Genomic DNA, 57671 nt, shown 5'->3' with positions numbered 1-57671 from the left:
AACCGGTTGCCCAACATAAGCACCATCATTTTCTCCTTGGTTAATGACCACTTGCTGGCGATAAACATCTGTTTCTGCAGTTAAGACCTCAGCAATTTTTTTGTATTCGTCTGTGCGTAATGGGGAATTTAGCAATAAACGTAAGCGTTGATTTTCTACTTTGAGTTGATCCAAGAGTAATAAATCGGCATTTTTTTCGCGAAGTTGTTCTCTTAGCACTTTATTTTCGATTTGTAATTTATTGGTATCAACAAGATTGTAAGACACGCCGTCTAGCACCGTTCTTGGTGTGTTGGCAAGATAATAAACGCTACCAATCGCCGTTTCCATTATGCTACGTGCCTTTATCATCGTATTGGTTTGTCCATCAAATAAAATAAGCACGATAGAAGCTATCACGGCAAAAATTAAACGGATGCCAAGATAGGGGGCTTTTCCAAAGATCGGTTTCATTAATATCACTCAGAAAGAAGTGCGGTCAAATTTTTGGCATTTTTTGACCGCACTTTTATAAACATTTATAACATTGGAAATTAAATGTCGTCACTGAAAATATCAGCACCGTGCATATCTAATGCTTCACCACCACCGCGTGCGACACAGGTAAGTGGATCGTCTGCCACAATAACTGGTACACCCGTTTCTTTTGATAATAACACATCAATATTACGTAATAACGCACCACCACCAGTTAGCACAATGCCACGTTCAAAGATATCAGCTGCGTGTTCTGGTTGGCATTCTTCAAGTGCAGTCCGCACTGCGGCAACAATACCATTTAATGGCTGTTGAATTGCCTCTAAGACATCACGCGAGTTTAAGGTAAAGGTTCTTGGCGCACCTTCTGAAAGGTTATGACCGTGAACTTCTAGCTCTTTAATTTCATCGTCTTCTTGAATATAAGCAGTACCTATTTCTTCTTTGATACGCTCTGCTGTCGGCTCACCAATAATAGATCCAAAGGTACGGCGCACATAAGCAATAATGGCTTCATCAAAACGGTCGCCACCAATACGCACAGAAGAAGAATACACAATACCGTTTAAAGAAATCACCGCAACTTCTGTGGTACCACCACCAATATCGATAACCATTGAACCCGTTGCCGTAGAAACGGGCAATTTCGCGCCGATTGCAGCAGCCATAGGCTCTTCAATTAAATACACTTCGCGTGCGCCCGCACCTAAGGCAGATTCCTTAATCGCTCGGCGTTCAACTTGGGTTGCACCAGCAGGCACGCAGACTAACACCCGTGGACTTGGGCGCATAAAATTTCCGCTATGTACTTGCTTAATAAAATACTGCAACATTTTTTCGGTTACCGAGAAATCCGCGATAACCCCATCTTTCATCGGACGAATGGCTAAAATACTTTTCGGTGTGCGCCCAAGCATTAATTTTGCTTCTTTTCCTACCGCTGCAATACTTTTCATTGAACCTGCACGCCCTTGACGAATTGCGACCACAGAAGGTTCGTTTAGCACAATGCCCTGCCCTTTCACATAAATCAACGTGTTGGCTGTACCTAAATCAATAGAAAGATCATTGGAGAATAAACCACGAATTTTTTTAAATAGCATAAGAATTCCGTTAAAATCACTGTATAAAAAACACTCACATTTAAGTGTGAGAAAAATTGTGCTAAATGTATCAAAAAATCAACATTGATGATAGAAGTTTTTATACAATTCTGCCTAAAAAATTACCGCACTTTGATTTCAGCCCGTTTATTTTTCAAGGATTTGTTTCAAGAACCGCGCAGTATGAGAACCTTTCACTTTTGCGACTTGCTCTGGCGTGCCAGTGGCAATGATTTCACCGCCGCCACTTCCCCCTTCAGGCCCAAGATCAACAATCCAATCTGCGGTTTTAATCACATCTAAATTATGCTCAATCACCACAATGGTATTACCCTGATCACGCAAGCGATGTAGCACCTCGAGGAGCTGTTTAATATCAGCAAAATGTAAGCCTGTTGTCGGTTCATCAAGAATATATAAGGTTTTTCCCGTATCTCGTTTTGACAACTCCGTGGCGAGTTTCACTCGTTGCGCCTCCCCACCTGACAATGTTGTGGAAGATTGCCCAAGGCGAATATAAGAAAGCCCAACATCCATTAATGTTTGTAATTTGCGTGCAATTTGTGGAATCGCATCAAAAAACTCTCGCGCTTCTTCAACAGTCATATCAAGCACTTGATTAATCGTTTTTCCTTTATAACGAATTTCTAATGTTTCACGATTATAACGTTTTCCTTTACATTGATCGCAAGGCACATAAACATCAGGCAAGAAGTGCATTTCTACTTTGATTACCCCGTCCCCTTGGCACGCCTCGCAACGTCCACCACGCACATTGAAACTAAAGCGCCCCGGATTATAACCACGTGCGCGTGATTCTGGCACGCCCGCAAATAATTCACGAATTGGCGTGAATAATCCGGTGTAAGTTGCAGGATTGGAACGTGGCGTGCGTCCAATCGGGCTTTGATCAATATCAATGACTTTATCAAAGAATTCTAACCCTTGAATAGATTTGTAAGGGGCGGCTTGTGCGTTTTCTGCACGGTTTAACGCACTCTGCGCAAGTGGGAACAAGGTGTCATTAATCAGAGTAGATTTACCTGAACCTGATACCCCTGTGATACAAGTAAATAATCCGACAGGTATATCTAAATTGACGTTTTTCAGATTATTGCCTGATGCCCCTTTGAGTTTTAATATTTTCGCTTTATCAAGTGCGGTGCGTTTTTTAGGAATTTCTATTTTTTCTTTTCCCGACAAGAATTTTCCAGTTAAAGAATGTGGGTTTTGCATAATTTCTTTTGCTGTGCCTTGTGCAACCACATTACCGCCATGCACACCCGCTCCTGGCCCAATATCAATGATATGATCCGCCGCTAAAATTGCATCTTCATCGTGTTCAACCACAATGACAGTATTGCCTAGATTTCTTAGATGAATCAACGTGTTAAGCAAGCGTTCATTATCACGTTGATGTAACCCAATAGAGGGTTCATCAAGCACATACATCACCCCCACCAAGCCTGCGCCAATTTGACTAGCAAGACGAATACGCTGTGCTTCACCGCCAGAAAGGGTTTCTGCCGAGCGGGAAAGAGAAAGATAATTTAACCCCACATTCACCAAAAATTGTAACCGCTCTTTAATTTCTTTTAGGATTTTGTCAGCAATTTGCGCACGCTGTCCGCTTAGGGTTAGGCTATCCACAAAATTAAACGCTTCGCCGATGCTTTTTTCTGAAACTTCAGGCAAATTCGTTTCACCGATAAACACATTGCGAGCTTCAGGACGTAAACGCGAGCCACCGCAATCCTTACAAGGGCGGGTGCTGATATTTTTCGCTAATTCTTCACGTACAGACATTGATTCGGTTTCCTTGTAACGGCGTGCCATATTATTGAGAATGCCTTCAAAACTATGACGGCGTAATACCACATCGCCACGGTCATTCATATATTGGAATTCAATTTCTTCTTTACCTGAACCGTGCAAAATAATGTGCTGAATTTTTTTCGGTAAATCTTCAAAAGGGCTTTCTACATCAAAGCCATAATGTTTGGCGAGCGAAGTGAGCATTTGGTAATAATAGAAATTACGGCGATCCCAGCCTTTAATCGCCCCCCCTGCTAAGGAAATAGTTGGATTTTGTACCACGCGTTTTTCATCAAAATATTGTTGAACACCTAAACCGTCGCAAGTAGGACAAGCCCCCGCTGGGTTATTGAAAGAGAATAAACGAGGTTCTAATTCTGGCACAGAATAACCACAATGCGGGCAAGCAAAATTGGCTGAAAAAAGCAATTCTTCCCCTTGCGGTTCATCCATATTTGCCACCACTGCCGTGCCACCAGAAAGCTCTAATGCTGTCTCAAAGGATTCAGCTAAACGCGTTGCCAAATCTGGACGAACTTTAAAACGATCCACCACCACTTCAATAGTATGTTTTTTCTGCAATTCTAATTTGGGTGGATCGGATAAATCACAAATTTCACCATCAATTCTGGCGCGAATATAGCCTTGCGCAGCAATATGCTCCAAAATTTTAATATGCTCCCCTTTGCGATCTTTTACCACTGGGGCAAGTAACATCATTCGGCTTTCTTCGGGCAAAGCCAACACTTTATCCACCATTTGGCTAATAGTTTGTGCCGCCAAAGGAATATGATGATTTGGACAGCGCGGTTCCCCAACGCGGGCAAATAATAAACGCAAATAATCGTGAATTTCCGTGATTGTTCCCACCGTAGAACGTGGGTTATGCGACGTGGATTTCTGTTCAATGGAAATGGCTGGAGATAGCCCTTCAATATGATCCACATCTGGCTTTTCCATTAGCGATAAAAACTGGCGCGCATAAGCAGAAAGGGATTCCACATAACGGCGCTGCCCCTCAGCATAAAGGGTATCAAATGCGAGGGAAGATTTTCCCGAACCAGAAAGCCCTGTAATCACAATCAATTTATCACGCGGAATAGTCAAATTAATATTTTTTAAATTATGGGTTCTCGCCCCACGCACATCTATTTTTTCCATAATCTTTTGGTCTGTTCAAACAATTTAAGGTGATTTTGCGATCATTATCGCATAATCTGAAATAACTGTGCAAATATCCAGTTAATTTGCATTGAATTAATAGCTTTTTATTTTTTTTTAAGGCAAAATAGCAAAAATTTTTACCGCACTTAATAATCAGACAGAGGAATTTATGGCTGGAGTAAACAAAGTTATTATCGTAGGAAACCTTGGAAATGATCCTGAAGTTCGCACAATGCCAAATGGTGAAGCTGTTGCAAACATTAGCGTAGCCACCAGTGAGAGCTGGATGGACAAGAATACTGGTGAACGTCGTGAAATCACTGAATGGCATCGCATTGTCTTTTATCGTCGTCAAGCTGAGATCGCAGGAGAATATTTACGAAAAGGGTCAAAAGTGTATGTGGAAGGACGCTTAAGAACCCGTAAATGGCAAGATCAAAATGGGCAAGATCGTTACACCACAGAGATTCAAGGTGATGTGCTACAAATGTTAGACAGCCGCGCAGAACGTGGACAAGGTAGCTATGCGCCACAAGGCGGGGGTTACCAACAACAAAGTGGCAACCAATACGCCCCTCAAGGAACACAACCAACATATCCATCATCAAAACCAGCGCAGCAACCAACGCCAGCGCCTCAGCCAGCGATTGATGATATGCAATTAGATGATGATATTCCATTCTAACCCTTTCCAAACTGCTTGGTCATTGCCAAGCAGTTTTTGTATTGCTTTCTAAAATCTCAACATCACATTTTTACTGTTTTATCTTTCCTGCTCACACTGATGGAAGTCGCGCCTTTCTATACATTTTTTATCTTATTTATGTGATATAGATCACATAAAATTTCATTCAAATAAAATTATGTGATCTACATCACATTTTGATTTTATATACCTAAAAATATCTTGTGATCTACTTCACATTTTTAAACTTAAAAATTTGGGCTTTAATTTTCGCTTTGCTATGCTTTCGTTCATTAAATGGACACAACTTAGCTCAATACTAATGAGGTTAATATGTTATCAGCAAATGCAAAACTTAAAGTCCAAAGCTTTGGACGCTTTTTATCAAATATGGTAATGCCGAATATTGGGGCATTTATCGCTTGGGGATTTATCACCGCCCTTTTTATTCCAACAGGTTGGTTTCCAAATGAAACGCTCGGCAAACTTGTTGGGCCGATGATTACCTATTTATTACCCTTATTAATTGGTTATACTGGGGGGAAATTAGTCGGTGGCGATCGCGGTGCCGTTGTGGGCGCAATTACCACTGCTGGGGTCATCATTGGTACAGATATTCCAATGTTCCTTGGTGCAATGATCGCCGGGCCAACAGGCGGTTGGGCAATTAAGCATTTTGACCGTTGGGCTGATGGTAAAATTAAAAGTGGTTTTGAAATGTTAGTGAATAATTTTTCATCTGGCATTATCGGTATGCTACTTGCCATTTTGTTCTTCTTGGTTGTAGGCCCAGCAGTAAAAATACTTTCTACTACCCTAGCGGCTGGCGTTGATGTGCTTGTTCAAGCCCATTTATTACCATTAACCTCTATTTTTGTTGAACCGGCGAAAATTCTTTTCTTAAATAATGCGATTAATCACGGTATTTTCTCACCACTGGGTATTCAACAATCACAAGAACTTGGACAATCTATTTTCTTCTTAATTGAAGCAAATCCGGGCCCGGGTTTAGGCGTATTATTAGCCTATATTCTGTTTGGTAAAGGTTCTGCAAAACAAACAGCAGGGGGCGCTGCGGTTATCCACTTCTTTGGTGGTATTCACGAAATTTATTTCCCTTATGTGTTAATGAATCCACGTTTATTAATTGCCGTTATCGCAGGGGGAATGACTGGGGTGTTCACGCTGGTGTTATTTCACGCAGGCCTTATCGCCCCTGCCTCACCGGGTTCAATCATTGCTGTATTGGCGATGACACCTTCACATTCTATCTTTGGCGTACTTTGTTCGGTGGCATTAGCGACTGTTGTGTCTTTCGTCATTGCTGCGTTCTTCCTAAAAATCCAAAAAGAAGATACTTCAGATAAATTAGCGGAAGCACAAGCGGCTTCAAAAGCAATGAAAGGTGGTGTAGCACAGCCAATCACTGATTATAAAGGCTTACAAAAAATCTTCGTTTCTTGCGATGCAGGTATGGGATCAAGCGCGATGGGTGCAAGTATGCTACGCAAAAAAGTAAACGATGCAGGCTTGCCAATTGAAGTGGCGAACTGTGCAATCAATGACTTGCCAGATAATGCAAGACTAGTCATTACGCACCAAGACTTAACGCTACGCGCACAAAAACAAGTACCAAATGCAATGCACTTGTCTCTTACCAATTTCTTAGATAATAAATTCTATGATAATTTGGTGAATGAATTAAAAGCGCATTTCGCTGAAGCGGCAGCAAAACCCACAGATAGTGTAGAAGTCGCAGAAATGAACGGGGCAACCTTCAACTTAAGTGCGGATCAAATTTTCTTAGGATTAAAAGCAGAAGATAAACAAGACGCCATTCGTTTTGCCGGTGAACAACTAGTAAAAGCAGGCTTTGTGTTACCAAGTTATGTCGATGCAATGTTTGAACGTGAAGAATTAGTTTCCACTTACTTAGGTGAGGGGCTAGCGGTTCCGCACGGCACGGTTGATGCAAAAGACGCCGTATTAAAAACGGGTATCGTGGTATGTCAATATCCTGAAGGGGTACGCTTCACGGAGGAAGAAGATGGCATCGCTAAATTAGTCATCGGTATTGCCGCTCGCAACAATGAACACATTCAAGTGCTGACGGCAATCACGAATGCATTAGATAGTGAAGAAGCGATTGCCACACTGACCTCTACAACAAATGTAGAAGATGTGTTAGCGTTACTCAAATCTTAAAGTGCGGTATAAAATGGCATCGTTTTCTACGATGTCATTTCTCATTATAAACGTTATTGGAGAAAAAAATGAAAGCATTACATTTTGGCGCAGGTAATATTGGACGAGGATTTATCGGCAAATTACTTGCTGATAGCGGTATTGAGGTGGTTTTTGCTGATGTAAATGACGACGTTATCCGTTTATTACAAACACAAAAAAGCTACAACGTTAAAGTGGTAGGCGAAAAGGTTAATCGTATTGAACAAGTGTCCAACGTAACCGGCGTTAATTCAAAAGATGAAAATGCTCTGATTGAACGCTTTAAGCAAGTGGATTTAGTTACCACAGCAGTTGGTCCAAATGTGCTAAAAATTATTGCCAGCACCCTTGCTAAAGGATTAATTGCTCGCCTTGAAGCAGGTAATACCCAACCACTAAATATTATTGCTTGTGAGAATATGGTGCGTGGCACAACCTTCTTAAAAGAACAGGTTTTTCAATATTTAGACGAAAATCAACAGCAACAGGTTGAGGCATTAGTCGGTTTTGTTGATAGCGCAGTGGATCGTATTGTACCGCCTGTGCAAGCTAACCCTGCCGATCCCCTTTTAGTCACAGTAGAAGAATTTAGTGAATGGATTGTGGATAAAACGCAATTTAAAGGCACAATCCCACAAATTGCTGGAATGGAACAAACCGATAATCTTATGGCGTTTGTAGAACGTAAATTATTCACGCTAAACACGGGACACGCCGTTACCGCCTATTACGGCAAGTTAAAAGGCTACCAATTTGTCAAAGAAAGCATTGAAGATCCGACGGTACGCGCTTTTGTTAAAGCCGTTATGGAAGAAAGTGGTGCCGTATTAATTAAACGCTATGATTTCGATCCGCAAGCTCACGCCGCTTATATCGAAAAAATCCTAGCTCGTTTCGCCAATCCTTATTTAGTGGACGATGTAGATCGCGTAGGACGTGAGCCATTACGAAAACTCAGTTATAATGATCGCCTAGTTAAACCATTGCGTGGCACATTAGAATACCAATTGCCACACCAATATTTGGTACAAGCCGTGGCTACCGCATTATGCTATCGCAATGACAATGATCCGCAAGCACAAACGTTAGCACAATCGTTAACACAAAATGGCGTGATCAATACCTTAAAACAATATACTGAATTACAAGATAATGCCGTGATTGAACAAATTGCACAAGCCTATCAAGCACTTGTGTAAGCGCTCTTCCCATTATCTGTATCAATCACATTAGGAAGGTATCATTGGACGATCCTATTTACGAAAAACTCACCGAAGCCACCTCTATTCGTGGCTTTATTACCGCCAGCGTTGCACTTTTTGATGAGGCGGTGGACAGCTTAATCAATCGTGTATTCCGCAAAACGGATTTTGCGGTCAAATCGGTGGTAGACTCCCTATTTATGACGTCAGGCCCCCTTTTTGATCTTTCAATTCGCTTAAAAGTGCTACTTGGGCTTGGCGTCATTGAGCATAAGATTTTTGAAGATATTAATGCCTTTATCAAATTTAAAGAAACATTGAACAACGATGAAAAAGAACATCGTTTTTTCGATCCACTGATTATCGAATTTGTACAACACTTACATTTACAGCAAGACAAAAACTTACTTAATTTTCCTGATGATAAAGAAGATCCAAATTCTCTCAGCTATCAAATCAAAACCCAACGTAAAGAAAAATTAGTACGCTCTTGCTTAATGCTCACCATTAATGCGATTTACGAGCATTTACAGGTGGAAAGCCCGTTGTAAAAATTGATAAAAATGCAAAAAACATCTCTATTTCCGCTATAATATCTCCCATTTTTCATCACAGTTATCGAGAATCTTATGGCTAAAATTGCAGAAAACCCACTTGTGTTAGTTGATGGGTCATCTTATTTATATCGTGCGTTTCACGCCTTTCCACCACTTACCAATTCCCTTGGCGAGCCAACGGGCGCGATGTATGGCGTGTTGAATATGCTGAAAAGTTTGATTGCACAGGTGCAGCCGAGCCATATTGCGGTGGTGTTTGATGCCAAAGGAAAAACTTTCCGTGATGAATTATTTGAGCAATATAAATCGCACCGTCCGCCAATGCCAGATGATTTGCGCAAACAAATTCAGCCATTGCACGCCATTATCAAAGCCCTTGGCATTCCGCTTTTGTCCATTGAGGGGGTGGAAGCAGATGATGTTATCGGCACACTGGCGGTGCAAGCCTCCCAAGCGGGCAAGAAAGTCCTCATTAGCACGGGAGATAAAGATATGGCACAGTTGGTGGACGATAATATTATGCTCATCAACACAATGAATAACAGCCTGCTTGACCGTGAGGGCGTGATTGAAAAATACGGTATTCCCCCTGAGTTAATCATTGATTATTTAGCCTTGATGGGCGATAGTGCAGATAATATCCCCGGTGTGGCTGGCGTAGGCGAAAAGACCGCGCTCGGCTTGTTGCAGGGCATTGGTAGTATGGCAGAAATTTATGCTAATTTGGAAAAAGTTGCTGAATTGCCCATTCGTGGCGCAAAAAAATTAGGTGAGAAACTGCTTGCCGCGAAAGCGGATGCTGATTTGTCCTATATTCTCGCGACAATCAAAACAGATGTGCCATTAGCCGTGAAGCCAGAGGCACTCACACTTGGGCAAAATCAGCGTGATGAATTAGTGGAATATTTCGCCCGCTATGAATTTAAGCGTTGGCTTAATGAAGTCATAGAGGGGGAAAGCGGTTTAACCAAAGGCGATTTGCAAAGCGCTAAATTTGCAACCCCTATAACACAAAATGAAAATAAGGTGGAAAGTGCGGTGCAAAATTCGGTAAAAATAGACCGCACTTTATATGACACGGTGGACAACCAAGCCAAGCTCGATGAATGGCTCAATAAAATACAGCGCGCCAACCTCATTGCAGTGGATACGGAAACGGATAATTTAGATGTGATGCAAGCGAACTTGGTGGGCATTTCTTTTGCCTTAGAAAGTGGCGAAGCGTGCTATATCCCTCTTGATCATTTGCACGAAGTGGCGTGCGAAAGCCAATCACAAGGGGATTTGTTTGACGAGTCGGCACAAGCTAGCGAAACCTATTTTGCGCGTGTACCGAACCAATTGGACAAACAACAATGTTTGCAAGCACTTAAACCGTTATTAGAAAATCCACAGATTGAAAAAGTGGGACAAAATATTAAATACGATCTTAGCGTATTCGCGAATCACGGCATTCACTTACAAGGCGTGCGTTTTGACACAATGTTGGAATCCTATGTGCTAAATAGCACAGGGCGGCACAATATGGATGAGCTTGCCAAACGCTATTTGGATCACCAAACCATTGAATTTGAAGCCATTGCAGGCAAGGGCAAAAAGCAGCTTACCTTTGATAAAATTGCTATTGCACAAGCCAGTGAATATGCGGCGGAAGATGCCGACATCACAATGAAATTGCATCAAACTTTATGGCCAGAATTGGCGAAAACGGAAAGTTTGGTGACGTTATTTGATGACATCGAAATGCCATTAGTGGGCGTGTTATCACGTATTGAACGTAATGGCGTCTTAGTGGATAGCCAAATCTTACTTGCCCAATCACAAGAAATTAGCGAAAAATTGACCGCACTTGAAAGCCAAGTGCATCAAGCAGCAGGGGAAACCTTCAACCTTGCTTCCACCAAACAATTGCAAGAAATCTTGTTTGAAAAATTGAATCTGCCAATTATCGCAAAAACGCCAAAAGGCGCGCCTTCCACCAATGAAGAAGTGTTAGAAGAGCTGGCTCAACAAGGGCATATTGTGCCGAAATTACTCATTGAACACCGTGGTTTAGCGAAGTTGAAATCCACTTATACGGATAAACTTCCGCAGATGATCAATCCTCGCACGGGGCGAATTCACACCTCCTATCATCAAGCCGTAACGGCAACGGGGCGATTGTCCTCCAGCGATCCAAACTTGCAGAATATCCCAATTCGTAATGAAGAAGGACGCCGTATTCGTCAAGCCTTTATTGCGCGTGAAGGGTATAAAATTATCGCCGCAGATTATTCCCAAATTGAACTGCGTATAATGGCACATTTATCCCAAGATCAAGGGTTGATCAGTGCATTCCAGCAAGGCAAGGATATTCACCGCTCCACTGCCGCAGAGATTTTTGGTGTGCCACTTGATGACGTAACGAGCGAACAACGTCGCAGCGCAAAAGCCATTAACTTTGGGCTAATTTATGGAATGAGTGCGTTTGGGCTTTCCCGTCAGCTTGGCATTGCGCGTGGCGATGCACAAAAATATATGGATTTGTATTTCCAACGCTATCCAGATGTGCAAACCTTTATGACTGATATTCGCGAAAAAGCCAAACAGCAAGGCTATGTAGAAACCTTGTTCGGACGCCGTTTATATCTGCCTGAAATTCAATCCAGCAACGCAATGCGCAGAAAAGGAGCGGAACGCGTGGCAATCAATGCCCCAATGCAAGGCACAGCCGCGGATATTATTAAACGCGCGATGATCGCCATTGACCACGCCATCAATCAAGATCCAAATATTGCGATGATTATGCAAGTTCACGATGAATTGGTGTTTGAAGTGAAAGAAGAACATATCGCACATTACAGCACGCTAATCCAATCTTTAATGGAAAACGCCGCTGATCTTGTTGTACCGTTAATTGTCGATGTCGGCGTGGGCGAAAACTGGGACGAAGCCCATTAATTCGCGTTAATGCGTATGCAGTTAGAAACAAAGTGCGGTGGAAAATATCCATTTTTTCCACCGCACTTATTTTTATGCGCTTTTATTGGCTTTTCGCCGTTTCGTCTTCTGCCACCAAGGCGACAATACGGCAGAGGGTTGGGATCGCTTGTTCATCATTGATAATCGAAATAAAGCCTTTATCATCAATGGTATATAACGGCACAAATTGTTTATTGGTGGTTTTGTAATCCTGATAGGTATAGCTATCAGTGAGATTGGTAACCTTAATCCGTGCATTTTTTGCTAACATACTCGCCAATTTGGCATAGGTAACATTTTTGCCAAAAAGCCAATTAGAGCGGTAGTTGTCTTGAATATCATAACGTTCCGTTGGGTTGTTATCATCACTGAAACGAATGCGGTAAATGTTTTCTTTATCAAATTCGTGGCGATAATGAATTTCCGACAAGGTGTTGAGTTCTTTGTCCGTACTAATGGCGAACATATTGCCCAGCCCGATAAGATCTAAATGCCCATCGGCGTGGGTGGAAATTGGGTTGCCGTAGTAAGTGCGCAGCCCCAACATTCTGGCTTTTGCTACTTCGTTATAATGGCGGCTTGCCACCAATACGTCCACATTTTGATCTTTTAAGGATTTCGCAATGGCTAACGCCACAGGGTTTGAACCAATAATCAACACGCCTTTGTACACCGATTCTTGCACATTCAACAATTTTGCAATGGTTTTTGCCCCTAAGCCTTGAATTAGCACCGTACCAATAATAATCGTGAACACTAACGGCACGAGCAATTCCACGCCTTGAATTTGGGTTTCTTGCAATTTAATCGCGAAGAGAGAAGAAATGGCTGCGGCAACAATCCCGCGAGGGCCAATCCAGCTAATCATCAACTTTTCGTTTAAGGTTAAACTTGAGCCAATAGATGAAAACCAAATGGCGAGCGGACGCGCAATAAACATTGCCACGAATAAGAGCAAAATTCCTGCAATGCCCACGCTAACCAGATGGGTTAAATTCACTCGTGCAGCTAAAATAATAAACAGGGTAGAAATCAGTAAAACGGTCAGGGACTCTTTAAATTCTAAAATATGATCTTTAGGAAAGCCTTTCCAATTAGCCAATGCCACGCCTAATACGGTGACGGTTAAGAGACCTGATTCGTGGGCAAAATGGTTTGAGGCGGTAAATAACAGTAAAATATAAGCAAGCACAAACACGTTGCGTAAATATTCTGGGATCATATGGCGTTTAATCAAATTTGCTAACAGCCACGCCCCTGCCATTCCAATAACTCCCGCTACTGCAATGATTTTCGCAAAAGTGCCGATTTCGCTGGATTCACCGCCAGAAATAATGTATTCATACACTAAAACCACCGCAATCGCGCCGATTGGATCAATGATAATGCCTTCCCATTTGAGAATATTGGCAATATTACTGTTGGGGCGAACACTACGTAATAACGGCACAATCACCGTTGGGCCAGTTACACACACTAATGTGCCGAAAAGCAGGGCAATGCGCCAATCCACATCAAACAGCAAATAAGTGGCGATGGAAATCACACTGACGGTGATGAGCATTCCGAGCGAAACCAAGAGTTGCACGACCTTGCCGTGTTGTTTAATCTCATCAAATTCTAACGTAAGCGCGCCTTCAAACAGGATCACAGCCACACCAAGGGAAATAAAAGGAAAGAGCAAATCGCCTAAAATGACATCGGGATTAAACAACTTCAGCACGGGGCCAACAATAATCCCTATCAGCAATAAAAATAAAATTGAAGGTTGTTTTAAATACCAAGCTAACCATTGTGCCACTATGCCTAAGCCGACAATAGTAGATAAAATAAATGCGGTATCCATAAGTTCTCCATAAATAATCAAAGCGAGAAAAGCTCGCGTAAAAAAGTGCGGGCAAAATTCTATCATTTTTTGACCGCACTTTGTTTTTTATTGTGGGACAATAAGTCAGCTTATTCTGCTAATTCTGTTTGTTCGTGCGACATTAGCTCTTGTCCGACATCTTCTAGTAAGCTGATATAGCGTTCGTATTGACGCAAAATATCTGCAATCAGTTCATCACGTGTCATATATTGCACATCGTAACCCGTGCGACCATCTGCAAAGTAGGTCATCGGTTGATATGTTATCGAATGTTGAATATGCGGGAGATTTTCATCATCAACTAACTGCGATGAAATTTCGTGGCTCACGGATTTCACCCCGTAGATAAAATCACGCATTGATTCTTTTTTGATGATAAGTTCCACGCTAGGTTCTTCAGCATCCAATGACGGGACAACATCCACATTAAGATTGTAAACTTCCACTAACTCTTGCCGTAACTCACGCATTGCAGGCAAGGCAGTACGTTTTAGGAATTTGACAATATCCTTTTCTTGCGTTTGGTTGAGCATTTGCCCCAAGCGTTCTTTCCATTTTTCGCCCGTCCATAACAAACTGGTTGGCGTGACTTTCGCGGCGAAATATTTTTGATCCGCATTCAAGCCTTTCCATAAACTCACGCACATCACTAACATCAACATTGCAAAGGGAAGTGCAACTAGCAAGGTCATTGTTTGCAGTGTGCCTAGCCCACCTTCACGCATTAGTACAATGGCAAGTACCATCATCACAACACCCCACATCATTGCTTGCCAACGTGGCGCAGAAAGGCTTTTATCGCGAGATGCCATATTATTTAGCACATAAATACCTGAATCTGCCGACGTGATAAAAAATAACGAAATGATCACTAAGGCTAAGGTTCCTGTGAGGGCAGAGAGCGGTAAATAATCTAAGAATTTAAACAATAATTTTTCTGGTGCCGAGGTGAACTCGTGCAATGCCCCGTTCGCCACGTTTAATTCTAACCAAATTGCGCTATCACCGAACACGGTAAACCAAAGAATGCTGAATAAGCTTGGTACGGCTAGCACACCAAAAATAAATTCACGAATGGTGCGACCACGAGAAATACGTGCGATGAACAAACCGACAAACGGCGCCCAAGAACACCACCACGCCCAATAAAGCACCGTCCAGCCGGTAAACCACGCGGTGTTTTCTGTTTCATAAGCGTAGGTTTTAAAACTTAAACGCACTAAATTGCTTAAATAAATGCCAATGTTATCGCTAAATGTGGTTAATAAATAGAGGGTTGGGCCTGCGACTAAAATAAACAGCATTAGCGTTAATGCTAATCCCAAATTGATCTCACTAAGCAATTTGACGCCTTTCCCCACCCCTGAAATAGCAGAAAACACGGCAATAGACATCACCACGACGATAATAATCGTTTGCAAACCGAAACTATTTTCTTGCACCACGCCCAGTTCAGTTAGCCCTGCTCCAAGCTGAGCCGCGCCAAAACCTAAGGTCGTGATAATCCCGAATAGGGTGGCGATTAATGCCATAATATCGATCACATCGCCAATTTTGCCGTTGATCCGATCTTTCAATAGAGGATAAAAGCAAGAGCGCAATGCCAAGGGTAATTTATAACGGAAACCGAAATACGCTAACGCAAGCGCAATCACCCCATACACCGCCCACGCGTGAATACCCCAGTGGAAAAAGGTGTGTAATAAGGCTTCTTGCTGTTTATGTTCCGCCGATCCTGTGGTGATCGAGGAAAAATAATGGGTGAGTGGTTCTGCTACACCGAAGAACATCAATCCCACCCCCATTCCAGCGGCGAATAACATTGCTAACCAAGAAAGAAAAGAAAATTCAGGCTCTTCTTCATTTGCCCCGAGCTTAATGTTACCTAAGCTACTCACTGACAATACGAATAAAAAACACAGAAAAATGGAAAAGGCTAAAATATAAAACCAGCTAAAATTCGCAAACACGCCCGCTTTTGCCCAATTTAAAAGTGCGGTGGTTTTTTCTGGCAAAATTAAGGTTGCGGCAAGCAACAAAAGCACCAGTAATAAGGTTGCCCCTATGACAAAGGGGTTAAACGATGATCTTTTATGAATAAAAGTAGAAAAAGACACAACAATTATTCTCCTTTATGTTAATGTTTTACGCATTATCAATGCCGATAAGTCAATTGAAATCGCAGCGAGAGCGTTCGCTAAAACAAAGAATGCAAAACAAATTAATGAATGAAATTGCTTCAATTTTGAGCTAAAAAAGACTATTGATTTGTCTTTCTCAGCAATAAACGTTTATACAACGCATTGAGTTGTACATAACAGTACAAAAAGACGAAAAAATCATACTTTATCAATATGAAATTCTCAAAAACAAACAGATTATAGCATAAAATATCGAATTTTCACAGAGTTTATGATTTTTACTTATATATCAATAAGATAGTCTTACATTTTATAAACTCACTCCCGACAAAAAGGACGTGCTTTTTTATTGACCTTAACCTTAGGATAAGGTTTATTATTTTGCCTTATTTAATTACACAAAAAAGAAGGTCATCATAATGAAAAAAGCTCGCTTGATTTTAATCGGTTTACTTTCCACGACGGCAATGGCTGAAATGCAACACGTGCATTCTGCCCATCAACCTAACGAAATACAAAATGCGTTAATGGAAAGTATGTCAGCAATGCACAGGGATATGGAAAAAGGAATGCAGTATCAAGATGCCGATGTGGCATTTGCAGCCAGTATGCTACCTCATCACGAAGGTGCAGTAAAAATGGCAGAAATAGAATTAAAATATGGCAAAGATCCTGAATTACGCCAACTTGCGGAAAATATTATTAAAGCACAGCAAAGCGAAATCCAATTTATGCAACAATGGTTGGAAACTCATCAAACTAAACAATAACACAGAAATCACGCCCCGATGATTAGGGCGTGATGTATCTTCCCTACGTTTAATCGCGACGAAATTTTCGATCACCGTCGCAAAATATGCATAAAATTTACCTTTATTCTACGCTTTATTTTAAGCTACGCCTCTATTTTGCCAATTTCTACAATAGTAATGTTAAACAACGAAATCGTACTCCGCTTATTACAAATCCCCAAACTTGGCGCTAATAGCATTCAAAAAATATTGGCTGACATTCCGCCTGAACAGCTTTTAGACTATGACGCGATCGCGTTCAAACAAATCGGTTGGACAGAAAAACAAATTCAGCGTTGGTTTTATCCTGAGCGTAAATTTATCGATCCGGCATTAGATTGGGCGCAAAGTGCGGGCAATGTTTTACTGAATTTTACCGAGCAACATTATCCTTATTTGCTGAAACAAATTCCTTCTGCTCCACCGCTTTTATTTTTGCAAGGGAATATGACCGCACTTTCACAACCACAAATTGCCATTGTTGGTAGCCGTTATTGCTCAAATTATGGGGAATATTGGGCGAAGTTTTTCGCGCAAGAATTAAACCAAGCGGGTTTTGTCATTACCAGTGGTTTAGCATTAGGGATTGATGGCTTTTGTCATCACGCGGTGGTGGCACAGAAAGGGCAAACCGTTGCAGTATTAGGCAGTGGGTTAAATGCTATTTATCCTGCTAAACATCGTGGCTTAGCTCAGCAAATTCTTGAAAATAATGGTGCATTGGTTTCTGAATTTTTGCCCAACCAGCCTCCGGTAGCAGAAAATTTCCCTCGTCGAAACCGTATTATCAGTGGGCTTTCTCTTGGTACATTAATCATCGAAGCAACAGAACGCAGTGGTTCACTGATTACCGCTCGCTACGCCCTTGAGCAAAATCGAGAAATCTTTGCGCTCCCCGGCCATATTCAAAATGGGTTCAGCGAAGGCTGTCATAAATTAATTAAACAAGGCGCAACACTGGTGGAAAACGTGCAGGACATTCTAGACAATCTGCCAAATTATGGCGATAACGCCTCACGTTATGCGGTGGCAAAACAACAAGATCTTCCACTTAATTTAAACGGCTCGCCAAAAAACTCCGCCACACAGCCAAATGAGCCACCAAGTTACCCTGAACTTTACGCCCAACTTAGCCATATTGCCATCAGCCTTGATGAGCTTTCCGCACGGTTATCCTTACCTATTGATGAATTGCTCACCCAACTATTAAGTTTAGAACTGCAAGGTTTAGTGGTCAGTGAAAATGGATTATATCGAAGGGGTTGATACAGCATTACTCGCCCAACACATATTGATACAAGCGATAACTTACTTGCCCTGTGTTTTTTTCTTTTAACAGCTGCCAAGTATTTGGCACACGCAAGGTTTTATTTTTTTCTGTTTCCACATAAATGAGCGCATCTGGCTTGAGCCAATTAAATGAGGTCAGCAAATCAACAGATTGTTGAGCGAAATCGAAATGAAAAGGCGGATCGAGAAATACCACGTCAAACAAGGGATCTTGCGGTGCTTGCTGTAAATAATGCAAGCTATCTTGATTAATTACTCGCCCTTGCTGTGGCGTACATTTCAGTTGCTGTAAATTTTGCATGAGTTGGTTTGCTACCTGTTTATTAAGCTCTAAAAAGGTAACCTGCTTGGCTTGCCGTGAAAGCGCCTCTAACCCTAATGAACCACTACCCGCAAAACAATCCAAACAGCTCGCATCTACAATATAAGGCATCAGCCAATTAAATAGCGTTTCCTTCACCCGATCCCCTGTTGGTCGCAAGCCTTGTACATTAAGCACCGGCAATTTCCGTCCACGCCAAAGCCCAGCAATAATACGGACTTCACCTTTTGCCAAGTTAGTGTGTTGCTTGCGGGTAACAGGATTTTTTTTCATAGGGATTCGCCAAATTATGATAAACTATGCAAACTTTTCGCTGAGCTTAATGCTAATTTTCAGCCTGTTTTTGCGTTGAATAACAGAATAAAATTAAGGCACATAGTTTAGTATAAAAATGGCTTAGTACAAATTCAAAAAATCAGTAATTTTTCATAATAGTGAGCAATTTATGGCAGAAAAAAATAAAAAAGGTGGTTTTTGGTCTTGGTTTGGATTAGGAAAAAAGAAAGAAGAAACATCAAACCAAGCTGAAATACAAAAAACAGAAATCGCAAAGCAAGCAGAACTTTCACAAGAACCAAGTGCGGTAGAAAATCCTGATGTTTTAGCACAAGAAACAGAAATCGCAGAGCAATCAGAACTTCCACTAGAACCAAGTGCGGTGCAAAATCCTGATGTTTTAGCACAAGAAACAGAAATCGCAGAGCAATCAGAACTTCCACTAGAACCAAGTGCGGTGCAAAATCCTGATGTTTTAGCACAAGAAACAGAAATCACAGAGCAAGCAGAACTTCCACAAGAACCAAGTGCGGTGCAAAATCCTGATGTTTTAGCCCAAGAAACAGAAATCGCAGAGCAATCAGAACTTCCACTAGAACCAAGTGCGGTGCAAAATCCTGATGTTTTAGCACAAGAAACAGAAATCGCAGAGCAAGCAGCGCTTTCACAAGAGCAAAGTGCGGTAGAAAATGCTGATGTTTTAGCACAAGAAACAGAAATCACAGAGCAAGCAGAACTTCCACTAGAACCAAGTGCGGTGCAAAATCCTGATGTTTTAGCACAAGAAACAGAAATCTCAGAGCAAGCAGAATTTTCACAAGAACCAAATGCGGTGCAAAATGCTGATATTTCAACCCAAGAAAAACCAAGTGAAGGGGGCTTTTTTAGCCGTTTAGTGAAAGGCTTAATTCGCACGAAACAAAATATCGGTTCAGGCTTTTTCGGGTTATTTTCCGGTAAAAAAATTGATGATGATCTGTTTGAAGAATTAGAAGAACAACTTCTCATCGCTGATATTGGAATGCCAACAACGACCAAAATTATCAATAATTTAACTCAGCACACAAGTCGTAAGCAGTTAAAAGATGCGGATCTGCTCTATCAACAATTAAAAGTAGAGTTAGCTGAAATTATTAAACCTGTGGCACAGCCTTTGGAAATTGATCATAGCAAAAAACCTTATGTGATTTTAATGGTCGGCGTTAATGGCGTAGGAAAAACCACCACCATTGGAAAACTTGCACGCCAATTCCAAATGCAAGGCAAATCGGTGATGTTAGCGGCGGGAGACACCTTCCGCGCCGCTGCCGTAGAACAACTTCAAGTGTGGGGGGAACGTAACAATATTCCCGTAGTTGCACAAAGTACTGGGGCGGATTCAGCCTCCGTAATTTATGATGCAATGCAATCTGCAGCCGCACGAAATATTGATATTTTGATTGCGGATACCGCTGGGCGTTTACAAAATAAAAATAACTTGATGGATGAGCTGAAGAAAATTGTTCGTGTAATGAAAAAATATGATGAAACCGCGCCACACGAAATTATGCTCACGCTTGATGCCGGCACGGGGCAAAACGCAATTAGCCAAGCCAAACTATTCAACGAAGCCGTGGGCTTAACAGGAATTAGCTTAACTAAATTAGATGGCACAGCCAAAGGCGGAGTAATTTTCGCCATCGCCGATCAATTTAAACTGCCAATTCGTTATATTGGTATTGGTGAAAAAATTGAGGATTTACGCCCATTTAAAGCAGATGAATTTATTGAGGCGTTGTTTAATACGGAAACGACACATCATTAAGCAAAAAGAAAATCGGAAAGAGACCTTTCCGATTTTTTATTTTTCTTTAACTCACTTTCAAGCAAAAATTTGTAACCTATTTATCCTTCCCCAAAAACTTCACCGCAGTGTCTGGGAAATCCGTGAAAATCCCTGTTGCGCCAGCTTGATTGAGTAACGCATCATACATTTGATTGACATTGCTAAAGAAAGCTGGCAATGCATCTTTACGTACGGTGTAAGGATGTAATTCCATATTATATTTTTTCAATTCTTTCACTAATGGGGTATAAACGACGTTCTCTTTCGTAGAATGTTCTTTATCAACCAGCATATACCAACCGGGTCCGACACCGTCAGCATATTTTGCCACTTCTGCCATTGCGCCATCTTTGAACATCCAGCCATAATCATAGTTTACCCACTCACCTTGCGGATTTTTTTCTTCCGTTTCGTGCCAATCAGTATAGGCAATTAACTGAACCAATTTTAAATCCATACCTAATTGTGGAAGTAATTCTGTTTTAATCCGTTTAAGTTCGTTAAAATCAAAGGTCTGTAAATAAACAGGGTCAGATTTTTTTGTATAGCCATATTTTTTTAGCACTTCTAAGGTGGCTTTGGCAATGTCTTTTCCTTCTTTATGATGTAGCCAAGGTGCTTTAATCTCTGGGTAAATACCAATTTTTTTCCCTGTAGATTTTTCTAAGCCTTGAATAAATTCAATTTCATCTTCAAAGGTATGAATTTTAAAATGAGATTTCCACATTGGAAAACGATCAGGATAAACTTGCACTTGTTTTCCGTCTTTCACTTCAAAGTTTTCAGTCATATTTAAAGACTGAATTTCGGCGAGTGTAAAATCAACCACATAATAACGACCGTCTTCACGCTTACGATCAGGAAACTTCGTTGCCACATCAGTTAAGCCATCTAGAAAATGATCGTGAATAACAATTAGATGATCGTCTTTTGTCATCACTAAATCTTGTTCTAAATAATCCGCTTTCTGTCCAAACGCAAGGGCTTTACTTTCTAAGGTATGCTCTGGTAAGTAGCCACTTGCACCACGGTGAGCAATAACGAGCTTTTCTTTGTTATCCATTGTTGGTATTGCAAATGCAGATTGTACGCAGGTGAAAGCTAAGGTGGAACACGCCACAACTTGTGCTAATTTTTTGAGTTTAAACGTCATAAAAACCTCCTTTTAAAGTGCGGTTATTTTTTACAAAGATTTTTGCCAAGAAAAAAGGAAGCCTTTTTCAGACTTCCTTTTGTTTATAGATTATTTGCCGTAGTGATCACCTAATGCGGCTTTATGTTTTGCTTCTTGAATAGTTACGATTAAAAGTAACAACACAGCTAAGATACCCCCTGCGATCATTACATAGAAACCGCCATCCCAGCCGTAATATTCTGCAGCCCAACCAACAACGGCTGAAGCCGAAACTGTACCACCGAGGTAACCAAATAAGCCGGTGAAACCTGCTGCTGTTCCCGCCGCTTTTTTCGGTGCAAGTTCAAGGGCGTGTAAACCAATCAACATTACTGGACCATAAATTAAGAAACCAATGGTTGTCATTAAGATAAAGTCTGTTAATTGATATGGGTTTTCATACCAAGCTTTACCCGCATATTGCGCTAATTCTGACTCTGGTGTTGCTGGGTTAAGCCATAATGCGACCACTGCTGCGGTGGTTAAGATCATAAAAATAAAGCCAGTTAAACCACGCTTACCTTTAAACAAGTGATCCGATACCCAACCACAAATTAATGTTCCCGGAATCGCGGCTAATTCATAAATAGTGTATGCCCACGCAGTCCCTTTGATGTTGAAATGTTTCACTTCCCCTAAATATACTGGCGACCATTTCAAGACACCATAACGAATAAGATAAACAAACACGTTAGCAATCGCGATGTACCATAACAATTTGTTTTTCAATACATAAGTAACGAAAATTTCTTTTGCAGTAAGATCATTTTCGTATGTTTTTTCATTGTAATCATCAGGATAGTCATTGCGCCATTTTTCAATCGCAGGTAATCCGCAAGATTGTGGCGTATCTTTCATTACAAAGAAAACAGGGATCGCAGCAAGCATTGCGGCAATACCGGGATAATAAAGGGCTTGTTGCCATACATCTTTAGCTGTCGCTTGCACGCCGTGTTCGCTGAAATAAATTGCACTGGCTAATAACACCATTGCCCCCGGAACCATTCCCCCTACGTTATGCGCACAGTTCCAAATAGAGACGATGGTTCCGCGTTCTGATTTAGACCACCAGTGAACCATTGTACGACCACAAGGTGGCCATCCCATTCCTTGGAACCAACCATTGAGGAAAATCATCACGAACATCACTAAAATGCCCGATGTTGCCCAAGGCATTAAGCCCATTAGGGTCATACATAAACCAGAAAGCAACAAACCACAAGGTAAGAACACTTTCGGATTTGAACGATCCGAAATACTCGCCATAATAAATTTAGATAAACCGTAGGCTAAACCCGCCCCAGTTCCGATAATACCGAGTTCGGCTTTATTATAAAGCCCCGCTTCAATCAACCCTTTTTGTGCTAAATCAAAATTAGCACGCACGAAATAATAAGCGGCATAACCGAAAAAAATTCCCGCAAACACTTGCCAACGCAAACGTTTATAAGTGGAATCTATTTTCTCTTTTGGCAACTCCGCAATATGCGGCGCTGGTTTAAATGGTCCAAACATAGAAATTCTCCAATATTGTTATTTTTTATAAATGAAATACGCTCTTATACGAACATTTCCGCCATATCATAACGATAAAATCAAAAACGAAAAGTAAATAAATTTTAAGATGTGATGTTTATCACAAAAAAATAACAATTTTTTTCAAGGAAGGATAAATAGTGATCTACCTCACAGAATTTAATACAAAATCGAGCATTTTATTTTCTAAAACGAACATTTAGCGTATTATAAAGACAATTCTTTTTTATCTTTTTATTTACAAATTTAATGTGGGGGAAAAGCGATGAAAATATCACCGCACTTTTATAAAAATGCAGAGGACTTTTCGCCTATCAATACCGATGTCATCATCATCGGCGGTGGTGCAACAGGCGCGGGAATTGCACGCGATTGTGCCTTACGTGGGATCAATTGTGTATTACTGGAACGACGAGATATTGCCACGGGTGCAACGGGACGTAATCACGGTTTATTACATAGTGGGGCGCGCTATGCGGTCAATGATGAAGAGTCTGCACGCGAATGTATTCAAGAAAACTTAATTTTAAAAAACATTGCCCGCCATTGTATTGAAGATACGAAAGGGCTATTTATTACCTTACCAGAAGATGATCTTAATTATCAAAAAACGTTTCTCAATGCCTGTGATGCCGCAGGTATTGAAGCGGTTGCTGTTGAGCCAGAATTAGCCAAACGCTTAGAGCCGTCAGTAAATCCTCACTTAGTGGGCGCGGTTGTTGTCCCTGATGGATCAATTGATCCTTTTCGCTTAACCGCAGCGAATATGCTTGATGCCAGTGAAAATGGCGCTAAAATTTTTACTTATTGTGAAGTCATCTCTCTTATCCGCGAGGGGGATCGTGTTATTGGTACGAAAGTTTATGATCATAAGAATAAAGTAACACGTCTCTTTTTTGCTCCTGTTGTGGTCAATGCTGGGGGGATTTGGGGGCAAGGTATTGCCGAATATGCGGATTTGAAAATTAGAATGTTCCCAGCAAAAGGAGCATTACTGATTATGGGGCATCGCATTAATAATTTGGTTATCAATCGTTGTCGCAAACCTGCGGATGCCGATATTTTAGTGCCGGGCGATACCATCTGTGTCATCGGTACCACATCAAGTCGCATACCTTATGATCAAATTGATAATATGGTAGTAACCCCTGAAGAAGTGGATATTCTTTTCCGAGAAGGCGAAAAACTGGCACCTTCGCTACGCCACACGCGTGTTTTACGTGCTTATGCTGGCGTTCGCCCACTGGTTGCAACAGATGATGATCCTTCTGGGCGTAATGTTAGTCGTGGCATTGTGTTACTTGATCACGCCCAGCGAGATGGTTTAGAAGGGTTTGTTACCATTACTGGGGGGAAATTAATGACCTATCGCCTAATGGCTGAATGGGCAACGGATTTAGTTTGTAAAAAACTCAATAAATCGGCAGCCTGTACTACGGCTAACCGTGCCTTACCCGGTTCAGATGCCACGCAAGAAGAAACCTATAAACAGATTATTTCTCTCCCCACCCCAATTAAAATCTCCGCGGTTTATCGGCACGGTCAGCGCGCCACAAAATTACTTGAGCAAGAACGCCTAGATCGCTCTTTAGTCTGTGAGTGTGAAGCGGTCAGTGCAGGGGAAGTTCGCTATGCAGTAGATGAACTCAAAGTCAATAATTTAGTGGATTTACGCCGTCGTACACGTGTTGGAATGGGGACTTGCCAAGCGGAACTTTGTGCTTGTCGTGCAGCTGGCTTAATGGCTCGTTTTAATGTGGCAACGCCTCGCCAATCAACTACGCAACTCGCTTCTTTTATGGAAGAACGTTGGCGAGGTATTCAACCCATTGCTTGGGGGGAAGCCGTACGTGAAGCCGAATTTACCAGTTGGATTTATTACAGCCTACTCGGTTTGAATGATGTAAAACCGCTTGAAGAACAAGCCACACAGGGGACAGATAGCAATGAAATTTGATGTAATTATTATTGGCGGTGGCTTAGCAGGATTAACTTGTGGCATCGCACTACAACAGCAAGGCAAACATTGCGCCATTATCAATAATGGACAAGCGGCGATGGATTTTTCTTCTGGCTCACTGGATTTACTGAGCCAACTCCCTGATGGAAGTGCGGTGGAAAATTTTGTTGAATCTTATCCAAAATTTGCCCAACAACTGCCTCATCACCCTTATAGTTTATTAGGTCAAGAGCAGGTGATCGCAAAAGCACAGGCATTTGAGCAATTCGCTCAATCACTGAATTTAGCACTGATTGGGTCATATAAAGAAAATCATTTTCGTGTTACCCCTTTAGGAGGATTGCGACGTACTTGGCTTTCAGCAGATAGTGTACCGACATTGCCATTATCACAAACCGCCTATCCACATAAACATATTGCCGTATTAGGAATAGAAGGCTATCACGATTTTCAACCCCAATTACTTGCGGATAACCTGAAACAAAATCCACAATTTGCCCATTGTGAGGTAAAAATTGGCTACTTATCTATTCCACAACTGGATGAACTTCGCACAAATGCAAGGGAATTCCGTAGTGTCAATATCTCTCAAGTTCTGGAATATAAATTGGCATTCAGTGAATTAGTCCAAGAAATCAAGCAAGCCGCAAATGGGGCAAGTGCGGTATTTTTACCAGCCTGTTTTGGCATTGAAAATCAAGCCTTTTTCCAGAGTTTAAAACAGGCTTCAGGACTGAATTTATACGAATTACCAACGCTTCCACCTTCATTATTAGGTATGCGTCAGCGTAAAAATTTACGTGCTAAGTTTGAGAAATTAGGGGGAATGATGCTAAATGGCGATAGAGCATTGCGTGCTGACATTGCCGATCAACAAGTTAAAGCACTTTACAGCCAATTACATCAGGATGATGCGCTTTATGCTGATCATTTTGTACTGGCTTCAGGGCATTATTTTAGCTCAGGCATTGTGGCAGAGTTTGAGCGTATTCGAGAACCCATTTTTGATTTGGATATTGTTGGTAATGGCGATTTTGATAATAACAATCGTCTTTCTTGGACGAAAGATCGTTTCTCTGCCCCACAACCTTATCAAAGTGCGGGGGTAAAAATTAACGCAAAATGCCAAGTACAAAAGTGCGGTGAAATTTTAACGAATTTATACGCTGTGGGATCAGTGATTGGCGGTTATAACAATTTAGAACTCGGCTGTAGCTCTGGCGTGGCAGTGGTTACCGCACTTACTGTGGCAGAACAGATTCTGGCAGGGGGTAAATAATGAACATTCAACAATTAATCGAAAATGCAAAACAAAATGCCGCATTACCGCCCTCTCATCAATATGTAGATAACAGTTTTGAGAGCTGTATAAAATGTACTGCTTGTACGGCAGTTTGCCCTGTATCAAAACAAAATCCGCTCTATCCCGGTCCAAAACAAGCAGGCCCAGATGGAGAACGCTTTCGCTTAAAAAGTGCTGCATTTTACGATGAAGCACTCAAATATTGCACCAACTGCAAACGTTGTGAAGTGGCTTGCCCTTCAGATGTTAAAATCGGTGATTTAATCGTACGAGCGAGGAATAATCACCTGCAAGCGCAAAAAAAATCGCTTATTCATAAATTACGCGATGCGGTGTTAAGTAATACGGATATTATGGGTAAGCTCAACACGCCATTTGCCCCTGTGGTGAACACCATTACAGGGTTAAAGGCGACAAAATTTCTGTTAGAAAAAACATTAAAAGTCAGTAAACACCGCAGTTTGCCGAAATATTCTTTTGGTTCATTCCGTCAATGGTATAAAAATAACGCCCTTGAACGTCAGCGTTACTATAAAGATAAAGTCGCCTATTATCACGGTTGTTATGTAAACTATAATAATCCTCAACTTGGAAAGGATTTAATCAAGGTTTTCAATGCGTTAGACATTGGTGTGATGTTGTTGGAAAAAGAAAAATGCTGTGGCTTGCCATTAAGTGTGAATGGTTTTCCTAAACGGGCAAAAGAATTAGCGAAATTTAATCTTGCTCAACTTGAAAATACCATTATTAATCAAGAACTTGATGTGGTTGGCACATCTTCTAGCTGTACAATGAATCTGCGTGATGAATACCATCATATTTTAGCTATGGATAATGCCAAAGTGCGTCCGCATATAAATATTGTGACTAAATATTTATATCAACGCTTGCAACGCCAAAAATCACCGCAATTTAAATCAATGCCGTTAAAAGTGGCTTATCACACAGCTTGCCACGTGGATAAAGCAGGCTGGGCGCCTTATACCCTCGCGTTACTTAAACTTATCCCTGATTTAGAGGTGGTGATGCTACCAAGTCAATGCTGTGGTATTGCTGGCACTTACGGCTTTAAAGCCGAAAACTATGAGGTTTCTCAAGCGATTGGTAAAAGCTTATTTGAGCATATTGAAGAAGGGCAATTTGATTTTGTTATTTCTGAGTGTGAAACCTGCAAATGGCAAATTGATATGTCCACTCGCCTTACTTGCTTACACCCCGTAACCTTACTTGCCAAAGCGCTCGCTTAAAGATAAAAAGGGATAGGATTTCCTCTCCCTTTTATTTCACAAGTGCGGTGTTATTTTTTCCTGTTTTGTCTCATCGCCTTATGTTAATCAGATGAAATAATGAACATTATTCACAAATATGTACCACGGTATTACTCGCTTCAAGTAATTGGCTGATCGTGTCAGACGGTGGAGTATCGGTAAATAAATGGCTCAACTCTGATAACGATCCAAGACAAACCATTGCACGGCGATTAAATTTAGAATGATCCGTAGCAAGAATGGTATTACGCGAACTTTCAATAATGGCTCGCTTCACTTGAACTTCGTGGTAATCATAATCTAGCAAGGTACCATCAGCATCAATGGCACTAATGCCTAAAATACCAAAATCTAAGCGAAATTGTTTAATAAAAGCCACTGTCGCTTCACCAATAATCCCGCCATCTTGGCGTAATGAACCGCCTGCCATCGTAATATTAAAACTTTTATTCTGCATCAAAATATAAGCGGCATTGAGGTTATTGGTTACAATGCGTAAATTCTTATGATTTAACAACGCATTTGCTACTGCTTCTGGTGTCGTACCAATATCCATAAATAAAGAAGCACCATTTGGAATAATCTTTGCAACTTCAGCCGCAATTCGTCTTTTTTCTGCTGAGAAAAAATGTTTCCGTTCTACATAATCCGAATTTTCAGAGGTGGATGGCGAAGCTGCGCCTCCGTGATGACGGCTAATTAAATTATTTTCCGCAAGCTCATTTAAATCACGCCGAATGGTTTGTGGACTGACACCTAATAAATTGACCAGATCTTCTGTGCTAAGATAGCCATTTTGTTTCACTAAGGAAATGATTTTTTTATGGCGAAGAGATTGTTTCATTTCTTATTCCTAACTTATGTTGTGTTTATTTTTTAATGCGACTTTTGGGATAACTAAGCAAGATTTTTAGCCCAGCCAGTATAATGCCTGTAAGAAAACCACTAATATGTGCGCTATTTCCCATCGAAATCCCAATCAATGGGCTAACAAAACCAAAGGCAATACCAACAAGGAGCATAGTAAAAAAGCCTTGCGGTAAATGAAAGAGCGACTGGCGACTAAATTTATCTAATACAAGAACATAACCCAACACCGCATACACGACACCAGATAAGCCAAAAAATGCGGGCCCCGAGGCGATATTTTGTGCAAAGCCACTGATAAAGGCGGAAAGCAAATACAATAGAACAAGGGTTGTTGTGCCAAATTTCTGCTCAATTTGCCCTGCAAAAATCCACCACCACACTAAATTAAAGGTGATATGCCAAAGGGAAAGATGCACAAGGCTATGCGTAAAATAGCGCCAAAGTTCTGCTTGTTCCGCATAGCTGTCAGGATAATGTGTTGCCAATAGAATTGGCTGATTAAAACCGAGCAACTGAAAAAGGTAAACGCACAAACACAGTGCGGTTAAAAAAACGGTGAATTTTTGTTGTTTCCATTGTGAAAATGAAGGTAATTTCCACCGCACTTTATTTTCGTTATCTTGTTCAAGTTTGCCCGTTTCCCAACTGGCTTGTTGATATTTCTCAGCAAAAGGATGGCGAAGAAATTCATCACGCTCTTGCGCTATTTGGCTTAATTGTGGGCAATCCTCCGCCACATATACAGCAAGCATAATGCCATATTCTGTTTGCTCTTCTTTCACTTCAAGTGGCACTTGATATTTCTGCGCAATATAATCACGAAAGTAAAAGGCAAAATTGCTGATTTCACTACCAAATAAACGTTGCATTTGTTATATTCCTTTCTCCCAAAATATTGAATAAATGATTGCTGAATATGAATAAACAAAAAATGCCTACTGGCTTTAGCCCTTTCACTTGGGCGCTTGCCATTTTCTGCCTGCCCATTTTGTTATGGCCTTTGGCGCTACTTATCTCGCCAAATTTATTGAAAAACCCAAGTTTGAGCGATTTACAAATCACGTTGATGTCCATTTTTTTCTGGGTTTACCCGCTCATTTTAGGCATTAGTGCAAGAATACTTTACCTGATTCATCAACGCAATGCACCAAAAGCCAAAGGCTTGCTGTTATTAAGTGCGGTGATTTTTTACGCTATTTTAAGCTATATCTGTGTTGTGGGATTCAGTACTTAAATAAGGAAATCGCTCATCGCCTGATTTAAGTTCAGAATAAGATATCTCCGCGAGATGCGAAAACAAGTTAATTCACCTTAAAACGGCATTCTATATTCTGCACTGTCTATCTATAAACAAAAATCCAAGTCAATTTTCTACCGCACTTTATCGAAACGATGACTGAATATAAACGAGGCGAACGTTGTTCGCCTACTTGTTATAAAATAATTTCCAGTTTATCGTAAGCACGTTGTACTTTTTGCAACGCTTTCTCGACATTCTCATCACGAGCGAGTAATACCCCCATTCTGCGATGCCCTTGCACTTCACCTTTAGCAAATAAACGAAGATCGGTATTAGGTTCAACTAGCACATTTTCTAATCCCGCAAACTGTACATTTTGCGAATACCCCTCTACCACAATGGCTTTTGAGGCAGCTGGGCTAATTAAATTTATTTGTGGAATTGGAAGCCCTAAAATTGCACGAGCGTGCAAAGCAAATTCTGATAATTCCTGCGAGATAAGGGTAACCATTCCTGTATCGTGTGGACGAGGCGACACTTCGTTGAAAATAACATCATCGCCCGATACAAACATTTCTACACCAAAAATGCCTCGCCCACCTAGTGCAGCCGTGATTTTTTCTGCAATTTGCTGGGCTTTCGCTAATGCTACTTCAGACATTGCTTGAGGTTGCCAAGATTCACGATAATCGCCCTCTTCTTGACGATGCCCAATAGGGGCAAGGAACGCCGTGCCACCGATATGACGAACCGTAAGCAAGGTAATTTCATAATCAAATTTTACGAACCCTTCAACAATCACACGTCCTGCCCCAGCGCGTCCGCCTTGCTGGGCATAATCCCACGCAGCTTGCAACTGTTCAAGGGATTTCACGATACTTTGTCCGTGTCCAGAAGAAGACATAATCGGTTTTACCACACAAGGCACACCAATTTTTTCCACTGCCCGTTGGAAATCCGCAAAATTATCAACAAACTGATAAGGCGATGTTGGCAAGCCTAATTCTTCGGCGGCTAAACGGCGAATGCCTTCACGGTTCATCGTTAAGCGAGTGGCTTTCGCCGTAGGGACAACATTAAACCCAGCTTGCTCTAATTCCATCAAGGTTTCCGTCGCAATCGCCTCTACCTCAGGCACAATATAATCTGGCTGTTCTTTTTCCACTAACGCTTTCAATGCTTCACCATCAAGCATTGAAATGGTATAAGCACGATGAGCTACTTGTTGAGCAGGTGCATTTTCATAACGATCAACGGCAATCACTTCAACGCCCAAACGTTGTAACTCAATCACCACTTCTTTGCCTAATTCACCTGATCCTAACATCATCACTTTCGTTGCATTTGCAGTGAGTGCCGTACCTAATGTTGCCATTGCATTTTCCTTCTTTAATTAACGATTATTGTGTTAAAAGACGTTCATCTAATAATAAATCTTCATTTTTATTTACCCCGACACCACGTTCAAGGATATGTTGTGCAATTTGATGGGCTTCTGGCAAAGAATGTTCAGTGTAAGTACCACATTGATATTCGTTTAATTCAGGAATATTTTTTTGATCTTGCACTTGCAAAATATCATTCATAGAAGCAAGCCAAGCCTGCGCCACTTGCTGCTCGTTTGGCGTGCCGATCAATGACATATAAAATCCCGTACGGCAACCCATTGGCGAAATATCAATAATTTCGACATTTTCACTGTTCAAGTGATCACGCATAAAGCCAGCAAAAAGATGTTCTAAGGTATGAATACCTTTAGGGGGTAAAATCTCTTTATTTGGAAGACAAAAACGTAAATCAAAAATCGTAATGTCATCGCCCTTTGGGGTTCGCATTGTTTTTGCAACACGTACCGCAGGGGCATTCATTTTTGTATGATCAACTTTAAAACTATCGAGTAATGGCATAAGGTTTCCTTTTCTTGAATTAAAATGTAAATTTTTGTAAAAAAAATTCAATATTCTCTGAACTTTTCTGTTATTATTCGGTCTGACAGTATAGCAACTTGCAGTTGTTTTAATAAATTTGATTCCTTAAGTTATTTTTGCCACTCTTTGTGAGTGGCTTTTTCTTGCCTAATTTCTGCAATAACCGAGTTATACACGTCAAGCTAGTATAAGCAAAGTACAAAAAGCGAACAACCCAAATTTATTTTTGTAATTTTTTGTAAATTTTCTTCAAGTTATGTTATTATAGCCTTCCACAAAAAATAGCAACTTGCAGTTGTTTAATAAAAATTGGTTCCTTAGGTTATTTGCCACCTTTCAAGGTGGCTTTTTTTTACTTAAATATGGCTAATGAGCAATAACAACATATAGCGAAATAATTTTCCAATCATTATAAATAATAAGGATTTCAACCAGTTAAACTGCAACCAACCTGCCATCGCACAAAATGCGTCGCCCACAATGGGTAACCAGCTTAATAATAATGTCCAAATGCCATAGCGCTGAATTTTATTTAATGCCCAGCGTTGTTGTCGATTTTTTTGTTCTAGTTTTGGAAGCCCGCGTCCAATCATATACGTGGTCATACCACCTAATGTGTTGCCAAGCACGGCAGCAATAAGCAATTCAACAAGATCAATGGAAAAAATCGTCCCAATAAAAGGTGCGGTCAAAAAAAGGAAAATAATTTCAGAATTGCCGGGTAGCACGGTGGCGCTAAGAAAGGCACTACTAAACATTATCCACAGGCTATTTTGTGATCCCAATAGCCCCTCTCTCAGCCAATCAAGCATAGCCTGCCATATATTTGTGAATGTAATTGAGCCTATCTTGCTCTGTAATTTGGCGTATCACTTTGGCTGGATTGCCTACCACAAGGCTATTGGCGGGAATATCTTTGTTCACTACTGCTCCTGCGCCAATCACCACGTTATCGCCAATCGTTACTCCGCCTAAGATAATGGCATTGCCCCCCACCCATACATTATTGCCAATAGAAATCGGCAGTGCGTGTTCCCAATCTTGATTGCGTAACGCCGCATCAAGAGGATGCCCTACCGTATAAAGGCTCACATTTGGTGCTAGCATCACATTATCCCCAATGGTGATCCCTCCATTATCAAGCATTGTACAATTATAATTAGCAAAAAAATTCGCTCCAACTTCAATAAAGCAGCCATAATCACAAAAAAACGGGGCATTAATATGAGGTTCATTTTTACATTTCCCTAAAATCTGCTGAATTAACACCGCTCTTTTTTCTGTTTCCGAAGGGCAAATTTGTGTATTGTATTGAAAAAGTCGCTTTTTATTTTCAAGACGAAGTTGTGCTAATTCAGGATCATTGGGTTTATGCGCTAAGCCTGCAAGCATTTTTTGTTTATCAGATAACATTTAATTACCCTTAATCAATTGATTGATACGCACATCAAAAACGTCCATTCCCGCAGCCAACCCAGCTTGCACGCCAAGATCTGCATCTTCAAATACCACACAACGTTGTGGATTAACCTTGATCAATTCTGCGCAGCGTAAAAATGTATCGGGTTCAGGTTTGTGATTAACTACATCTTCTGCGGTAACCACCGCATCAAAATAAGAATGTAAATCAAATTTATCAAGCAATAAATTAGTTACATTACGGTGCGATCCCGTTCCCAACGCTAATGGTTTTTGTCCAGCAAATTTTTTCACCACCTGTGCAGCGGGTAATAAGGTGGAATGTTGCATAATTAATTCAATGCCATATTGGCGTTTCAATTGAATCACTTCGTCAAACAACGCCATTGGCATTGCCGCTTCTTTCATCATTTTTTCAGCAATCACTTTTACGGGCGCGCCACCAAGGTCATAAATCATCTGCCCATTCAAAGGATAACCCAAGGTTTCCCCCACTTTATCCCACGCTTTTTTATGACTCGGCATTGTGTCGATGACGGTACCATCCATATCAAAAATGAGCCCATCATAATCAGCCAAAAACGCTAAATCTCTCATTAATCACTCCCTTTTTTAAAATTTTTCGTATTTTGCTACAAATTTGTGATCTCTGCACTGTTTTATTTGAAGAGATTTCGGTAAAGTTAGGCTTAAACAGAATTTATCACAAAAAACTACCGCACTTTCTAACCGAAAAATGATTTCGAGGTGGCAATGAGGCTGCAACAACAATTAACTTTTTTATTACAACGAAAGTTGATCGATGAAGAAATCGTGCAATGGATGCTACATATCCGCGATCATTTGCTCAAGCAATGGCACGTTGATGTCGAAAGCCCACAGGTTTTAATGCTATTCAATCATATTGCAATGGCATTAGGGCGAATAAAACGGGGTTATACTGCAACCCCACTCGCAGCGGATATTTTGGCTGAAATACAAAGTGCGGTTGTTTTTCCACAGATTTTTCAACGCCATTCAGAATTGCTTGCATTACTACCTATCTCAATTCCTGACAGTGAACAAACGCATTTTATCGCAAATATTTATTCGCTTTCATTAAGCCAACCACAAATTCTAACTAAGACAGTATGAAAATATATTAAGAGAAGTAAATAAAAAAGGTATTAGATAAGATGGCGCACCCGAAAGGATTCGAACCTTTGACCGCTCGGTTCGTAGCCGAGTACTCTATCCAGCTGAGCTACGGGTGCGTATTTGAGTTATACTAACCAATCATTTAATCATTTTAATTTTGCTGTAGAGCTCAACAAAATGGCGCACCCGAGAGGATTCGAACCTCTGACCGCTCGGTTCGTAGCCGAGTACTCTATCCAGCTGAGCTACGGGTGCCCTGAGTAAATGGCGGTGAGAGAGGGATTCGAACCCTCGATAGAGTTTCCCCTATACACCCTTAGCAGGGGTGCGCCTTCAGCCTCTCGGCCATCTCACCGCAATCGGTTTGTGGGCGGTATAATACGGATTGCCTCAGCATAAGTCAAACGATTTTTTGCAAATAATTATTTGTTTGAATGATTTATCTACAACAAGGAATAAATATCAACTAGCCTTTCAAAATCGCGCGTAGATTCGCAAGGTTTTTCTTTGTTTGGTTCTGCTTTTCTTCTGTTGTCATTACTGGTTTGTCTTTTTCCCATTGCACATCATCTGGCGGCAACTCATCTAAAAAGCGGCTTGGCATCGGTTTAAAAACTTCGCCAAATTGTCGCCGCTCTTTGCATAAGGAAAAGGTCAGTGTTTGTTGCGCGCGTGTAATCCCTACATAGGCTAAGCGTCGTTCTTCTTCCACATTGTCTTCATCAATGCTGGTTTGGTGTGGCAGGATATTTTCTTCCATTCCCACTAAAAAAACGTGAGGAAATTCCAGCCCTTTTGAGGCGTGTAATGTCATCAATTGCACTTGATCACTTTCATCATCTTCTTCTCCACGCTCTAACATATCACGCAAGGTTAGGCGGGCGACCACTTGATTGAGCGTCATTGGCTCATTAAATTCATCGCCTTTGAGCATTTCTGCTACCCATTGGAATAAGGTCGCCACATTTTTACTTTGTACTTCTGCCATTCTTGGTGAAGTGGCCGTTTCGTAAAGATATTCTTCATAATGCAATTGGCTTAACATTCGGCGAATGGCATCTTCTGGTTCAGCGCGTAAAATTTCATCATTAAGCTCAACAATCCAACGCGCAAAATTTTGCAACGCATCATAAGCTTTTGGCGTAACGCGTTGAATTAATTCAAAATCAAAAATGGCTTCAAATAAACTGATATGTTTTGCTGATGCCAATGATCCCAATTTTTCAAGGGTTGCCGTACCAATTTCTCGCTTTGGCGTATTGATAATACGTAGCAATGCGGCATCATCATCTTGGTTCACCAAAACGCGCAAATATGCCATCATATCTTTAATTTCAGCCCTTGAGAAAAAAGACGTACCGCCAGAAATCTTGTAAGGAATACGATTTTGCATAAGTACCTTTTCAAATAAACGGGATTGATGATTTCCCCGATACAAAATGGCATAATCACGGTATTGGGTTTTACGCATAAAACGGTGTGTAATCAGCTCTCCTACCACCCGTTCTGCTTCATTTTCCTCATTTTTAGCCTCGATCACTTGTAATTTTTCCCCTTCACCCAAGGTAGAAAATAATTTTTTATCAAAAACGTGATCGTTGTTGGCAATCAAAATATTAGCACAATGCAAAATTCGCCCTGTAGAACGATAATTTTGCTCAAGTTTAATCACTTCTAACTGTGGGAAATCATTTTTTAGGCGAGCCATATTTTGCGGTTTTGCACCACGCCAAGAATAAATAGATTGATCGTCATCGCCTACTACGGTAAATCTCGCAGCCTCCCCCACCAACAATTTGATTAATTCATACTGGCTCGTATTAGTATCCTGATATTCATCTACCAGCAAATAGCGAATTTTTGCCTGCCATTTTGACCGCACTTCTGCATTTTCACGTAACAGCAAAGTAGGCTGCATAATTAAATCATCAAAATCTAAGGCATTATAAGCACGCAACTGAGTGGCATAGCGTTGATAGCATTGGGCGAATGTTTGTTCTTGGGGATCCCCTGCCATTGCAAGGGCTTGTGCAGGCAAAATAAGATCATTTTTCCAACGGGCAATACACGTAATCAACGCTTTCAATAAATCTTTATCTTGTTGTAGAAGATCTTGGGTTAATTCCTTTAATAACGCCATTTGATCCGAATCATCAAATAAAGTGATCGAAGATTTTAGCCCTAAATGCTTATATTCTCGCTTTACAATCTCAAAGCCAAGGGTATGGAAGGTAGAAATCGTCAAACCGCGACTTTGCGCTTTGCCAATAGAATGTGCCACCCGTTCTTTCATCTCTCGTGCCGCTTTATTAGTGAAGGTTACCGCCGCAATTTGCTTGGCGGAATAACCACAATTTGCGATTAAATACGCAATTTTATTGATGATAACTCGCGTTTTCCCCGAACCAGCGCCCGCTAAAACCAAGCAAGGTCCAGAGACATAATGAACGGCTTGTTGTTGTTGTACATTTAATTTCATTTGGCTTCTTCCGCCCACGCATAGGGCAATAATGCGGTGTCTAATAAAAAAGATAAAGGCAAATCTAAAATTGGCAGTCCCCATTTTTGAGCCATCTGCCAATCATATTTTGTACCCGCATAGCTTTCATAAGGTTTACTTGGATCGACCAACTTCACCACCGTGCCACAACCCGAAAGTAAACAAAGTGCGGTAGGAATTATTACTATTTTTTTCATACTAAATGAGACAAAAAATTTCGGACATTATAAAAAATAGAAAGTAAGAAATACAACGGGAATTGCCAAGATAGCTACATAATGTGTGATTTCAAAACAACTAATATGTCAAACATTATCTTATAATCCATTGATTAACAAGCTCTTGTGTCGTTTCTTTATGCACCCACATACTTTCAAAATTTGGTGTAGGATATTTACTGTGGTTGTAGCCAACAAATTGGTGAAAATCAAATACGGCGTGAGGATAACCATTAATCAGTAAAAAGGCTTGATAACCATTTTCTGACCAACAAATCTGTAAATCTCGTGGCTCAGCTAAAGAATTTTTATCAATATCATTCACTGCATATACAAAAAGACTATCCACTACAGGCTGAGATCTCTGATGCAAATCAAGGGCATAAAAATAGCCTGTTTCACCATCATCTTCAAAAATAACCAGTAAATGTTCGTGCTGTGGTGAATGTGCGCCACAACGGTATTTTTCACCAATTTTTAGCTTTTCATCAAGAACAGAATAAAGCATTGTTTCTCCTATTTTTAGGTAATAAAAAGCCACCGGTAATTCGGTGGCTTAGGTAAATCAGGTAATAAATTACGCTTGACCTTTAACCGCTTTTAATCCTAAGAATGGGGCTTTGTCGCCTAATGCTTCTTCGATACGGATTAATTGGTTGTATTTCGCAATACGGTCAGAACGGCTCATTGAACCTGTTTTGATTTGGCCTGCTGCTGTACCTACCGCTAAATCTGCAATAGTTGCATCTTCTGTTTCGCCTGAACGGTGTGAGATAACCGCTGTGTAACCTGCATCTTTTGCCATTTTGATTGCAGCTAAAGTTTCAGTTAATGAACCAATTTGGTTGAATTTAATTAAGATTGAGTTTGCAATCCCTTTTTCAATCCCTTCTTTTAAGATTTTGGTGTTAGTTACGAATAAGTCATCACCCACTAATTGAACTTTATCGCCTAGTACTTTAGTTTGGTATGCGAAACCGTCCCAATCTGATTCGTCTTGACCATCTTCGATAGACACGATTGGGTACTCTTTGCATAAACCTTCTAAGTAGTGAGTAAATTCTTGAGAAGTGAATGATTTACCTTCACCTTTCATTTCGTACATACCGTTTTCTTTGTTGTAGAATTCAGATGATGCACAGTCCATTGCCAATGTAACATCTTTACCTAATACATAACCGGCTTTCTCTACCGCTTCTTTGATACAAGCAAGCGCTGCTGCATTTGATTCTAGGTTAGGTGCAAAACCACCCTCATCACCTACTGCGGTGCTTAAACCTTTAGATTTTAATACTTTAGCAAGGTTATGGAATACTTCAGCACCGATACGTAGTGCTTCTTTTAAGGTTTTCGCACCCACTGGTTGGATCATAAACTCTTGAATATCCACGTTGTTATCTGCGTGTTCACCACCATTGATAATGTTCATCATTGGTAATGGCATTGAGTAAACGCCCGGTGTGCCGTTTAGCTCTGCAATCCACGCATAAAGTGGTAAACCTTTAGATGCTGCCGCTGCTTTCGCGTTAGCAAGAGAAACCGCTAAAATTGCATTTGCACCGAATTTAGATTTATTTTCCGTGCCGTCTAAGTCGATCATAATTTGGTCGATTTCTGCTTGGTTAGTGGCATCTTTACCCACTAAGGCTTGTGCGATTGGGCCATTTACCGCTTCAACCGCTTTTAACACACCTTTACCTAAGAAACGAGATTTATCGCCATCGCGTAATTCTAATGCTTCACGAGAACCTGTTGATGCGCCAGATGGTGCAGCAGCCAGACCGACAAAACCACCTTCAAGGTGAACTTCTGCTTCAACAGTTGGGTTACCGCGCGAGTCAATGATTTCACGACCAATAATTTTAACGATTTTCGCCATTTTATTTTCCTCTTTTAAGTTCAAAATGAATTCTTGAAAAATCGCACTTATAGTAAAGCGTTTTTCTGAATTTGTCTTGTTAAAAATACTGCTTATTTGATCAAAACACTATTTTTTAACTATTTTTCTGATGTTCTTTTGCTGCCTTGACAAAGCCCTCAAATAATGGATGACCATCACGTGGAGTTGAGGTAAATTCAGGGTGGAACTGACAAGCAACAAACCAAGGGTGATTTGGTACTTCAATAATTTCCACTAATTTTTTATCCGCAGATAGCCCTGTTACTTTTAAACCGGCTTTTTCAATTTGTGGTAATAGGGTATTGTTTACCTCGTAACGATGACGATGACGCTCTTCAATGGTTTCTGCACCATATAGCTCACGCGCTCGGCTGCCTTCGGCAAGATGACATTGCTGTGCGCCTAAACGCATTGTGCCACCAAGATCAGACTTATCACTACGGGTTTCGATATTTCCTTCTGCATCTTGCCATTCTGTAATTAAGCCCACCACAGGTTGTTTACAATTTTTATCAAACTCAGTGGAATTTGCTTCGGTCAATCCTGCTTTATGACGCGCATATTCAATTAATGCCACTTGCATTCCTAAACAAATGCCTAAGTACGGAATGTTGTTTTCTCGGGCATATTGTGCGGTGCGAATTTTGCCTTCCACCCCACGATAGCCAAAGCCACCCGGCACTAAAATACCATCTAAGCCTTTTAGCACCTCTGTACCTTTGCTTTCAACATCTTCTGAATCAATATACTTAATATTCACATTTAGACGGTTTTTTAATCCCCCGTGTTTTAATGCTTCATTCACGGATTTATAAGCATCAGGTAACTCAATATATTTCCCTACCATACCAATGGTTACTTCACCTGTTGGGTTAGCTTGTTGATAAAGCACTTGCTCCCATTCGCTTAAATCCGCTTCAGGGCAATCTAGCTGGAAACGCTGACAAATAAACTCATCTAGGCCTTGTGATTTCAATAAAGCTGGAATCTGATAAATAGAATTCACATCTTTTAACGAAATCACCGCACGTTCTGGCACATTACAGAACAAGGCAATTTTGGCACGTTCATTCGGTGGGATCATACGATCAGAACGGCAAATTAACACATCAGGCTGAATTCCAATTGAGAGCAATTCTTTAACTGAATGTTGCGTTGGCTTGGTTTTCACTTCGCCCGCTGTTGGAATATAAGGCACAAGGGTTAGGTGCATAAAAATCGTACGTTCACGCCCCACTTGCACAGCAAGCTGACGTAATGCCTCTAAGAACGGTAATGATTCAATATCCCCCACTGTTCCGCCCACTTCCACGATAGCCACATCGTGTCCCGCTGCGCCATCAATCACGCGAGCTTTAATTTCGTTGGTGATATGTGGGATAACTTGAATGGTCGCCCCAAGATAGTCGCCTCGACGCTCTTTGCGTAAGACTTCAGAATAAATTTTACCCGTAGTGAAATTATTGCGTTTGGTCATTTTAGTGCGAATAAAACGCTCATAATGCCCGAGATCGAGATCCGTTTCTGCGCCGTCTTGGGTCACAAATACTTCACCGTGTTGGGTTGGACTCATTGTGCCGGGATCCACATTAATATAAGGATCCAGTTTCATAATGGTTACATTCAAACCACGAGCTTCTAAAATTGCGGCCAATGATGCCGCTGCAATCCCTTTACCAAGGGAAGAAACCACGCCGCCCGTTACAAAAATATAGTTGGTAGCCATAAATAGAACCTAATTTGTTGAGATGAAAAAATTGATAATCATTGTAATAAGACGGGATGTTAGTTTACAGCAAAGGGCAATCTAACTCAATCGCTAGGAAAGATTTTTTAATTTTTAAAGTGCGGTGCTTTTTTCTCATTTTTTTATAAAATTCCGCAAAATCTCCCCGCACTTTCTTTTTTCGTCAATAAAAAAGCTACCCAGAGGTAGCTTTTGATTTTTTGATGATTAATTAATGCTGACCATTGTCTTCAATAGGTTTGATGCTTTCATCAAACTCTGGTAATGGTTTATGCTCACTTGCGATATAAGTATAAATGACAGGCAAGATGAACAAGGTAAAGAGCGTACCAATTGCCAATCCTGCTACGATCACAATACCAATACTAAAGCGAGACACTGCACCTGCGCCTGTCGCATATAGCAATGGAATTAACCCTGCAATCATTGCAGCGGTTGTCATTAAAATAGGACGTAAACGAACTTTGGCCGCAGACATAATTGCTTCCATTCGATTTTTATGATGATAAAGCTGCTCTTCTTTTGCCACTTCACACATTAAGATACCGTGTTTCGTAATTAAGCCTACAAGCGTAATCAAGCCCACTTGTGAGTAAATATTTAAGGTTGTTCCAGCAATACCGAAGAAACCAAATAAATTTAAGGCAAATAACGCGCCACTCACAGCAAGTGGTACAGAAATCATAATCACTAATGGATCGCGGATAGATTCAAATTGAATTGCTAACACAAGGAAGATAATAATCACTGCTAAGGCAAAAGTAACGCCTAATGAATTGCCTTCTTGTACAAGCTGACGTGCTTCACCTTTGAAGTCGTAGTTATAGCCTTGTGGTAAATCCTGATTCGCTGTGTCTTGTAACCACTTCACCGCATCACCAATACTAATTGTTGGTGAAGGCACTGCACCAATAATCGCAGAATTTAACTGGCTAAAACGAGGTAATGAACTTGGCTGTGATTCAAGCGTTACCGTTAAAAAACTGCTTAACGGTACAGATTCGCCATTACTTGCTTTGACATAATAGTTATCCATACTTTCTGGAGATAAACGATCTTTGCGCTTAACTTGTGAAATCACTTTATACGCACGTCCATCAATATCTACACGGGTGATGGTTGCAGCAGAAAGATAGCTACCTAGTGTATTACTAATTTGCTGCATAGATACCCCATAGGTTCCCGCTTTTTCTTTATCAATGGTGATTTTCATCTGCGCGGTATCAAATTTCAACGCTAAAGAGGTATACACAAACTGCCCTGAGTTTTTCATTTTATCTAAAAAAGCCCCGGCAATGTCTGCCAATTCTTTATAATCCTTCGCTGTACTAATCACAAAGCTCACTGGTGGGCCTTGTTCACCGGTTTCAATTTCAGGGAAAGCGAAACCACTCACCGAAATTTCAGGAATAGCTTGGGCTTTTTGATTTAATTCAGCAAGCACTTCACTTTGTTTACGTGAACGTTCTTTCCAATCTTTCAGCGTTACGACATTTAGAGATTGATTCGAACTTGGTGCACCTGAGATAACCATTGAAAAACCGACTTCTTCGGTATTTTTCAAAATATCTTCATAACCTTTCATTGCCCCTTGTACATAATCCACATTCACATTTGCAGGTGCCGTACCTAATGCCAAAAATGCGCCTTTATCTTCAACAGGGGTTAATTCGCTAGAAAGAGAATTAAATAGCATTGGCAATGTTGCAAAGATTACCACAGCAAAAGCCAATACAAACTTACGGCTATTCATAATGATACCTAGCAGGTATTCATAAGTGCGGGTTAATTTTCCTAAAGTATTTTCGATACGTTGCTCAAGTTTTGACGGTTCAGTATGTGGCTTAAGCAATTTACTACTCATCATTGGAGAAAGCGTTAACGCCACAATCCCTGAAATAAATACCGCACCAGCTAAAGTGAGTGCAAACTCTTTAAACAGTGAACCTGTAATTCCACTCATTAATGCCATTGGAGAATATACTGCAATCAATGCAATGGTCATCGAAATAACAGGAACAGCAATTTCTCTTGTCCCTATAATTGCAGCTCGAAATGGTGTTTCGCCTAATTTAATATGACGATCCACGTTTTCTAGCACCACAATCGCATCGTCCACCACAAGCCCAATTGCCAGAATTAATGCTAGCAACGTCATGAGATTGATGGAAAAATCAAACGCTTGCAACATCATAATCACCCCAATTAAAGAAATTGGAATGGTAATGACAGGAATTAAAATCGCTCGGAATGAACCAATAAATAAGGTAATCACCACCAATACGATAATGGTTGCCTCTAAAATGGTTTTTACCACTTCATCAATAGAACTATTAATAGCAATAGTACGGTCATATAAGATATCCGTTTCCATACTATCAGGTAGATTACGTTTAATACTCTCATATAATGGACGAATATTTTTTGCAACAGTTAGTGGATTCGCTGTTGAGGCTGGATCAATAGCTAACACAACAGAATCAGAACCATTTGCAACCGCACGGCTATCATCACTTTCTTTATTTAATTCTACCTCTGCAATATCACGTAAACGAACTAAATTATCCCCTTTAGAATAAACAATTAAATTACGTAATTGCTCTACGGTTTTGGTCGTAGTTTCAACTTTATTTTTATATACCGTAAAATAACCGTTATCGTTTCCTGCTGCTGTTTGAACGTTATTGGCTGATAAAGCTGCCATCACTTCTGGTGCGGAAAGGTTTTGCGATGCCATTTTTTGTGGATCTAACCAAATACGCATGGCATATTGTGATGCCCCATAAATGGAAACTTTTGCCACCCCTTCAATGGTAAAGAATTGTGGTTTTACTACACGTTCAATATAGTCCGTTACTTGGCTTGCATCTAACTTATTAGAACGGAAACTAATATACATGATGCCCGATCCCCCAGTTGATGAGGTAATTGCCGGATCATCAATTCCATTTGGTAATGCAGAACGTACTGAATTTACTTTTGCTAACACATCGGCTAATGCTGCATTTGGATCTGTATTTAACTTCATTTTTACCGTAATTGCTGAAGCATTAGGACGGCTTTCAGAAGACATATAATCAATATTATCTGCTTGTGCAATTGCTTCTTCCAATTTAGAGGTAACAAAAGCCTGAATTAAGTTTGCATCTGCCCCTGGGTAAGTTGTCGTAACATTAATTACCGTTGTGGTCATTTTGGGATATTCACGTACACTGAGCTTTGAAATAGCTTGCAACCCCAAAATAATAATCAGCAAGCTAATCGAAACTGCTAATACAGGGCGACGAATAAAAATATCTGTAAATTTCATTCACACACTTCCTAAATTAAAGATTAGTTTTCTTCACAGGTTCTGCTGTACCAACACCCGCTTTATCCGTCACAAAAACTAAGCTGCCATTACCAATACGCTGCTGACCGCCCGTGATGATTAAATCCCCCACTTTCACATCATCGCCTTTTAATTGCGCATAAATGCCTTGACGATCTTTGGTAAAGACAGTGATTTGTTTCGCACGATATACCTTATCAATGTCATCTTTGTGTGGAAATTTATCATTATCTAATAAAGTTTGTTTTTCATCATTAGAAAGTGCGGTTAAAACATAGGCAATTTCGCCGTACATATTGTAGCTCACCGCAACTTGTGGCACGACAACCTGATTTTGTTCTGTTGGTAAAGCGATGCGTAAACGAGTGAACATACCAGAAAGCAATTTTTGTCCATCTTCTGGATCAAATGTGGCTTGCACATCTACAAGACCTGTTGCGCCATTAATTGCTGGCTCAATTGCTGTAATTTTTGCCCCAAATGTTTCCCCTAAACGCGCATCCGCTGTCGCGGTAACCTTTTGTTGTAAATGCAATTGATCTAACACATTTTGTGCAACAGAAAAATCAACTTTCATTTGGCTACGATCTTCAACACGAACAATTTCACTGCCCATTGTTACATATTGCCCGACATTCACTTTTACAATACCCGTAACTCCATCAAAAGGAGCAACAATCTGACGACGTTCAATTGTTGCTTTCAATGCTTCAATATTTGCCATTAAAGCATCATAACTGGCTTTGGCATTATCTAATTCTTGTTGCGAAACACTTTTCGTTTTATAAAGATTGAGATAGCGTTGATAGGTTTGCTTCACCGAAGAAAGCTGTGCTTGCGAAGCCGATAAATTTGCCTGTTCTACCGAGCTATCTAATTGCACTAACACATCGCCTTTTTTCACCGCTTGCCCAGATTGAACTAGTACTTTCGCTACAGTACCTGCAGTTTGTGCACTTAACATTGCCCCTTGGTTTGGTCTCACTAAACCAGTAGTTTCAATAACAGGCGTCCATTCCTTTGCTTCCACTTTCATGGCAGTAACAGGATTTGCCGTTTCTGGCAAACTGGACATATATTTTCCAATTGCAATGCCTTTGCCAATATTTGCCGCAATCATTCCAATAAAAATTAAGGCAATAACAATTAAAATCAGCTTCGTCCAAAAAACGTGAGAACGTTTTTTAACCGTTGGTTGAGTATTAAGACTCATAAAAAAACTCCATAATAACTATAACTAAACTATTTTTGCATTGATCGCCAAGTTCTTATAATAACTTCCTCTAAAATATCATTTTCAATTTCAGTTTTTATAAAAGCGTGATCGTATGCTAAATTAATCGCACTTTCTAAACCTAATGAAAATAATATTTTCGGCGGTAAATCACATAATACTCCAGCTTGATTTGCTTTTTGGCAAAACGCATACCATAGGGTTTGTTTTTCCTGTTCCATACAAATTTGATAGAAATCAGGTAAGGATTGATATTGGCTCATATTCACCACAATCATTGGATTGTCTTGTAAATAATGCCAAATGTTCCACCACATTTGACGATATTGTTCAAAGTGCGGTTGGTTTTCATCGTAATTTTTTTCTAATTCCTTAGAAAAAAGAGTAAACACTCTACGAGCAAAGGCTTTTAACAATTCTTCTTTACTTTTAAAGTAAATATAAATTGTTCCCGCAGAAATATTGGCTGCTTTGGCGATTTTGTGCATCGACAGATTATGCAATCCACCTTCTGCCATAAGCCTTTCTGTCGCTAAAAAGATTTGCTCGGTCATCTCATTTTCAGATTGACGCATTAAAATAACCTTAAAAAAATTAATAAAAGGAAGTTACACACAGTAACAGAATGGACTGAATGAACGTTCGTTCATTTTAATGATTTTTTATTTTTTCGCAATAAATAAATCAAAATACAAGCGAAAAAAAAGCCACCTTTAAAAAGGTGGCTGATGTGATTTCGTTCGATTTTACATTCCAATTAACACACAAGTGGTGATTGACTTCGCCTTTTCAAGTGTCTTTTGTGTGGTTGTGCGATCTCCCACAGGTCCAATCACGACACGATTCCAATCCGCACTGCTATTTACGCGTGCATTAAATCCTGCTAAAACCAATTTCGCTTGAATATTTTCTGCTTGCTGACGATTTTTAAATGCGCCACATTGCAAGCCGTATTTTCTCTCTCCATCGGTATTTTTCGCTACGGCGGTTTCCACTTTCTTCGGTGTTTCCGCTTTTTTTGGTGTTTCCACTTTTTTGCTGTCTTCTTTCGCTTTCACAACAGAGGTTGTTTCTACCACTGTAGGCTTGCTTTCACTAACTTCTACTTTTACAGGCGCAGGCTTTCTTGCCGCTTCTTTTGCAGCAAGCTCTTCTGCTTTTTTACGTTCTTCTAATTGTTTTAAACGTGCTGCCTCGGCGGCTTTTTGCTCTTTTTCCATTTCGATTAGCACTTTTTTCTGCTCTTCCGTTAAACGCATATTTTTTTCCAATGATTTTGGATTATCGTCCACTGGCACAGTGCGGGTTTCCAAGGCTTTAATATAGCTCCACACTTCTTCAGGCGGTGTAGGCAACACACTTTTTGGTGTGTTTTTCTCTGGCGTTATCAGCACAGGGGCAATGTCATTAGATTTTTCTTTTAACAAGAATAATCCCGCTACAAAAATGCCGATCACTAATGCGGCAATCCCTAAAATCAGTGGTTTATTAACCTTTTTTGCTTTTTTCTTTGGTTTGCCTGTACGGCGAGCATAATCACGTTGAGCCACAATAAAACCCTATATTTAAAAGTGCGGTGGAAATTTACGCTAAATTTGCTTTCGGAAATCGCGTATTATTCGCGATGGAAGATTGCGATTAAATTGTATAATGAATAAAAATCAAGATCATTATTCAATAAAACAGATGAGAAAATAAATTTCCCCTCATTTCATCCGACAAAATTGTTCCAATTCTACTGAAAAATAGGGGCAATGGCTAGCGAGTTTTAACTTAAATCTAACGGATCGACATCTAACACCCAACGGACTTGATGGGCTTTTTGCGGAATATCCTGTTTAAACTGGCTTAATACTTGCTGTAATTTTGCTTTTGACGAATGTTGTAATAATAACTGCCAACGGTAAGCCCCCGCTTTTTTGCTAAATGGCGCAGGTAAAGGACCATAAATTTGTAAACCTGCCACATTTTGCTGTTGTAATTGTTGCGCAATTTGCTGTAAAAACTGTTCAGCTTCTTCACTATGACGGCTTTGCGCACGAAATAAGGCTTGTGAATGATAAGGCGGCAATCCCATTTGCTGGCGTAATTGCAAGGCGTGTTGGGCAAATTCGCCATACCCCTCTTTTAATAAGGTGCGTAATAAAGGGTGATCTGGATAATGGGTTTGCAATACCACTTCTCCACGTTTGTCGCCACGTCCAGCTCGTCCTGCGACTTGAATATAAAGCTGAGCAAGTCGCTCTTCAGCACGAAAATCTACAGAAAATAACGCATTATCCACATTCAGCAATCCAACTAAGGTGACATTAGGAAAATGATGTCCTTTAGCAAGCATTTGTGTACCAATTAAAATCTGGCTTTTGCCTTGTTGAATATCTTGCAAATGCTGTTCTAACTTACCTTTGCGCGCTGTGCTATCACGATCAATACGCGTTACCACATAATCGGGGAAGCGTTGTGTTAAGGTTTCTTCAAGCTGTTCGGTGCCAAGTCCAGTGGTCATTAAGTGGGTTGAGCCACAATGCCCACATTGCATAGGAATGGGCTTTTGCGAGCTGCAATGATGGCAACGTAATACACGCTGATGTTGATGATAAGTATAAGGTTTTTCACAATGTTGGCATTCTGCAATCCAACCACATTCGTGGCAAAATAACACGGGTGCAAAGCCCCGACGGTTTAAAAACAGCAAGACTTGGTTGCCTTGTTGTAAATGTTCCTGCATTTTATTAGCAAGGGCATCTGACAATCCATTTTGCATACGCTGATGTTTTAAATCAATCACGAATTGTTGAAGTGCGGTGCTATTTCCTGCTCTTTTTTGCAAAATAATGTGCTGGTATTTGCCTAATTTCACGTTATTCAGGCTTTCTAAACTTGGCGTTGCTGACCCCAATAAAATAGGAATCTCTAATTGTTTTGCATACACCACCGCCAAATCCCGTGCGTGATAACGCCAGCCATCTTGCTGTTTAAAAGAGCTGTCGTGTTCTTCATCTATCACAATCAAGCCAAGATCCGCAAATTGCGTGAATAATGCCGATCTTGTGCCAATGATTATGGCACTTTGTCCTGATTTTGCACGCTGCCACGCCTGTAAGCGTTGGTTATCATTCAAATTTGAATGTAATACATCAATCACGACATTAAAACGTGCTTTAAAACGTTGTACCGTTTGTGGCGTTAGCCCAATTTCAGGCACAAGGACTAGCACTTGTCGCCCTTTTTTCAAAGTTTCTTCAATGCTTTGCAAATAAATTTCTGTTTTGCCCGAACCTGTTACGCCATCAATCAACCAAACGGCAAAGCCTTGATGAAATACAATTTGCCCTAATGCTAAGGCTTGTTCTTTGTTTAAACGATGCTTATTCTCTTCATTAACAATGGGCTGATCAAGATCATACCAAGGACGGCTCACTTTCTGTTGTTCGTATTCCTCTATATAACCTTTTTCTTTTAAATGCTGCCAAATTGTAGTAGAAAAGGGCGTTTGCCCTTTTTCCAGTGGTTGTTGAGCTAATAACTGCAATGCTTCTTGCTGTTTCTTCGCTCGTTTAAGTGAATGCTCACGTAAGGCTTGTTCCCCCTGTTCGGTAATGCGGAAAAAAACGGGCGAATTTTCCACCGCACTTTCCCCTTGCCGCAATTTCACCGGCAGCGCTTGGAATAAGGCTTCACCCAATGGCGCTTGATAATAATTTGCCGCCCAGTGGATCAATTGCCACACAGGTTCATTAAACAGAGTTTGCTCATCAAGTACGGTCAAGATTGCTTTAAGCTGTTGTGGGGCAACCTCACTTTGGCTCGGCAAATCTACCACGATCCCCACGCGTTTCTGCCTTCCAAATGGCACAATCACACGCCCCCCTACCGCAGGAGAGAAGCCCTCTGGCAGAAGATAATCAAAAAATTGGAATAATGGCACGGCTAGCGCCACACGGACAAGTTTCATTATGCGAGCCTTAACAAACAAAAATTGCGCTTATTATAGCGGAATAATCTCGCCCCTTGAATATTCCTTTTTTTTCGGTATAATCTGCGAGCTTAAATGAAAGATCTTGCTTATGGCGATGTGCTATAAGTGTAATATTAACCACACTCGGTGCTAAATTCAGTTTTAGAGAGCGGAGTGGCTTCAAATTGAGGTTTTCTATGAAACAAGGTATTCACCCAGAATATAAAGAAATTACGGCAACTTGTTCTTGCGGTAATGTGATCAAAACTCGTTCAACTTTAGGTAAAGATTTGAACTTGGACGTGTGCAGCAACTGCCACCCATTCTACACAGGTAAACAACGTGTTGTTGATACTGGTGGTCGTGTTGAACGCTTCAACAAACGTTTCAGCATTCCAAGCACGAAATAAGATTAAGTGTATAAAAAACCCTACTGACGTAGGGTTTTTTATTCTCTAAAATTAATCTTTTCTAAGGGAAACCATTAACTGATCGATTTTAAAATTCTCTGTATCAATAATTTCAAATTTATAGTTATCATAGAGAACAAAGTCAGTTTTTTTCGGGATTTTACGTAACATATACATCATAAATCCACCGATAGTTTCATAATTTTCTGCATCGGGGAAATTTTCTATTTCTAAGGCGCGCATCACATCTTCTAAAGGTGTTGCACCGTCAATCAGCCACGAGCTTTCATCACGGCGAACAATTTGCTCTTCTTCACTCGAAACTAATTCGCCCATTACAATACTCATTACATCATTGAGCGTTACAATTCCTACCACCAACGCGTATTCATTCACAATCACGGCAAAATCTTCACCAGCAGATTTAAACAATTCCAGCACTTCAAACAAGGATAAGGTATCAGGAATAAATAGTGGTTTACGCAAAACACGCTGATCCGTAAGGGAAACCTGTTGTTCTTGTAAATACAGTGTGAGTAAGCTATGTGATTCAATATAACCTAAAATTTTATCCAATCCATTATCGCAAATGAGCAATTTAGAATGCGGATTAGATTTAATCGTTGCCACCACCTTTTCACGATCAAAAGTGCGGTCTAAAAACACAATATTTTCACGCGTGGTCATTGTGGAAGTCACCGTGCGTTCTTGCATATCGAAAATATTTTCGATCAAATAATGTTCTTGCGCTTTTAACACACCTGCTTCTGCCCCTGCGTCCATCAGCGCCACAATATCTTCAGGGGTCAGGTTATCTTCTCGCACGGTAGAAATACGCAATAAGCGAAATACGCCGTTGGCAATAGCATCAAACAGCCACACGATAGGCTTAAATAAGAAAATGCAGAACAGCATAATGCGCACAGTACGCAACGCGACAGCTTCGGGATTGGTCATTGCAAGGCGTTTAGGAATCAGATCCGCCAGCAAAATAAACGCAATGGTTACAATGGCAAAAGACAACCAAGATGCGGCACTTTGCAGCCATTCTGCGTGGCTATATTGGGCAAGTAATTTTTCTAGCACAGGACTAATGGCACTTTCGCCAATCACCCCACCTAAAATTGCCACCATATTCAAGCCAATTTGCACCACGGTGATAAATCGCCCCGGTTGCGCTTGCAGTTGTAGCACTAATCTTGCTCGTTCATCGCCTTCATTTTCAAGGCTTTGTAGTTTTAATTTTCTTGCTCCCGCTAATGAAATTTCTGCAGAAGAAATCACCGCACTGACGCCAATTAAGGCGGTTAAACTTAATATTGCTTCAAATAATCCCATTTTTATTATCCTTAGAAGAAAAATGGTGCATCGCAAGATACACCACTTTCACCTGATTTTGACACTTATTTTTCGCTATCAAACCAACCACGCACAAATTGGATTGAGAAGAACAGTGTAATCAACAAGAAGAAATAAAATACATAAGACAGAATTGGGTAAGACGCCCCTTCATCTAAGGTAACTTCTTTGATTGAGGTGGCATTACGGAATTCATCAAATAGCACTAAACGCCAGCCATAATATTTCACTTGTACCAATTTATGCTCCACAGCAAAGCTTTGTGCTTTGGCTTGTAAATCGGCAGAGCCAAATTTGAAATAGAAAGGAAAACTCCAGCGTGTATCTTCATTGCGATACACCATCACCTTATCTTCATTCGGTTTTTGCGTATAAATATAATACACATCACGGGTCGGGCCATCTGCTGGATTCGATTTGGTGATTGGACCATCTTTATCCACCCGTTTTACTTCCACGCCTGTTACTCGGGTTACATCATAATGAGGGGTAACATAGTTTACAAGGGCAAATAAAAAACCGTGAAATAAAAAGATGATCAAAATGAAAAAATATTTAAAAAAGCGTCGCATTGTTTCTTCCTCCAGCTAAGGTAATGTTTTATTGTACCTGAATTTTGAACAAACGCTCAAAATTTTGTGTGGTTATTTGGGCAAATTCCTCACTTGAAAGCCCTTTCAAGGTAGCAACATAATCACACACTTCACGAGTATAAGCAGGCTGATTTTGTTTTCCACGATAAGGCACAGGCGCAAGGTAAGGGCTATCGGTTTCCACCAATAAACGATCTAACGGCACTTGACGTACAACTTCACGTAGTTCTTCCGCATTTTTAAAGGTAATAATGCCTGAAATGGAAATATAAAATCCCAGATCAAGGGCTTGTTTTGCCATTTGCCAATTTTCGGTAAAACAATGCAAAACACCACCGCACTTTTCAGCCTGATGTTCTTTCAACAAGGCAATGGTATCTTCTCTTGCTGAGCGGGTATGCACAATAATTGGCTTGTTTAACGCATTCGCTACGCCAATTTGCTCAGCAAACACAGCTTGCTGCTGAGCTTTATTTTCCACACTGTAATAATAATCCAAGCCCATTTCACCAATAGCGATCACCTTATCATCTTGCGCCAGCTGATGTAAACGTGTCGCATCAAAAGGTTCATCATCTAAATCTAAAGGGTGAACACCACAAGCTAAGGAAATTTCAGAAAACGGTTTTAAGGTTTCATACATTTGCTCAAAACGTTTTAAGGTTACGCCCACCGCAAGTAAATGTTGCACACCACGTTGTTTGGCTTTTTGCACCACATCAGCAACATTTTGATGTAAGTTTTCATAATCTAATGCGTCTAAATGACAATGACTATCTACAATAAACATTTTACTTTCCTAATGCGTTTGTTGAGGTTCAAAGACCTCGGTAATTAAGCGTGTTAAGCCATCAAGCAAAATAATTTCTTGATTCACGCCGTTAATTTGTAATAAATCCGACCGCACTTGCTGCATAATTTTGCTGGCTTTAAGTAGCCCTTGCGTACTCTGTTTTTGGTTAAAACGTTGAATAGCTTGCAAAAAATCCGTCTGAACCCATTGAGCTGGCACATTCAATTTCATTTTTAACGCATCGCGCAAAAATCCACTCAACCAATCGAGTTGCTGGAATAAAATCTCTTTTTCAAAGTGCGGTAATAATTCCAGTGGCGAACGGCGCGTATAAAACAGCCAAAATTGACGTAACAATAACGTGCGTTTTTGTAATAATCCTTGTTGCAACATAGCCAAGGCAGAAAGTGGACGACCGTGCGAAACATCAAGTGCGGTGCGAATTTCTTCCATTTTTCCCACATTTTGCTCCGCCAGCCAAGCTAGAGCTTGCGTTTGTGTCGGGTTGGCGATTAACCAAGGCTGACTACGGCTGTAAATGGTTGCCAACAAGCTCGCCGAAAGATCGGCTTGAAGCAGGAAATAGGTCTGTTGCGTCGGTTCTTCTAAGGTTTTCAGCAAGGCATTCGCGGCAGATTCTGTCAGGCGATCCACCTGTTTAATCATCACAATTTTATTGCCTCCCTGTTGTGAACGCTGCGCCACTTTTTCATTCACTTCACGCACTTGATCGATACCAATATCCTTATTTTCAATCGGTTCAAGCAGATAAAAATCAGGGTGATTGCCTGCATTAAAAAGCTGACAATGATGGCACGCACCACAAGGTTGATGGCCCTTTGGCGATTGACAGACTAACCACGCTGCCACGCCACGCAACAACGCATCACTGCCAATGCCTTGCTCCGTTTTAAATAACAAGGCGTGATGCCCATACCCTTGTTCAAAGGCGTGGATAATTTTGTCGTAATAGGGTTGCAACCAAGGATAACGTAACATAAATTTTATTGATGATTTTTAATGAAATTTTGCACCGCACTTTGAATATCGGCACGCACTTGTTCAATGCTTTGTTCAGCATTAATCATCACCGCATTGGGATCTTGTTTAACCAAGGCTAAGTAACGATCTCTGGTACGTTGGAAAAAGGCAATTTCTTGCTGTTCAATACGATCTAATTCACCACGCCCTCTCGCTCGCGCTAAACCAATTTCAGGATCAAGATCTAAATATAAGGTGAGATCAGGGGAAAAATTGCCTAACACCGTTTGCTTTAAGGTTTGCAACAACTTTGCATCAATTTGACGACCGCCCCCTTGATAAGCTTGGGAAGATAAATCGTGGCGATCGCCCACCACCCACTTACCTTCAGCAAGGGCGGGCTTAATCACATTTTCCACCAACTGAATGCGCGCGGCATAAAGCATTAACAGTTCTGCTTTATCCGTTACGAGCTCTTCTGTTTCGTATTTAATCAAATGACGCAATTTTTCCGCCAAAGGCGTGCCGCCGGGTTCACGAGTAAACACCACATCACTTACACCCTCACGGGCTAGCACTTCCACAATGGCATCACGAGCAGTCGTTTTGCCCGCCCCTTCTAAGCCTTCGATCACAATAAATTTACCAGTCATCTTATTTCTCACTTTTCTGTTGGCGATACCAACGCAGATATTCCTGTACGGCCTGATTATGTTGCTGTAAGTTTTTGCTAAATTTATGTCCACCCGTACCATCTGCGACAAAATATAAAAATTCCGTTTTTTCAGGGTGAGCAACGGCTTTCAACGCACTTTCCGTTGGCATTGCAATTGGCGTAGGGGGCAACCCCTCAATCACATAAGTATTATAAGGGGTGGCTTCTTCCAAATCTTTACGCCGAATATTGCCATTATACCGCTCACCCATTCCATAAATCACAGTTGGATCAGTTTGCAATTTCATTTTTTTATTCAAGCGGTTAATGAAAACAGAAGCCACTTTGCCACGCTCATCATTTAAAGCGGTTTCACGCTCTACAATAGATGCCAAAATCAACATCTCATAAGCATTTTTTAATGGTAAATCGGCATCACGCTCTGCCCACATCTTTTCTAATAATTTCGTCATCCGTTCAGCCGCCCGTTTTAAAAGCGCCAGATCGGTAGATTTCGGCGTATAGTGATAGGTATCTGGATATAACCAGCCTTCAATTTTATGCGGTAAATCTGCCGGCAAATCCAATAATTGATAAATTTCTTCTTCTGTTTTATCTGCCAAAGTTTGTTGCAAATAAGGGGCTTTCGTCAACGTTTTACGCCACGTGTTAAAGGTATCCCCTTCTAAAAAACGGACATTCAACTGCACTTCCTTACCTTCGTTCAAACGTTGCAACAAATCCGCCAGCGTTTTTACACCGTCAAGGCTATATGTTCCTGCTTTAATCTTATTTAATTGTGGTTGAAGTTTTAATAACCAAGGTAAATAAGTGGCATCATCAATCAGCTTTTCTTGCTCCAACAGCTTCGCTAATTTTACACCTGTCGTGCCACGCTCCACGGTTAATAATTGATTAGCTTGCACATTTACGGGGTGATTTATCCATTGTGTGAGGTGCTGATAACCCCAAAGTGCCGCGCCCCCAATCAAGAGCAACAAAAATAAAAGAAAAAAGAAAAATTTTTTCATCATCAATCCATCATCAAAAAATTGCTGGCAAGTGTATCATAGACAGGCAAATTTTCAGAATGTTATAAAAACAAGAACAGGATAAAAATAAAGTGCGGTAAAAATTTTGTGATTTTTTACCGCACTTCCTTTATAGACAAGACTTAACATTCAAAGCCAAGCAAAGTTAATACAACACCCTTGCTCGAATAGTGCCATCAATTTCACGCAGTTGTTGTAAGAGTTGTGAACAGTCATCAGTTTCTACATCAATCACAACATAACCAATTTTTGGATCGGTTTGTAGGTATTGTGCAGCGATGTTAATATTTGCTTGCACAAAAAGTTGGTTAATGTGGTTTAACACGCCCGGGCGATTTTCGTGAATGTGCAATAAACGCTTGGTTTTGCTGTGTTCTGGTAAAGACACTTCTGGGAAATTTACCGCTGAAAGCGTTGAGCCGTTATCGGAATATTTAACAAACTTACTCGCCACTTCTGTACCAATGTTTTCTTGTGCTTCTGCCGTTGAACCGCCAATATGCGGGGTAAGAATAACATTATCCAAACCACGTAATGGCGAAACAAATTCTTCATTAATAGAAGCGGGTTCTTTTGGAAACACATCCAATGCTGCCCCACGCACTTTGCCGGCTTTAATCGCGGCAGCCAACGCATCAATATCCACCACCGTTCCACGTGCGGCATTAATTAAAATACTGCCTTCTTTTAATTGTGCGATACGTTTAGCATTCATTAAATTTTTGGTGGAATTATTTTCTGGAACGTGTAGGGAAACAACATCGCTATTGGCAAGCAATTCTTCCAAAGAACCAACTTGCTGTGCGTTACCCAGTGGTAATTTGGTTTCAATATCATAGAAAAACACGTTCATTCCGAGAGATTCGGCAATCACACTAAGCTGAGAACCAATGTGTCCGTAGCCAACAATGCCTAATTTTTTGCCCCGCACTTCGTGTGAACCTACAGCAGATTTGTTCCATAAACCACGATGCACTTCGGCATTGGCTTGCGGTACATTACGCATTAAGAGCAAAATTTCGCCTAGTACCAGCTCTGCTACCGAACGGGTGTTAGAGAATGGTGCATTAAACACGGGAATCCCTCGCATTTTCGCCGCTTCAAGATCCACTTGGTTCGTGCCAATACAAAAACAGCCCACCGCGATTAATTTGTTAGCGCACTCCAATACCTCAGCAGTTAAGTGCGTGCGTGAACGAATACCTAAAAAGTGGGCATCTTTAATCACTTTTTTTAATTCTTCTGGCTCAAGGGCTTTTTTATGATATTCAATATTGGTATAGCCTGCGGCATTTAGCACATCAACGGCATTTTTATGCACGCCTTCTAGCAGTACAAATTTAATTTTAGACTTATCCAGTGAGACTTTTGCTGACATTTTGCTCTCCATAATCAAATAGTTATTCGATAATTTCTGCCCCTTGTGGTGTGCCGACAATCACAATATCTGCGCCACGCAAGGCAAAAATACCATTGGTTACTACACCTGCAACATTATTTAAGGTTTTTTCCATTTCAATGGGATTTAAAATTGGAAAATTATATATATCTAAAATCACATTGCCGTTATCGGTTACCACGCCTTCACGATATTCTGGCGCACCACCTAAGCTGACTAATTTACGCCCAACTTGCGAGCGTGCCATGGGGATGACTTCTACAGGTAATGCAAAGGTTGAACCTAGTACGTCCACTTGTTTGCTTTGATCCACAATACAAATAAATTGCTTCGCGAGTGCGGCGACAATTTTTTCTCGAGTCAGTGCTGCCCCTCCGCCTTTGATCATCATTTTTTGAGGGTTAATTTCATCTGCGCCATCAACATAAATATCTAAACTGGATACATCATTGGCAGTGAATACCTCAATCCCTTGTTTTCTCAATAATTCCTCTGAAGCTTTGGAAGCGGCTACTGCACCTTTAATATTATTTTTCATTGCACCAAGCGCTTCAATAAAGCAGTTTACCGTTGAGCCACTTCCCACGCCGACAATCATATCAGGCTTCACATATTGTAATGCGGTTTGTGCCGCTTGCTTTTTCATTGCGAGTTGATCCATATTCTTTCCCTTAACGCATAATATTGATGTTCAAATTTGACATAAGTAACCGTTTGCGAACAAGGCATCTACTTTAATCCCATTCAAGGATAGATACAAGCCTTATTCTGGTAAAAACTCTGCTAATAATTCATTCAAAAAGAGTTTTCCTTGCTCAGTAATTTGCCAAGTGCGGTGGTTTTCCTGAATATATTTTTTTGATTTTGCCCACGCAATTTGGGGGGCTATCACGTCAAGTGATAATCCTGTCAAATGCTCAAACTCTGATTTTGGCACAGGTTCAAGCAAGCGAAAACGGTTCATAAAAAATTCAAAAGGACGATCTTCAAGCGCGATTTGTTTT

48 protein-coding genes and 3 tRNA genes (2 of these 51 cut by a window edge) are annotated in these 57671 nt (G+C 40.7%); 14 read left to right on the top strand and 37 right to left on the bottom strand.

The genetic code is table 11. The features are described from left to right. The 3 genes from mreC to uvrA all read right to left on the bottom strand — a co-directional run. Positions 1 to 453, bottom strand: partial view of a rod shape-determining protein MreC gene (gene mreC, locus L4F93_RS05720; protein WP_250351515.1) — the start only. It extends 594 nt beyond the left edge of the window; 453 of the gene's 1047 nt are visible here — the first part of the coding sequence; its start codon is at positions 451 to 453; its stop codon lies beyond the left edge, outside the window. A gap of 80 nt (positions 454 to 533) precedes the next feature. After that, positions 534 to 1580 carry a rod shape-determining protein gene (locus L4F93_RS05715; RefSeq protein WP_250351514.1) on the bottom strand — a complete coding sequence of 349 codons (1047 nt, stop codon included), beginning with the start codon at positions 1578 to 1580 and terminating at the stop codon, positions 534 to 536. A 147-nt stretch (positions 1581 to 1727) separates the two neighbouring features. Next, a complete protein-coding gene (uvrA, locus tag L4F93_RS05710; RefSeq protein ID WP_250351513.1) occupies positions 1728 to 4556 on the bottom strand; it encodes an excinuclease ABC subunit UvrA in 2829 nt (942 codons plus the stop codon). A 172-nt stretch (positions 4557 to 4728) separates the two neighbouring features. Here uvrA and L4F93_RS05705 point away from each other — a divergent pair, with 172 nt between their 5' ends. The 5 genes from L4F93_RS05705 (at position 4729) to polA (ending at position 12169) form a co-directional block, all read left to right on the top strand. Further along, positions 4729 to 5244, top strand: coding sequence for a single-stranded DNA-binding protein (locus L4F93_RS05705; RefSeq protein ID WP_250351512.1), 516 nt, complete (start codon positions 4729 to 4731; stop codon positions 5242 to 5244). Between the two features lie 333 nt (positions 5245 to 5577). Then, positions 5578 to 7449, top strand: a complete 1872-nt coding sequence (locus L4F93_RS05700; protein WP_250351511.1) for a PTS mannitol transporter subunit IICBA — start codon at positions 5578 to 5580, stop codon at positions 7447 to 7449. A 68-nt stretch (positions 7450 to 7517) separates the two neighbouring features. Beyond that, on the top strand, positions 7518 to 8669 hold the full coding sequence (locus L4F93_RS05695) for a mannitol-1-phosphate 5-dehydrogenase (protein ID WP_250351510.1): 1152 nt from the start codon (positions 7518 to 7520) through the stop codon (positions 8667 to 8669). A 44-nt stretch (positions 8670 to 8713) separates the two neighbouring features. Then, the gene (locus L4F93_RS05690) at positions 8714 to 9223 is read left to right on the top strand and encodes an MltR family transcriptional regulator (protein ID WP_250351509.1); all 510 of its coding nucleotides are present in this window, start codon (positions 8714 to 8716) and stop codon (positions 9221 to 9223) included. Between the two features lie 78 nt (positions 9224 to 9301). Then, positions 9302 to 12169 carry a DNA polymerase I gene (polA, locus tag L4F93_RS05685; protein WP_250351508.1) on the top strand — a complete coding sequence of 956 codons (2868 nt, stop codon included), beginning with the start codon at positions 9302 to 9304 and terminating at the stop codon, positions 12167 to 12169. 82 nt (positions 12170 to 12251) lie between these two features. On the opposite strand, the gene L4F93_RS05680 is transcribed toward polA, so the two are convergent. Beyond that, positions 12252 to 14036, bottom strand: coding sequence for a cation:proton antiporter (locus L4F93_RS05680; protein WP_250351507.1), 1785 nt, complete (start codon positions 14034 to 14036; stop codon positions 12252 to 12254). Between the two features lie 110 nt (positions 14037 to 14146). Continuing rightward, positions 14147 to 16174, bottom strand: a complete 2028-nt coding sequence (locus tag L4F93_RS05675; RefSeq protein ID WP_250351506.1) for a BCCT family transporter — start codon at positions 16172 to 16174, stop codon at positions 14147 to 14149. Between the two features lie 491 nt (positions 16175 to 16665). Here L4F93_RS05675 and copM point away from each other — a divergent pair, with 491 nt between their 5' ends. Next, positions 16666 to 16968 (top strand): CopM family metallochaperone, encoded by a 303-nt coding sequence (gene copM / locus L4F93_RS05670; RefSeq protein WP_326938207.1) that lies wholly within the window; start codon positions 16666 to 16668, stop codon positions 16966 to 16968. 159 nt (positions 16969 to 17127) lie between these two features. Continuing rightward, on the top strand, positions 17128 to 18255 hold the full coding sequence (gene dprA / locus L4F93_RS05665; protein ID WP_250351504.1) for a DNA-processing protein DprA: 1128 nt from the start codon (positions 17128 to 17130) through the stop codon (positions 18253 to 18255). Between the two features lie 7 nt (positions 18256 to 18262). Here the strand turns inward: dprA and rsmD are convergent, their stop codons facing one another. Next, on the bottom strand, positions 18263 to 18874 hold the full coding sequence (rsmD, locus tag L4F93_RS05660; RefSeq protein WP_250351503.1) for a 16S rRNA (guanine(966)-N(2))-methyltransferase RsmD: 612 nt from the start codon (positions 18872 to 18874) through the stop codon (positions 18263 to 18265). A gap of 172 nt (positions 18875 to 19046) precedes the next feature. Here rsmD and ftsY point away from each other — a divergent pair, with 172 nt between their 5' ends. Next, a complete protein-coding gene (gene ftsY / locus L4F93_RS05655) occupies positions 19047 to 20681 on the top strand; it encodes a signal recognition particle-docking protein FtsY (RefSeq protein ID WP_250351502.1) in 1635 nt (544 codons plus the stop codon). A 76-nt stretch (positions 20682 to 20757) separates the two neighbouring features. On the opposite strand, the gene glpQ is transcribed toward ftsY, so the two are convergent. Together glpQ and glpT are read right to left on the bottom strand one after the other, a co-directional pair. Next, a complete protein-coding gene (glpQ, locus tag L4F93_RS05650; protein ID WP_250351501.1) occupies positions 20758 to 21855 on the bottom strand; it encodes a glycerophosphodiester phosphodiesterase in 1098 nt (365 codons plus the stop codon). A gap of 90 nt (positions 21856 to 21945) precedes the next feature. Continuing rightward, on the bottom strand, positions 21946 to 23391 hold the full coding sequence (gene glpT, locus L4F93_RS05645; protein WP_250351500.1) for a glycerol-3-phosphate transporter: 1446 nt from the start codon (positions 23389 to 23391) through the stop codon (positions 21946 to 21948). Positions 23392 to 23677: 286 nt separating this feature from the next. Between glpT and glpA the strand changes: the two genes are divergently transcribed. Genes glpA through glpC form a run of 3 tightly spaced genes read left to right on the top strand, consistent with a single transcriptional unit; the run spans position 23678 to position 27922 of the window. Then, a complete protein-coding gene (gene glpA, locus L4F93_RS05640) occupies positions 23678 to 25369 on the top strand; it encodes an anaerobic glycerol-3-phosphate dehydrogenase subunit A (protein ID WP_250351499.1) in 1692 nt (563 codons plus the stop codon). Next, entirely contained in the window at positions 25359 to 26651 is a 1293-nt protein-coding gene (gene glpB / locus L4F93_RS05635; protein ID WP_250351498.1) for a glycerol-3-phosphate dehydrogenase subunit GlpB, read from the top strand. Before glpA ends, glpB begins: the two co-directional genes overlap by 11 nt. Next, positions 26651 to 27922 carry an anaerobic glycerol-3-phosphate dehydrogenase subunit GlpC gene (gene glpC, locus L4F93_RS05630; protein ID WP_250351497.1) on the top strand — a complete coding sequence of 424 codons (1272 nt, stop codon included), beginning with the start codon at positions 26651 to 26653 and terminating at the stop codon, positions 27920 to 27922. The genes glpB and glpC overlap by 1 nt, the downstream gene beginning before the upstream one ends. A gap of 106 nt (positions 27923 to 28028) precedes the next feature. Here the strand turns inward: glpC and L4F93_RS05625 are convergent, their stop codons facing one another. Both L4F93_RS05625 and L4F93_RS05620 read right to left on the bottom strand, forming a co-directional pair. Then, on the bottom strand, positions 28029 to 28787 hold the full coding sequence (locus tag L4F93_RS05625) for a DeoR/GlpR family transcriptional regulator (RefSeq protein WP_250351496.1): 759 nt from the start codon (positions 28785 to 28787) through the stop codon (positions 28029 to 28031). Positions 28788 to 28812: 25 nt separating this feature from the next. Continuing rightward, positions 28813 to 29682 (bottom strand): rhomboid family intramembrane serine protease, encoded by an 870-nt coding sequence (locus L4F93_RS05620; protein ID WP_250351495.1) that lies wholly within the window; start codon positions 29680 to 29682, stop codon positions 28813 to 28815. Between the two features lie 47 nt (positions 29683 to 29729). On the opposite strand from L4F93_RS05620, the gene L4F93_RS05615 reads away from it, so the two are divergent. Continuing rightward, positions 29730 to 30047, top strand: coding sequence for a DUF5389 domain-containing protein (locus L4F93_RS05615; protein WP_250351494.1), 318 nt, complete (start codon positions 29730 to 29732; stop codon positions 30045 to 30047). Between the two features lie 199 nt (positions 30048 to 30246). Here L4F93_RS05615 and purT read toward each other — a convergent pair whose 3' ends face one another. From purT to L4F93_RS05590, 5 genes are all read right to left on the bottom strand, one after another. Continuing rightward, positions 30247 to 31428, bottom strand: a complete 1182-nt coding sequence (gene purT, locus L4F93_RS05610; RefSeq protein ID WP_250351493.1) for a formate-dependent phosphoribosylglycinamide formyltransferase — start codon at positions 31426 to 31428, stop codon at positions 30247 to 30249. A gap of 25 nt (positions 31429 to 31453) precedes the next feature. Then, positions 31454 to 31960 carry an S-ribosylhomocysteine lyase gene (luxS, locus tag L4F93_RS05605; protein ID WP_250351492.1) on the bottom strand — a complete coding sequence of 169 codons (507 nt, stop codon included), beginning with the start codon at positions 31958 to 31960 and terminating at the stop codon, positions 31454 to 31456. A gap of 377 nt (positions 31961 to 32337) precedes the next feature. Continuing rightward, entirely contained in the window at positions 32338 to 32793 is a 456-nt protein-coding gene (locus tag L4F93_RS05600; RefSeq protein ID WP_250351491.1) for a YqaA family protein, read from the bottom strand. Further along, positions 32786 to 33394 carry a sugar O-acetyltransferase gene (locus L4F93_RS05595; RefSeq protein ID WP_250351490.1) on the bottom strand — a complete coding sequence of 203 codons (609 nt, stop codon included), beginning with the start codon at positions 33392 to 33394 and terminating at the stop codon, positions 32786 to 32788. Before L4F93_RS05595 ends, L4F93_RS05600 begins: the two co-directional genes overlap by 8 nt. Beyond that, complete coding sequence (locus tag L4F93_RS05590; RefSeq protein WP_250351489.1) at positions 33395 to 33997, bottom strand: beta-phosphoglucomutase family hydrolase; 603 nt, start codon at positions 33995 to 33997, stop codon at positions 33395 to 33397. 156 nt (positions 33998 to 34153) lie between these two features. On the opposite strand from L4F93_RS05590, the gene L4F93_RS05585 reads away from it, so the two are divergent. Beyond that, entirely contained in the window at positions 34154 to 34534 is a 381-nt protein-coding gene (locus tag L4F93_RS05585) for a hypothetical protein (RefSeq protein ID WP_250351488.1), read from the top strand. Positions 34535 to 34576: 42 nt separating this feature from the next. On the opposite strand, the gene L4F93_RS05580 is transcribed toward L4F93_RS05585, so the two are convergent. The 13 genes from L4F93_RS05580 to priA form a co-directional block, all read right to left on the bottom strand. Further along, positions 34577 to 34653: transfer RNA gene (locus L4F93_RS05580), tRNA-Arg, on the bottom strand. A 62-nt stretch (positions 34654 to 34715) separates the two neighbouring features. Then, positions 34716 to 34792 (bottom strand) — tRNA-Arg (locus L4F93_RS05575). Between the two features lie 10 nt (positions 34793 to 34802). Continuing rightward, a tRNA-Ser gene (locus L4F93_RS05570) sits at positions 34803 to 34892 on the bottom strand. A gap of 111 nt (positions 34893 to 35003) precedes the next feature. Further along, positions 35004 to 37016 carry a DNA helicase Rep gene (rep, locus tag L4F93_RS05565; protein WP_250351487.1) on the bottom strand — a complete coding sequence of 671 codons (2013 nt, stop codon included), beginning with the start codon at positions 37014 to 37016 and terminating at the stop codon, positions 35004 to 35006. Continuing rightward, entirely contained in the window at positions 37013 to 37234 is a 222-nt protein-coding gene (locus L4F93_RS05560) for a YceK/YidQ family lipoprotein (protein ID WP_250351486.1), read from the bottom strand. Before L4F93_RS05560 ends, rep begins: the two co-directional genes overlap by 4 nt. Positions 37235 to 37349: 115 nt before the next feature. Further along, positions 37350 to 37763: a DUF2251 domain-containing protein gene (locus L4F93_RS05555; protein ID WP_250351485.1), complete on the bottom strand. Its 414-nt coding sequence runs from the start codon at positions 37761 to 37763 to the stop codon at positions 37350 to 37352. Positions 37764 to 37832: 69 nt separating this feature from the next. Continuing rightward, positions 37833 to 39134 (bottom strand): phosphopyruvate hydratase, encoded by a 1302-nt coding sequence (eno, locus tag L4F93_RS05550; protein WP_250351484.1) that lies wholly within the window; start codon positions 39132 to 39134, stop codon positions 37833 to 37835. A gap of 115 nt (positions 39135 to 39249) precedes the next feature. Continuing rightward, positions 39250 to 40881, bottom strand: coding sequence for a glutamine hydrolyzing CTP synthase (gene pyrG / locus L4F93_RS05545; RefSeq protein ID WP_250351483.1), 1632 nt, complete (start codon positions 40879 to 40881; stop codon positions 39250 to 39252). Between the two features lie 232 nt (positions 40882 to 41113). Further along, on the bottom strand, positions 41114 to 44212 hold the full coding sequence (gene acrB, locus L4F93_RS05540; protein ID WP_250351482.1) for a multidrug efflux RND transporter permease subunit AcrB: 3099 nt from the start codon (positions 44210 to 44212) through the stop codon (positions 41114 to 41116). A gap of 16 nt (positions 44213 to 44228) precedes the next feature. Next, complete coding sequence (gene acrA / locus L4F93_RS05535; protein ID WP_250351481.1) at positions 44229 to 45446, bottom strand: multidrug efflux RND transporter periplasmic adaptor subunit AcrA; 1218 nt, start codon at positions 45444 to 45446, stop codon at positions 44229 to 44231. 29 nt (positions 45447 to 45475) lie between these two features. Further along, positions 45476 to 46042, bottom strand: coding sequence for a TetR/AcrR family transcriptional regulator (locus L4F93_RS05530; RefSeq protein WP_250351480.1), 567 nt, complete (start codon positions 46040 to 46042; stop codon positions 45476 to 45478). Between the two features lie 171 nt (positions 46043 to 46213). Then, positions 46214 to 47017, bottom strand: coding sequence for a cell division protein FtsN (gene ftsN, locus L4F93_RS05525; protein WP_250351479.1), 804 nt, complete (start codon positions 47015 to 47017; stop codon positions 46214 to 46216). Positions 47018 to 47235: 218 nt separating this feature from the next. Beyond that, positions 47236 to 49422, bottom strand: coding sequence for a primosomal protein N' (priA, locus tag L4F93_RS05520; RefSeq protein ID WP_250351478.1), 2187 nt, complete (start codon positions 49420 to 49422; stop codon positions 47236 to 47238). A gap of 200 nt (positions 49423 to 49622) precedes the next feature. Between priA and rpmE the strand changes: the two genes are divergently transcribed. After that, positions 49623 to 49835, top strand: coding sequence for a 50S ribosomal protein L31 (gene rpmE, locus L4F93_RS05515; protein WP_103854262.1), 213 nt, complete (start codon positions 49623 to 49625; stop codon positions 49833 to 49835). 51 nt (positions 49836 to 49886) lie between these two features. Here rpmE and L4F93_RS05510 read toward each other — a convergent pair whose 3' ends face one another. The 9 genes from L4F93_RS05510 to hemW form a co-directional block, all read right to left on the bottom strand. Then, the gene (locus tag L4F93_RS05510; RefSeq protein ID WP_250351477.1) at positions 49887 to 51173 is read right to left on the bottom strand and encodes a hemolysin family protein; all 1287 of its coding nucleotides are present in this window, start codon (positions 51171 to 51173) and stop codon (positions 49887 to 49889) included. 65 nt (positions 51174 to 51238) lie between these two features. Next, on the bottom strand, positions 51239 to 51766 hold the full coding sequence (locus L4F93_RS05505) for a DUF1523 family protein (protein ID WP_250351476.1): 528 nt from the start codon (positions 51764 to 51766) through the stop codon (positions 51239 to 51241). 28 nt (positions 51767 to 51794) lie between these two features. Next, positions 51795 to 52577: a TatD family hydrolase gene (locus L4F93_RS05500; protein WP_250351475.1), complete on the bottom strand. Its 783-nt coding sequence runs from the start codon at positions 52575 to 52577 to the stop codon at positions 51795 to 51797. A gap of 9 nt (positions 52578 to 52586) precedes the next feature. Continuing rightward, on the bottom strand, positions 52587 to 53579 hold the full coding sequence (locus L4F93_RS05495) for a DNA polymerase III subunit delta' (RefSeq protein ID WP_250351474.1): 993 nt from the start codon (positions 53577 to 53579) through the stop codon (positions 52587 to 52589). Positions 53580 to 53584: 5 nt separating this feature from the next. Further along, positions 53585 to 54214: a dTMP kinase gene (tmk, locus tag L4F93_RS05490; RefSeq protein WP_250351473.1), complete on the bottom strand. Its 630-nt coding sequence runs from the start codon at positions 54212 to 54214 to the stop codon at positions 53585 to 53587. Position 54215: 1 nt separating this feature from the next. After that, positions 54216 to 55247: an endolytic transglycosylase MltG gene (gene mltG, locus L4F93_RS05485; protein WP_250351638.1), complete on the bottom strand. Its 1032-nt coding sequence runs from the start codon at positions 55245 to 55247 to the stop codon at positions 54216 to 54218. 166 nt (positions 55248 to 55413) lie between these two features. Continuing rightward, positions 55414 to 56646 carry a phosphoglycerate dehydrogenase gene (gene serA / locus L4F93_RS05480; protein WP_250351472.1) on the bottom strand — a complete coding sequence of 411 codons (1233 nt, stop codon included), beginning with the start codon at positions 56644 to 56646 and terminating at the stop codon, positions 55414 to 55416. Positions 56647 to 56668: 22 nt separating this feature from the next. Next, entirely contained in the window at positions 56669 to 57328 is a 660-nt protein-coding gene (gene rpiA / locus L4F93_RS05475) for a ribose-5-phosphate isomerase RpiA (protein ID WP_250351471.1), read from the bottom strand. 102 nt (positions 57329 to 57430) lie between these two features. Next, on the bottom strand, positions 57431 to 57671 hold the 3' end of the coding sequence (hemW, locus tag L4F93_RS05470; RefSeq protein ID WP_250351470.1) for a radical SAM family heme chaperone HemW. The gene runs 908 nt beyond the window's last position; 241 of the gene's 1149 nt are visible here — the last part of the coding sequence; its start codon lies beyond the right edge, outside the window; it ends in the stop codon at positions 57431 to 57433.

This window comes from Avibacterium sp. 20-132 (assembly GCF_023611925.1).
GTDB lineage: Bacteria > Pseudomonadota > Gammaproteobacteria > Enterobacterales > Pasteurellaceae > Avibacterium.
Note: the sequence above shows the minus strand (reverse complement) of the source record. Positions and strands in the feature narration are given on the sequence as shown.

What these genes read in the sequence shown, in the direction of transcription:
- L4F93_RS05715 (WP_250351514.1), bottom strand. Translation starts at nt 1,580, where the DNA reads ATGCTATTTAAAAAAATTCGTGGTTTATTCTCCAATGATCTTTCTATT.
- uvrA (WP_250351513.1), bottom strand. Translation starts at nt 4,556, where the DNA reads ATGGAAAAAATAGATGTGCGTGGGGCGAGAACCCATAATTTAAAAAAT.
- L4F93_RS05705 (WP_250351512.1), top strand. Translation starts at nt 4,729, where the DNA reads ATGGCTGGAGTAAACAAAGTTATTATCGTAGGAAACCTTGGAAATGAT.
- L4F93_RS05700 (WP_250351511.1), top strand. Translation starts at nt 5,578, where the DNA reads ATGTTATCAGCAAATGCAAAACTTAAAGTCCAAAGCTTTGGACGCTTT.
- L4F93_RS05695 (WP_250351510.1), top strand. Translation starts at nt 7,518, where the DNA reads ATGAAAGCATTACATTTTGGCGCAGGTAATATTGGACGAGGATTTATC.
- polA (WP_250351508.1), top strand. Translation starts at nt 9,302, where the DNA reads ATGGCTAAAATTGCAGAAAACCCACTTGTGTTAGTTGATGGGTCATCT.
- L4F93_RS05680 (WP_250351507.1), bottom strand. Translation starts at nt 14,036, where the DNA reads ATGGATACCGCATTTATTTTATCTACTATTGTCGGCTTAGGCATAGTG.
- copM (WP_326938207.1), top strand. Translation starts at nt 16,666, where the DNA reads ATGGCTGAAATGCAACACGTGCATTCTGCCCATCAACCTAACGAAATA.
- dprA (WP_250351504.1), top strand. Translation starts at nt 17,128, where the DNA reads ATGTTAAACAACGAAATCGTACTCCGCTTATTACAAATCCCCAAACTT.
- rsmD (WP_250351503.1), bottom strand. Translation starts at nt 18,874, where the DNA reads ATGAAAAAAAATCCTGTTACCCGCAAGCAACACACTAACTTGGCAAAA.
- ftsY (WP_250351502.1), top strand. Translation starts at nt 19,047, where the DNA reads ATGGCAGAAAAAAATAAAAAAGGTGGTTTTTGGTCTTGGTTTGGATTA.
- glpQ (WP_250351501.1), bottom strand. Translation starts at nt 21,855, where the DNA reads ATGACGTTTAAACTCAAAAAATTAGCACAAGTTGTGGCGTGTTCCACC.
- glpT (WP_250351500.1), bottom strand. Translation starts at nt 23,391, where the DNA reads ATGTTTGGACCATTTAAACCAGCGCCGCATATTGCGGAGTTGCCAAAA.
- glpA (WP_250351499.1), top strand. Translation starts at nt 23,678, where the DNA reads ATGAAAATATCACCGCACTTTTATAAAAATGCAGAGGACTTTTCGCCT.
- glpB (WP_250351498.1), top strand. Translation starts at nt 25,359, where the DNA reads ATGAAATTTGATGTAATTATTATTGGCGGTGGCTTAGCAGGATTAACT.
- glpC (WP_250351497.1), top strand. Translation starts at nt 26,651, where the DNA reads ATGAACATTCAACAATTAATCGAAAATGCAAAACAAAATGCCGCATTA.
- L4F93_RS05625 (WP_250351496.1), bottom strand. Translation starts at nt 28,787, where the DNA reads ATGAAACAATCTCTTCGCCATAAAAAAATCATTTCCTTAGTGAAACAA.
- L4F93_RS05620 (WP_250351495.1), bottom strand. Translation starts at nt 29,682, where the DNA reads ATGCAACGTTTATTTGGTAGTGAAATCAGCAATTTTGCCTTTTACTTT.
- L4F93_RS05615 (WP_250351494.1), top strand. Translation starts at nt 29,730, where the DNA reads ATGAATAAACAAAAAATGCCTACTGGCTTTAGCCCTTTCACTTGGGCG.
- purT (WP_250351493.1), bottom strand. Translation starts at nt 31,428, where the DNA reads ATGGCAACATTAGGTACGGCACTCACTGCAAATGCAACGAAAGTGATG.
- luxS (WP_250351492.1), bottom strand. Translation starts at nt 31,960, where the DNA reads ATGCCATTACTCGATAGTTTTAAAGTTGATCATACAAAAATGAATGCC.
- L4F93_RS05600 (WP_250351491.1), bottom strand. Translation starts at nt 32,793, where the DNA reads ATGCTTGATTGGCTGAGAGAGGGGCTATTGGGATCACAAAATAGCCTG.
- L4F93_RS05595 (WP_250351490.1), bottom strand. Translation starts at nt 33,394, where the DNA reads ATGTTATCTGATAAACAAAAAATGCTTGCAGGCTTAGCGCATAAACCC.
- L4F93_RS05590 (WP_250351489.1), bottom strand. Translation starts at nt 33,997, where the DNA reads ATGAGAGATTTAGCGTTTTTGGCTGATTATGATGGGCTCATTTTTGAT.
- L4F93_RS05585 (WP_250351488.1), top strand. Translation starts at nt 34,154, where the DNA reads ATGAGGCTGCAACAACAATTAACTTTTTTATTACAACGAAAGTTGATC.
- rep (WP_250351487.1), bottom strand. Translation starts at nt 37,016, where the DNA reads ATGAAATTAAATGTACAACAACAACAAGCCGTTCATTATGTCTCTGGA.
- L4F93_RS05560 (WP_250351486.1), bottom strand. Translation starts at nt 37,234, where the DNA reads ATGAAAAAAATAGTAATAATTCCTACCGCACTTTGTTTACTTTCGGGT.
- L4F93_RS05555 (WP_250351485.1), bottom strand. Translation starts at nt 37,763, where the DNA reads ATGCTTTATTCTGTTCTTGATGAAAAGCTAAAAATTGGTGAAAAATAC.
- eno (WP_250351484.1), bottom strand. Translation starts at nt 39,134, where the DNA reads ATGGCGAAAATCGTTAAAATTATTGGTCGTGAAATCATTGACTCGCGC.
- pyrG (WP_250351483.1), bottom strand. Translation starts at nt 40,881, where the DNA reads ATGGCTACCAACTATATTTTTGTAACGGGCGGCGTGGTTTCTTCCCTT.
- acrB (WP_250351482.1), bottom strand. Translation starts at nt 44,212, where the DNA reads ATGAAATTTACAGATATTTTTATTCGTCGCCCTGTATTAGCAGTTTCG.
- acrA (WP_250351481.1), bottom strand. Translation starts at nt 45,446, where the DNA reads ATGAGTCTTAATACTCAACCAACGGTTAAAAAACGTTCTCACGTTTTT.
- L4F93_RS05530 (WP_250351480.1), bottom strand. Translation starts at nt 46,042, where the DNA reads ATGCGTCAATCTGAAAATGAGATGACCGAGCAAATCTTTTTAGCGACA.
- priA (WP_250351478.1), bottom strand. Translation starts at nt 49,422, where the DNA reads ATGAAACTTGTCCGTGTGGCGCTAGCCGTGCCATTATTCCAATTTTTT.
- rpmE (WP_103854262.1), top strand. Translation starts at nt 49,623, where the DNA reads ATGAAACAAGGTATTCACCCAGAATATAAAGAAATTACGGCAACTTGT.
- L4F93_RS05510 (WP_250351477.1), bottom strand. Translation starts at nt 51,173, where the DNA reads ATGGGATTATTTGAAGCAATATTAAGTTTAACCGCCTTAATTGGCGTC.
- L4F93_RS05505 (WP_250351476.1), bottom strand. Translation starts at nt 51,766, where the DNA reads ATGCGACGCTTTTTTAAATATTTTTTCATTTTGATCATCTTTTTATTT.
- L4F93_RS05500 (WP_250351475.1), bottom strand. Translation starts at nt 52,577, where the DNA reads ATGTTTATTGTAGATAGTCATTGTCATTTAGACGCATTAGATTATGAA.
- L4F93_RS05495 (WP_250351474.1), bottom strand. Translation starts at nt 53,579, where the DNA reads ATGTTACGTTATCCTTGGTTGCAACCCTATTACGACAAAATTATCCAC.
- tmk (WP_250351473.1), bottom strand. Translation starts at nt 54,214, where the DNA reads ATGACTGGTAAATTTATTGTGATCGAAGGCTTAGAAGGGGCGGGCAAA.
- mltG (WP_250351638.1), bottom strand. Translation starts at nt 55,247, where the DNA reads ATGAAAAAATTTTTCTTTTTTCTTTTATTTTTGTTGCTCTTGATTGGG.
- serA (WP_250351472.1), bottom strand. Translation starts at nt 56,646, where the DNA reads ATGTCAGCAAAAGTCTCACTGGATAAGTCTAAAATTAAATTTGTACTG.
- rpiA (WP_250351471.1), bottom strand. Translation starts at nt 57,328, where the DNA reads ATGGATCAACTCGCAATGAAAAAGCAAGCGGCACAAACCGCATTACAA.